This window comes from Indioceanicola profundi (genome assembly GCF_003568845.1).
GTDB lineage: Bacteria > Pseudomonadota > Alphaproteobacteria > Azospirillales > Azospirillaceae > Indioceanicola > Indioceanicola profundi.
Genome location: NZ_CP030126.1, coordinates 1,400,795 through 1,456,991, shown reverse-complemented (window position 1 = coordinate 1,456,991; position 56,197 = coordinate 1,400,795). Strand labels below are relative to the sequence as shown.

General features: G+C 64.9%; 55 protein-coding genes and 1 tRNA gene (2 of these 56 cut by a window edge). 37 read left to right on the top strand and 19 right to left on the bottom strand.

Going from position 1 to position 56,197, the window contains the following annotated elements:
• The 7 genes in view from nuoN to DOL89_RS06905 are tightly spaced (at most 49 nt apart) and all read left to right on the top strand, a layout consistent with a single transcriptional unit that may run on beyond the window.
• A protein-coding gene (gene nuoN / locus DOL89_RS06935; RefSeq protein ID WP_119680301.1) for an NADH-quinone oxidoreductase subunit NuoN crosses the window boundary here: on the top strand, window positions 1-374 show its 3' end. It extends 1,072 nt beyond the left edge of the window; only the last 374 of its 1,446 coding nucleotides appear in the window; its start codon lies off the left edge, out of view; it ends in the stop codon at window positions 372-374.
• A 4-nt stretch (window positions 375-378) separates the two neighbouring features.
• Complete coding sequence (locus DOL89_RS06930) at window positions 379-1,161, top strand: biotin--[acetyl-CoA-carboxylase] ligase (protein ID WP_119678476.1); 783 nt, start codon at window positions 379-381, stop codon at window positions 1,159-1,161.
• An 11-nt stretch (window positions 1,162-1,172) separates the two neighbouring features.
• The gene (locus DOL89_RS06925; RefSeq protein ID WP_119678475.1) at window positions 1,173-1,964 is read left to right on the top strand and encodes a type III pantothenate kinase; all 792 of its coding nucleotides are present in this window, start codon (window positions 1,173-1,175) and stop codon (window positions 1,962-1,964) included.
• Window positions 1,964-3,646: a ribonuclease J gene (locus DOL89_RS06920; RefSeq protein WP_119678474.1), complete on the top strand. Its 1,683-nt coding sequence runs from the start codon at window positions 1,964-1,966 to the stop codon at window positions 3,644-3,646. The genes DOL89_RS06925 and DOL89_RS06920 overlap by 1 nt, the downstream gene beginning before the upstream one ends.
• A 39-nt stretch (window positions 3,647-3,685) precedes the next feature.
• A complete protein-coding gene (gene mce / locus DOL89_RS06915; RefSeq protein ID WP_119678473.1) occupies window positions 3,686-4,090 on the top strand; it encodes a methylmalonyl-CoA epimerase in 405 nt (134 codons plus the stop codon).
• Between the two features lie 10 nt (window positions 4,091-4,100).
• Window positions 4,101-4,349, top strand: coding sequence for a DUF1467 family protein (locus DOL89_RS06910; RefSeq protein WP_119678472.1), 249 nt, complete (start codon window positions 4,101-4,103; stop codon window positions 4,347-4,349).
• 49 nt (window positions 4,350-4,398) lie between these two features.
• Entirely contained in the window at window positions 4,399-4,971 is a 573-nt protein-coding gene (locus DOL89_RS06905; protein WP_119678471.1) for a DNA-3-methyladenine glycosylase I, read from the top strand.
• A 364-nt stretch (window positions 4,972-5,335) separates the two neighbouring features.
• Here the strand turns inward: DOL89_RS06905 and DOL89_RS06900 are convergent, their stop codons facing one another.
• On the bottom strand, window positions 5,336-6,628 hold the full coding sequence (locus DOL89_RS06900; protein WP_119678470.1) for an NCS2 family permease: 1,293 nt from the start codon (window positions 6,626-6,628) through the stop codon (window positions 5,336-5,338).
• 38 nt (window positions 6,629-6,666) lie between these two features.
• Here DOL89_RS06900 and DOL89_RS06895 point away from each other — a divergent pair, with 38 nt between their 5' ends.
• The 15 genes from DOL89_RS06895 (at window position 6,667) to DOL89_RS06825 (ending at window position 20,839) form a co-directional block, all read left to right on the top strand.
• On the top strand, window positions 6,667-7,149 hold the full coding sequence (locus DOL89_RS06895) for a hypothetical protein (RefSeq protein ID WP_162937369.1): 483 nt from the start codon (window positions 6,667-6,669) through the stop codon (window positions 7,147-7,149).
• Entirely contained in the window at window positions 7,109-8,878 is a 1,770-nt protein-coding gene (ade, locus tag DOL89_RS06890) for an adenine deaminase (RefSeq protein ID WP_449768887.1), read from the top strand. Before DOL89_RS06895 ends, ade begins: the two co-directional genes overlap by 41 nt.
• 668 nt (window positions 8,879-9,546) lie before the next feature.
• On the top strand, window positions 9,547-10,851 hold the full coding sequence (gene proS / locus DOL89_RS06885) for a proline--tRNA ligase (RefSeq protein ID WP_119678467.1): 1,305 nt from the start codon (window positions 9,547-9,549) through the stop codon (window positions 10,849-10,851).
• Between the two features lie 7 nt (window positions 10,852-10,858).
• A complete protein-coding gene (locus tag DOL89_RS06880; RefSeq protein WP_205574653.1) occupies window positions 10,859-11,113 on the top strand; it encodes a DUF2798 domain-containing protein in 255 nt (84 codons plus the stop codon).
• Between the two features lie 17 nt (window positions 11,114-11,130).
• The gene (locus DOL89_RS06875) at window positions 11,131-12,330 is read left to right on the top strand and encodes an MFS transporter (protein WP_119678466.1); all 1,200 of its coding nucleotides are present in this window, start codon (window positions 11,131-11,133) and stop codon (window positions 12,328-12,330) included.
• 68 nt (window positions 12,331-12,398) lie between these two features.
• The gene (locus DOL89_RS06870; RefSeq protein ID WP_119678465.1) at window positions 12,399-12,608 is read left to right on the top strand and encodes an addiction module protein; all 210 of its coding nucleotides are present in this window, start codon (window positions 12,399-12,401) and stop codon (window positions 12,606-12,608) included.
• A gap of 2 nt (window positions 12,609-12,610) precedes the next feature.
• Window positions 12,611-12,901 carry a type II toxin-antitoxin system RelE/ParE family toxin gene (locus DOL89_RS06865; RefSeq protein ID WP_162937368.1) on the top strand — a complete coding sequence of 97 codons (291 nt, stop codon included), beginning with the start codon at window positions 12,611-12,613 and terminating at the stop codon, window positions 12,899-12,901.
• Window positions 12,902-13,004: 103 nt separating this feature from the next.
• Window positions 13,005-14,243, top strand: coding sequence for a lipoprotein-releasing ABC transporter permease subunit (locus tag DOL89_RS06860; protein WP_119678463.1), 1,239 nt, complete (start codon window positions 13,005-13,007; stop codon window positions 14,241-14,243).
• On the top strand, window positions 14,236-15,492 hold the full coding sequence (locus DOL89_RS06855; protein WP_225889935.1) for a lipoprotein-releasing ABC transporter permease subunit: 1,257 nt from the start codon (window positions 14,236-14,238) through the stop codon (window positions 15,490-15,492). Before DOL89_RS06860 ends, DOL89_RS06855 begins: the two co-directional genes overlap by 8 nt.
• Window positions 15,485-16,165 (top strand): ABC transporter ATP-binding protein, encoded by a 681-nt coding sequence (locus DOL89_RS06850; RefSeq protein ID WP_119678462.1) that lies wholly within the window; start codon window positions 15,485-15,487, stop codon window positions 16,163-16,165. Before DOL89_RS06855 ends, DOL89_RS06850 begins: the two co-directional genes overlap by 8 nt.
• The gene (locus DOL89_RS06845) at window positions 16,162-17,028 is read left to right on the top strand and encodes a DNA-3-methyladenine glycosylase family protein (RefSeq protein ID WP_119678461.1); all 867 of its coding nucleotides are present in this window, start codon (window positions 16,162-16,164) and stop codon (window positions 17,026-17,028) included. Before DOL89_RS06850 ends, DOL89_RS06845 begins: the two co-directional genes overlap by 4 nt.
• An 86-nt stretch (window positions 17,029-17,114) precedes the next feature.
• Window positions 17,115-17,918, top strand: a complete 804-nt coding sequence (locus DOL89_RS06840; RefSeq protein ID WP_119678460.1) for an RNA methyltransferase — start codon at window positions 17,115-17,117, stop codon at window positions 17,916-17,918.
• Window positions 17,919-18,017: 99 nt separating this feature from the next.
• Window positions 18,018-18,926, top strand: a complete 909-nt coding sequence (locus tag DOL89_RS06835) for a hypothetical protein (protein WP_119678459.1) — start codon at window positions 18,018-18,020, stop codon at window positions 18,924-18,926.
• 233 nt (window positions 18,927-19,159) lie between these two features.
• Window positions 19,160-19,774 (top strand): 30S ribosomal protein S4, encoded by a 615-nt coding sequence (gene rpsD, locus DOL89_RS06830; protein ID WP_119678458.1) that lies wholly within the window; start codon window positions 19,160-19,162, stop codon window positions 19,772-19,774.
• Between the two features lie 168 nt (window positions 19,775-19,942).
• On the top strand, window positions 19,943-20,839 hold the full coding sequence (locus tag DOL89_RS06825) for an alpha/beta fold hydrolase (RefSeq protein WP_119678457.1): 897 nt from the start codon (window positions 19,943-19,945) through the stop codon (window positions 20,837-20,839).
• 76 nt (window positions 20,840-20,915) lie between these two features.
• Here the strand turns inward: DOL89_RS06825 and grxD are convergent, their stop codons facing one another.
• The 8 genes from grxD to secF form a co-directional block, all read right to left on the bottom strand.
• Window positions 20,916-21,248, bottom strand: a complete 333-nt coding sequence (grxD, locus tag DOL89_RS06820) for a Grx4 family monothiol glutaredoxin (RefSeq protein ID WP_119678456.1) — start codon at window positions 21,246-21,248, stop codon at window positions 20,916-20,918.
• Between the two features lie 132 nt (window positions 21,249-21,380).
• Window positions 21,381-21,617 (bottom strand): BolA family protein, encoded by a 237-nt coding sequence (locus tag DOL89_RS06815; protein ID WP_119678455.1) that lies wholly within the window; start codon window positions 21,615-21,617, stop codon window positions 21,381-21,383.
• Window positions 21,618-21,659: 42 nt separating this feature from the next.
• The gene (gene purL, locus DOL89_RS06810) at window positions 21,660-23,885 is read right to left on the bottom strand and encodes a phosphoribosylformylglycinamidine synthase subunit PurL (protein ID WP_225889934.1); all 2,226 of its coding nucleotides are present in this window, start codon (window positions 23,883-23,885) and stop codon (window positions 21,660-21,662) included.
• Window positions 23,882-24,571 (bottom strand): phosphoribosylformylglycinamidine synthase subunit PurQ, encoded by a 690-nt coding sequence (purQ, locus tag DOL89_RS06805; protein ID WP_119678454.1) that lies wholly within the window; start codon window positions 24,569-24,571, stop codon window positions 23,882-23,884. The genes purL and purQ overlap by 4 nt, the downstream gene beginning before the upstream one ends.
• Before the next feature lie 174 nt (window positions 24,572-24,745).
• The gene (locus DOL89_RS06800) at window positions 24,746-26,833 is read right to left on the bottom strand and encodes a 3'-5' exonuclease (RefSeq protein WP_119678453.1); all 2,088 of its coding nucleotides are present in this window, start codon (window positions 26,831-26,833) and stop codon (window positions 24,746-24,748) included.
• Complete coding sequence (locus tag DOL89_RS06795; protein WP_119678452.1) at window positions 26,830-27,267, bottom strand: response regulator transcription factor; 438 nt, start codon at window positions 27,265-27,267, stop codon at window positions 26,830-26,832. The genes DOL89_RS06800 and DOL89_RS06795 overlap by 4 nt, the downstream gene beginning before the upstream one ends.
• A 120-nt stretch (window positions 27,268-27,387) precedes the next feature.
• A complete protein-coding gene (locus DOL89_RS06790; protein WP_119678451.1) occupies window positions 27,388-27,996 on the bottom strand; it encodes an exopolysaccharide biosynthesis protein in 609 nt (202 codons plus the stop codon).
• Window positions 27,997-28,052: 56 nt separating this feature from the next.
• Window positions 28,053-28,988: a protein translocase subunit SecF gene (gene secF, locus DOL89_RS06785; RefSeq protein ID WP_119678450.1), complete on the bottom strand. Its 936-nt coding sequence runs from the start codon at window positions 28,986-28,988 to the stop codon at window positions 28,053-28,055.
• Window positions 28,989-29,176: 188 nt separating this feature from the next.
• Here secF and DOL89_RS06780 point away from each other — a divergent pair, with 188 nt between their 5' ends.
• A complete protein-coding gene (locus DOL89_RS06780) occupies window positions 29,177-29,920 on the top strand; it encodes a PRC-barrel domain-containing protein (RefSeq protein ID WP_119678449.1) in 744 nt (247 codons plus the stop codon).
• Window positions 29,921-30,008: 88 nt separating this feature from the next.
• Here the strand turns inward: DOL89_RS06780 and hemA are convergent, their stop codons facing one another.
• The 5 genes from hemA to uvrA form a co-directional block, all read right to left on the bottom strand.
• On the bottom strand, window positions 30,009-31,229 hold the full coding sequence (gene hemA, locus DOL89_RS06775) for a 5-aminolevulinate synthase (protein ID WP_119678448.1): 1,221 nt from the start codon (window positions 31,227-31,229) through the stop codon (window positions 30,009-30,011).
• A gap of 220 nt (window positions 31,230-31,449) precedes the next feature.
• Window positions 31,450-32,844 (bottom strand): aspartate aminotransferase family protein, encoded by a 1,395-nt coding sequence (locus DOL89_RS06770; RefSeq protein WP_119678447.1) that lies wholly within the window; start codon window positions 32,842-32,844, stop codon window positions 31,450-31,452.
• 145 nt (window positions 32,845-32,989) lie between these two features.
• A complete protein-coding gene (locus DOL89_RS06765) occupies window positions 32,990-34,093 on the bottom strand; it encodes a branched-chain amino acid ABC transporter substrate-binding protein (protein ID WP_119678446.1) in 1,104 nt (367 codons plus the stop codon).
• An 88-nt stretch (window positions 34,094-34,181) separates the two neighbouring features.
• Window positions 34,182-34,880, bottom strand: a complete 699-nt coding sequence (locus DOL89_RS06760; RefSeq protein ID WP_119680297.1) for a CDP-alcohol phosphatidyltransferase family protein — start codon at window positions 34,878-34,880, stop codon at window positions 34,182-34,184.
• Between the two features lie 225 nt (window positions 34,881-35,105).
• The gene (gene uvrA / locus DOL89_RS06755; protein WP_404813483.1) at window positions 35,106-37,955 is read right to left on the bottom strand and encodes an excinuclease ABC subunit UvrA; all 2,850 of its coding nucleotides are present in this window, start codon (window positions 37,953-37,955) and stop codon (window positions 35,106-35,108) included.
• Between the two features lie 422 nt (window positions 37,956-38,377).
• On the opposite strand from uvrA, the gene ssb reads away from it, so the two are divergent.
• The 6 genes from ssb (at window position 38,378) to DOL89_RS06725 (ending at window position 44,964) form a co-directional block, all read left to right on the top strand.
• A complete protein-coding gene (gene ssb / locus DOL89_RS06750) occupies window positions 38,378-38,938 on the top strand; it encodes a single-stranded DNA-binding protein (RefSeq protein WP_119678444.1) in 561 nt (186 codons plus the stop codon).
• Entirely contained in the window at window positions 38,938-39,588 is a 651-nt protein-coding gene (locus DOL89_RS06745) for a chromophore lyase CpcT/CpeT (RefSeq protein WP_119678443.1), read from the top strand. Before ssb ends, DOL89_RS06745 begins: the two co-directional genes overlap by 1 nt.
• 471 nt (window positions 39,589-40,059) lie before the next feature.
• Window positions 40,060-41,358 carry an MATE family efflux transporter gene (locus DOL89_RS06740; RefSeq protein WP_225889933.1) on the top strand — a complete coding sequence of 433 codons (1,299 nt, stop codon included), beginning with the start codon at window positions 40,060-40,062 and terminating at the stop codon, window positions 41,356-41,358.
• Window positions 41,359-41,547: 189 nt separating this feature from the next.
• On the top strand, window positions 41,548-44,268 hold the full coding sequence (gene gyrA, locus DOL89_RS06735; RefSeq protein ID WP_404813492.1) for a DNA gyrase subunit A: 2,721 nt from the start codon (window positions 41,548-41,550) through the stop codon (window positions 44,266-44,268).
• A gap of 16 nt (window positions 44,269-44,284) precedes the next feature.
• A complete protein-coding gene (coaD, locus tag DOL89_RS06730; RefSeq protein ID WP_119678440.1) occupies window positions 44,285-44,803 on the top strand; it encodes a pantetheine-phosphate adenylyltransferase in 519 nt (172 codons plus the stop codon).
• 85 nt (window positions 44,804-44,888) lie between these two features.
• Window positions 44,889-44,964, top strand: a tRNA-Lys gene (locus DOL89_RS06725).
• A 108-nt stretch (window positions 44,965-45,072) separates the two neighbouring features.
• On the opposite strand, the gene DOL89_RS06720 is transcribed toward DOL89_RS06725, so the two are convergent.
• On the bottom strand, window positions 45,073-45,660 hold the full coding sequence (locus DOL89_RS06720; protein ID WP_162937367.1) for a hypothetical protein: 588 nt from the start codon (window positions 45,658-45,660) through the stop codon (window positions 45,073-45,075).
• 440 nt (window positions 45,661-46,100) lie between these two features.
• Between DOL89_RS06720 and DOL89_RS06715 the strand changes: the two genes are divergently transcribed.
• The 6 genes from DOL89_RS06715 (at window position 46,101) to DOL89_RS06690 (ending at window position 49,891) form a co-directional block, all read left to right on the top strand.
• Window positions 46,101-46,304 carry a hypothetical protein gene (locus tag DOL89_RS06715; RefSeq protein ID WP_119678438.1) on the top strand — a complete coding sequence of 68 codons (204 nt, stop codon included), beginning with the start codon at window positions 46,101-46,103 and terminating at the stop codon, window positions 46,302-46,304.
• Window positions 46,305-46,471: 167 nt separating this feature from the next.
• Entirely contained in the window at window positions 46,472-47,278 is an 807-nt protein-coding gene (locus tag DOL89_RS06710; protein WP_225889958.1) for a protein phosphatase CheZ, read from the top strand.
• Between the two features lie 18 nt (window positions 47,279-47,296).
• Window positions 47,297-47,602 carry an STAS domain-containing protein gene (locus tag DOL89_RS06705; protein ID WP_119678437.1) on the top strand — a complete coding sequence of 102 codons (306 nt, stop codon included), beginning with the start codon at window positions 47,297-47,299 and terminating at the stop codon, window positions 47,600-47,602.
• Window positions 47,603-47,618: 16 nt separating this feature from the next.
• Window positions 47,619-48,347: an ATP-binding protein gene (locus DOL89_RS06700; protein ID WP_162937366.1), complete on the top strand. Its 729-nt coding sequence runs from the start codon at window positions 47,619-47,621 to the stop codon at window positions 48,345-48,347.
• Window positions 48,348-48,351: 4 nt separating this feature from the next.
• Complete coding sequence (locus tag DOL89_RS06695) at window positions 48,352-49,542, top strand: PP2C family protein-serine/threonine phosphatase (protein ID WP_119678435.1); 1,191 nt, start codon at window positions 48,352-48,354, stop codon at window positions 49,540-49,542.
• A gap of 28 nt (window positions 49,543-49,570) precedes the next feature.
• Window positions 49,571-49,891: a PilZ domain-containing protein gene (locus DOL89_RS06690; RefSeq protein WP_119678434.1), complete on the top strand. Its 321-nt coding sequence runs from the start codon at window positions 49,571-49,573 to the stop codon at window positions 49,889-49,891.
• A 22-nt stretch (window positions 49,892-49,913) separates the two neighbouring features.
• Here the strand turns inward: DOL89_RS06690 and DOL89_RS06685 are convergent, their stop codons facing one another.
• Both DOL89_RS06685 and DOL89_RS06680 read right to left on the bottom strand, forming a co-directional pair.
• Complete coding sequence (locus DOL89_RS06685; RefSeq protein WP_119678433.1) at window positions 49,914-50,666, bottom strand: peptidoglycan-binding protein; 753 nt, start codon at window positions 50,664-50,666, stop codon at window positions 49,914-49,916.
• Window positions 50,667-50,717: 51 nt separating this feature from the next.
• The gene (locus DOL89_RS06680) at window positions 50,718-51,191 is read right to left on the bottom strand and encodes an RT0821/Lpp0805 family surface protein (protein WP_225889931.1); all 474 of its coding nucleotides are present in this window, start codon (window positions 51,189-51,191) and stop codon (window positions 50,718-50,720) included.
• A gap of 176 nt (window positions 51,192-51,367) precedes the next feature.
• Between DOL89_RS06680 and DOL89_RS06675 the strand changes: the two genes are divergently transcribed.
• Both DOL89_RS06675 and DOL89_RS06670 read left to right on the top strand, forming a co-directional pair.
• Complete coding sequence (locus DOL89_RS06675) at window positions 51,368-53,152, top strand: ABC transporter ATP-binding protein (RefSeq protein ID WP_225889930.1); 1,785 nt, start codon at window positions 51,368-51,370, stop codon at window positions 53,150-53,152.
• A gap of 16 nt (window positions 53,153-53,168) precedes the next feature.
• Entirely contained in the window at window positions 53,169-54,035 is an 867-nt protein-coding gene (locus tag DOL89_RS06670; RefSeq protein WP_162937365.1) for an alpha/beta hydrolase, read from the top strand.
• Window positions 54,036-54,072: 37 nt separating this feature from the next.
• On the opposite strand, the gene DOL89_RS06665 is transcribed toward DOL89_RS06670, so the two are convergent.
• Window positions 54,073-55,680 carry an NTP transferase domain-containing protein gene (locus DOL89_RS06665; RefSeq protein ID WP_119678430.1) on the bottom strand — a complete coding sequence of 536 codons (1,608 nt, stop codon included), beginning with the start codon at window positions 55,678-55,680 and terminating at the stop codon, window positions 54,073-54,075.
• Window positions 55,681-55,684: 4 nt separating this feature from the next.
• Window positions 55,685-56,197 carry the 3' portion of an XdhC family protein gene (locus DOL89_RS06660; protein WP_119678429.1) on the bottom strand. 201 nt of this gene lie beyond the right edge of the window, so the window shows 513 of its 714 coding nt (coding positions 202-714); its start codon lies off the right edge, out of view — the gene reads right to left on this strand; its stop codon occupies window positions 55,685-55,687.

Here is a 56,197-nt window from a genome sequence, read left to right as displayed (position 1 = left end):
ACCTCAAGGGGCTGTCCCGAAACCATCCCGCCATGGCGCTGGCGATGGCGGTGTTCATGTTCTCCATGGCAGGCGTTCCGCCGCTGGCCGGGTTCTTCGGCAAGTTCTACGTCTTCATGGCGGCCGTGAATGCCGGGCTCTTCGCCCTGGCCATCATCGGCGTCGTGACCAGCGTGGCGAGCTGCTACTACTACATCCGCATCGTGAAGCTGATGTACTTCGACGATGTGGTTGAGCCGCTGGAGAAGCCGGGTTCGGCCGTGGCCGTGGTGATCGGCGCTACTGCTCTGTTCATCTTCCCGCTGTTCTATGTCTTCGCCAATCCGATCCTGAACAGTGCGGCCGCGGCAGCGGCCAGCCTCTTCCGGATGTAGGCCCATGGGCGGGACAGGTGTGGCAGAGGCGGAGCCCGTCGGCAGGCGGGTCCCGGACCTGCCCGCCTTCTACCGCCTCGTAGCCCTGGAAAGCTGCGGAAGCACGAACGACGAAGCTCGCGCCCTGGCCCAGAACGGCGCGCCGGAGGGGACGTTGGTCTGGGCCCGTCGGCAGGATGCGGGCAGGGGCCGGCGCGGGCGCGCCTGGTCCTCGCCGGACGGCAATCTCTACATGACCCTGGTGCTCCGCCCGCCGGTCCCGCCGGCGCAGGCAGCCCAGGTTTCTTTCGTGACCGCCGTGGCGCTCGGCGAGGCCATCGCCGCCCTTATCCCCGGCGCCCCTCGGCTGAAATGGCCGAACGACGTGCTGATCGACGGAGCCAAGACCGCCGGCATCCTGCTCGAGTCCGAACCGGGCAGGACTGGCGCGGTGGACTGGCTGGTGCTGGGGATGGGCGTGAATGTGCGGCACTACCCGCCCGATACCGAGTACCGCGCGACCTCCATCTCCGCGTCGGGCTCCCCGCAGGTGACAGTGGAAGCCGTGCTCGAACGCTTCGCGCAGAGCTTCGAGGCCTGGTACCTGCGCTGGAGCACCCAGGGCTTCGCCCCGGTCCGGGCGGCGTGGCTGAATGCGGCGCATGGGCTGGGCGGACCGGTGACGGTGCGGCTCGCCGGGGAGAGTTTCTCGGCACGCTTTGTCGATCTGGACAGCGACGGCGCCCTGGTGGCCGATACGGGGAACGGCATCCGCCGGGTCACCGCCGGCGATGTGTTCTTCGGCTAGGAAGAGACGCCATGCTGCTCGCCATCGACGCCGGCAACACGAACGTGGTCTTCGCCGTCTATGACGGGGACGAGAAGCGCGGACAATGGCGCATCTCGACGGACGGTCGGCGAACCTCCGACGAATACGCGGTCTGGCTCGTCGCCCTGATGGAAATGAAGGGGCTGCGGCCGGCGGACATCCATGCCGCCATCCTGTCCAGCGTGGTGCCGTCGCAGACTCATACCCTGATCAAGCTGTGCGAGGAACATTTCGGCGCAACACCGATGCGGATAGGCGACCCGCAGGTGAAGCTCGGCCTCGAGGTCAAGCTGGAGAACCCGAAGGAAGCCGGGGCTGACCGCCTGGTCAACGCCGTGTCCGCTGTCGCGCTCTACCCGCCGCCGCTGGTGGTGATCGACATCGGCACCGGTACGACGTTCGACGTCGTGGATGCCGATGGCAACTTCGCCGGCGGAGTGATCGCGCCGGGGCCGGTACTGTCGCTGGACGCGCTGCATCGGGTTGCCGCCCAGTTGCCGAAGGTGGACATCGCCAAGCCGGGCGCAGCCATCGGGCGTAGCACCGTGGGGGCCATGCAGTCCGGCATGTTCTGGGGCTATACCGGAATGATCGAAGGCATCCTGAAGCGGATCAGGGCGGAACTGTCGCCCACCGGAACGCCGAAGGTGACGGTAATCGGGACGGGTGGGCTGGTGCGCCTGTTCGCAGAAGAGTCGGATCTGGTCGACCACATCGACGGGGACCTCACGCTGCGGGGCCTTCTGGTGATCCACAAACGCAACGCAGGCCGGACGGATTGATGAGCCACGATCTCATAATCGACGACGAGGAATTCGAACACGAATCCCTGTACTTCCTGCCGCTCGGCGGGGCCGGGGAGATCGGGATGAACCTGAACCTCTACGGCTATCGCGGCAAATGGCTGATGGTGGATCTGGGCATCACCTTCGGCGACGACAGCACCCCCGGAATCGATGTCATCCTGCCCGATCCCGAGTTCATCGCCGATCGGGCGGAGGATCTGGCCGGGCTTGTCCTGACCCATGCGCATGAGGACCATCTCGGCGCGGTGCCCTATCTCTGGCCCGAGCTCGGTTGCCCCGTCTACTGCACGCCCTTCACCGCCACCGTGCTGCGCACGAAGCTGCAGGAGCGTGGCATGGCGGGCGATGTGCAGATCATCGAGATCCCGATGTCCGGCAAGTTCCAGGTCGGCCCCTTCGACCTGGAGTTCATCACTGTCACCCATTCCATCCCGGAACCCAATGCCCTGGTGATCCGCACGCCGACCGGCACCGTTCTCCACACCGGCGACTGGAAGCTCGATCCCGATCCCGTGATCGGCGCTACGGCGGACGAGGCGGCGCTGAAGGCGCTCGGCGATGCCGGGGTCACGGCGATGATCTGCGACAGCACCAACGCCCTGGTGCCCGGTCACTCCGGGTCTGAGGCGGAGGTTCTGGAGGGCCTGACCGAACTGTTCGGGCAGTATGACTGCCGGATCGCCGTTGGATGCTTTGCCACCAATGTCGCCCGCCTGCACTCCATCGCCAAGGCCGCCGAAGCGAACGGGCGCAGCGTGGCCCTGGTCGGCCGCTCGCTCTGGCGCATCGATGCGGCAGCACGGGCCAACGGCTATCTCACCGATCTCCCGGCCTTCGTTACCGAGCATGACGCCGGCTATCTGCCCAAGGACAAGGTTGTCCTCATCTGCACGGGCAGCCAGGGGGAACCGCGGGCGGCGCTGTCCCGCATCGCCAATGGCGACCACCCCGAGGTGGTGCTGGAGCGGGGCGACGTGGTCGTCTTCTCCGCCCGCGAGATTCCGGGGAACGAGAAGTCCATCGCGCGTATCCAGAACGGCCTGTTGAAGCGCGGCGTGAAGATCATCACCGCCGACGATGCCTTCGTCCACGTCTCCGGCCACCCCTACCGGGATGAGTTGGTGAGCATGTACCAGTGGGTGCGGCCGTCTGTGGCGATCCCAGTGCATGGGGAGCAGCGGCATCTGGAAGCCCACGCGGAACTGGCCCGCGACTGCCAGGTGCCGGAGACGATCATTCCGGAGGATGGGGCCGTGATCCGCATCGCACCCGGGCAGGCGGAGATCGTGGGCTACGTGCCCACCGGCCGGCTCTGCATCGATGGCAAGCGCATCGTTCCCCTGGGCGGCACGGCCATGCGGTCGCGGCAGAGGATGATGAGCAACGGCGCCGCTGTCGTGACCCTGGTGGCCACGCGCGCGGGCGAGCTGGTCGCCGATCCCCAGGTGGCCGTGATGGGCCTGCTGGAAGGGGAGGAGGATCAGGCGGACCGGCTGGAGCTGATCCGCCTGATCCGCAACGCCGTGGAAGGGCTTCCGCGCCCCTCCCGCCATGATGATCAGGCCATCCGGGAGGCCGCCCGCCTGGCGGTTCGCAGGGCCTTCAATTCCTGGCAGGGGCGCAAGCCGCTGACCGAAGTGCATCTGATCCGGGTATAACCGGGCAGGCGGCGACAAGGACGGGCAGGGGAGAGAACGATGATCGGGCGGCTCAATCATGTGGCTATCGTGGTGCCGGACCTGGCCGCCGCCACGGCGACCTACCGCGATACGCTGGGGGCGAAGGTGAGCGAGGCTTTGGACCTTCCGGCCCATGGCGTGACCACCGTTTTCGTGGAACTCCCCAACACGAAGATCGAGCTGCTGCACCCGCTGGGAGAGGGCAGCCCGATCGCCAGGTTCCTGGCCTCCAACCCGTCCGGCGGCATGCACCATGTGTGCTATGAGGTGGAGGATATCCTGGCCGCCCGCGACCGGCTGAAGGCCGACGGGATGCGCGTGCTGGGCGATGGGGAGCCGAAGATCGGCGCCCATGACAGGCCGGTGCTGTTCCTGCACCCCAAGGACTTCATGGGCACGCTGGTCGAGTTGGAGCAGGTGTGAGGCGGTAGGAATGGGTTGGCCGACGCTGATTGCGATCTACTTCACGATCTGGTGGATCGTGCTGTTCGCCGTGCTCCCCTGGGGCGCCCGCCCGCCGGAGGAGGTGGAGCCGGGAATGGCGAGCAGCGCCCCGGCGCGGCCCATGCTGGTGAAGAAATTCATCTGGACGACGGTGCTGACCACGATCATCGTCGTGGGCGGCCGCTGGCTTTTCACCAGCGGCCTGATCGACTGGGCGGAGCTGATGCGCATCGAATAGCTGGCGCGCTGACGTGCTCCCGGCCCGTCCTAACAACCGGCGCCCTACCGTGACACTGAGCTATTGCGACGTTGCCCCCGGCCATGAATGGCACGGCTCCTATCACGATGCCGAATACGGCCTGCCCCTGACCGGGGAGGCGGAGCTGTTCGCGCGGCTGGTGCTGGAGATCAACCAGGCCGGCCTGTCCTGGCTGACCATCCTGAAGAAGCGCGACGGCTTCCGCCGGGCCTATGACGGGTTCGAGGTCGACCGGGTCGCTGCCTACGGGCCGGAGGATGTGGCACGGCTGATGGCCGACCCCGGCATCATCCGGAACCGGCTGAAGATCGAAGCGGCGATCCACAATGCAGGCGTGATTCGGCGGCTGCGGGAAAGCCATGGCGGCTTCCATCCCTGGCTGCTGGCCCACCATCCGCGCACGAAGGCGGAGTGGGTAAAGCTATTCAAGAAGACCTTCCGCTTCACCGGAGGGGAGATCGTGGGCGAATTCCTGATGAGCATCAGCTTCCTGCCGGGTGCCCACCAGCCGGGCTGCCCGGCTTATATCCGCCTGACTCGGGTCGGCGTCCCCTGGATGCAGGCCCGTGACACCGGTTTCTCCGATTTTGCTGCCTTCTGATTAGGCAGCCGGCAGCTCAGGACCTGAGCGAATGCACGCATCGTGTGCAAATGGCGAAAAAAACGTCCAAAAAAGAAAGGCAAGCCTGTTTTCGGCTTGCCTTGCGTGAAGAGTGGTATCAATCTGATTCATGTCGAGAGGTTGATCCCTCTTGACAGACGCCTGGTGGCGATTCCTCCCTAAACTCAGGCCGCGCCGTTTCATGGCGCGGTCTTTTTGTTTGTGTGACCGGACTATAGACAATCTGTCGCAGCCGGTCACGCTCTATTTTGCCTTTTTATCGGGCGATGTGAATTTTTTAGTGCAGCGGCTTAGCCAAAGCATAGGCAATCGGCTCCTACCGAGCCGCTGCACCTGAATCCGGTCAAAGGATCGCGAACTTCACGATGAACAGGCCCGCCAGCACCAGCACGGCCGGCCCGACCTCCCGGAACCTGCCGCTCAGCAGCTTGATCGCCGCATAGGCGATGAAGCCGAAGGCGATGCCGTTGGCGATGGAGTAGGTGAGCGGCATGGTCACCGCAGCGACCACCGCCGGCACATATTCCGTGATGTCGTCCCAATCCACCTCCGTCAGGCCGCGCGCCATCAGGCAGGCGACATAAAGCAGGGCGGGCGCCGTGGCATAGGCCGGGATGTCGCCGGCCAGAGGCGCCAGGAACAGGCAGGCCAGGAACAGCACCGCCACGGTCAGCGCCGTCAGCCCGGTGCGCCCGCCCACATTGGTGCCGGCCGCCGACTCGATGTAGCTGGTGACGGTGGAGGTGCCCAGCGCCGCCCCCACCATGGTCGCCGAGCTGTCGGCCAGCAGGGCGCGCTTCAGCCTTGGCAGCTTGCCCTCCGGCGTCAGCAGCCCGGCCCGGTGGGACACGCCGATCAGCGTGCCCGCCGTATCGAACAGATCGATGAACAGGAAGGTGAAGACGATGGTCACCAGCCCGGCCTGTAGCGCGCCGCCGATATCCATCGCCAGCAGCGTAGGTGCCGGGCTGGGCGGCAGGGAGAAGATGCGCCCGCCGAACGGGCTCACCCCCAGCATCATGCCGATCACGGCCGTCACCAGGATGGCGATGATCACGGCCCCCGTAACCCGCCACGCGACCAGCGCCACCAGCAGCACGAAGCCGAAGCCGGCCAGCATCGCCGCCGGGTTCGCCAGATCGCCCAGCGTCACCAGCGTGACCGGATGATCCACCACGATGCCCGCGTTCTGGAGGGCGATGATGCCCAGGAACAGCCCGATGCCGGCGCTGATCGCCATTTTCAGGCTGTGGGGGATGGCGTTGATCACCCACTCCCGAACGGGCAGCACGGTCAGGGCCAGGAAGACCACGCCGGACAGGAACACCGCCCCCAGCGCCACCTGCCACGAATAGCCCATCTGCCCGACAACCGTGAAGGCGAAGTAGGCGTTCAGCCCCATGCCGGGGGCAAGGGCGATGGGGTAGTTGGCGACCAGCGCCATGATCCCCGTGCCCACCGCCGCCGCCACGCAGGTGGCCACGAACACCGCCCCCGCATCCATCCCCGTCGTCGCCAGGATCTGCGGATTGACGAAGATGATATAGGCCATCGTCAGGAAGGTGGTCAGGCCGGCCAGGACCTCCGTGCGCACGTTGGTGCCGTGTTCACGGAGTTTGAAGTATGATTCGAGCACGGGGACACTCCGTAAGGGCGGAGCCAAGGGGGAAGGCCATGCGAGTATTTCGCGGATGCGGCAGGATTGCCAGCGGCTTGGCCGCCGCTCTTCTCATGCTGGGCGGAGCGCCCGCCGCGGGGCAGAAGGTCATCTGGTCCCCTCCGCCAGCGGAGAGCAGCTCCGCGGCCCCGGCGCACAAACCCGCCATCATCATGGACCGCGCGGTCTGCCGCTATCTGCCGCGGCATGTCCCGGCGGCGGATGTGGAGTACCGGCCGGGCGTGGACATCCAGGGCCGCCCCATCGCCCCGGCCGACCTGCCCGGCGGCACGCCCCTCCTGCCGGAGGTGATCGAAGTCGCCGTTACCGTGCCCATGGCCGGACATTTCGGCATTCCCGCCGACGCACTCCACTTTCCCGAGGCCTATCTCGGCTCCGTCCTCGTGCAGGGCGATCAGGTTCTGTTCAACGGCCAGCCGATCGGGGAAGCCGCGGCGCATGAGCTTGTGGCAGTATGTGCCCGACACGGTGATCGTTGAGAGGATTGGTACGATGGAGCGGGCGGCGGCGAAGGCGGTTCTGAAGCGGCGGATCGATCAGGCGCTTGGGCGCGGCAAGGCCGATCTGGTCGTGAAGAACGCCCGCATGCTGAACGTCGCCACCGGGGAGCTGGTGGAGACCGACATCGCCATCTGCGGCGACACCATCGTCGGCACCTATGACCGCTATGACGGGGTGGTGGAGATCGATGCCAGGGGCCGCTTCGCCGTGCCCGGCTTCATCGACACCCATGTGCATTGTGAAAGCACCTGCGTGGTACCGGGGGAGTTCGACCGCTGCGTCCTGCCCCGCGGCACCACCACGGCCATCTGCGACCCGCATGAGATCTGCAACGTGCTGGGCGATGAGGGGCTGCGCTACTTCCTGGACAGCTCCCTCCATATGGCGATGGACCTGCGGGTCCAGCTCTCAAGCTGCGTGCCGGCTACACATCTGGAAACGGCGGGGGCGCGGCTTCTGGCGGACGATCTGGTCCGGCATCGGGACCATCCCAAGGTGATCGGCCTTGCCGAATTCATGAACTTCCCCGGCGTGCTGCTCCAGGATGATGAGACGCTGGAGAAGCTGGCGGCCTTCCACGGCGCGCATATCGACGGGCACTGCCCGCTGGTCACCGGCAAGGACCTGAACGCCTATCTCTCCTGCGGCATCCGCAACTGCCATGAAAGCACCAGCGTGGCGGAAGCGCGGGAGAAGCTGTCCAAGGGCATGCAGGTCCTGATTCGCGACGGCAGCGTGTCCAAGGATGTGGATGAGCTGGCGCCCTTGGTGGACATGACCACCAGCCCCTTCCTGGCCTTCTGCACCGACGACCGCAACCCGCTGGACATCGCGGAGGAAGGGCATCTGGACCATCTGATCCGCCGCGCCATCACGGGCGGGGCCGATCAGGTCGCCGTCTACCGCGCCGCCACCTGGTCCGCCGCCCGCGGCTTCGGCCTGACCGACCGCGGCCTGATCGCGCCGGGCTACCGGGCGGACATCGTGCTGCTGGACGATCTCGTGGAATGCGCCGTGTCCCAGGTGATCGCCGCCGGCCGGGTGGTCACCCCCGACATCTTCGCCGGCCGCACCCAGCCGCCGCCGGTCGGCCTGGACAGCATCAAGCGGGCCAAGGTCTCGGCCTCCGACTTCGCCGCACCGGGGCAGGGGCCGACCACGCCGGTGATCGGCGTACTCCCCGGCAAGATCCTGACGGAGGCGCAGACCGGCGCCGTCCCCTACCGCAACGGCCTCCGCCACGCAGATCCGGAGAACGACATCCTGAAGATCTGCGTGGTGGAGCGGCACGGCAAGACCCGCAACATCGGCAAGGGCTTCGTCCGCGGCTTCGGCTTCAAGTCCGGCGCGCTCGCCAGCTCCGTGGGCCATGACAGCCACAATATCTGCGTGGTGGGGGCGGCGGATGAGGACATGGCCGTGGCCGTGAACCGCCTGATCGAACTCGGCGGCGGCTTTGTGGCCGTGGTCGGCGGCAATGTCGTCGGTGAAATCGCCCTGCCGGTGGCCGGCCTGATGAGCCTCGACCCGTTCGAGGCCGTGGAACACAAGCTGGAAGCCTTACGCCGATCCGTCCGCCAGATGGGCTGCCCCCTGGCCGAACCCTTCCTTCAACTCGCCTTCCTCCCCCTGCCGGTGATCCCGCATCTGAAGATCACCGACATGGGGCTGGTGGATGTGGACAGGTTCGAGTTGGTGGCCGCCTGATGTGCCTCGCGAACCCGTAGGTCGGATTAGCGGCAACGCCGCGTAATCCGACGCGGTGGTGAGGACCGGCGGCGGTGTGTCGGTGTTCGACAAACCCGCGCCCCGCAACCTCCCCCTCGCCCTTCGACAAGCTCAAGGTGAGATAGAGGTTGCTGATCATCTTGGCCTTTCCGGGATTTCGAAACGGGTTTGATTTGTGAGCAGGGAGGGTAGCCCCCAATTCCTCACCCTGAGCTTGTCGTTGCCGCAGGCAGACGCCTAAGGCGGCTAGGGCGAGGAATTGGAGGCGGGAGCTTGCCTTCCGAGCTTTCCAACCCGGCACCACCGGGGAAGACCGGCCACAGTGTGTCGGATTACGCTTCGCTAATCCGACCTACGGTTCCCCCGACGAAAACCACCGGGCTGACAACGTTCCTCAATTGTTCCATTCTGTCCGAACCGGCCAAGCGCCGGCGGCTTGCACATGGTGAACTCCGAGACAGGCTAACGCGACTCCTGGCGATCATGGTGCGTTATGCGGTGCCTTTGGTGCGTTAAGGGATGCGTTAGGTGCGTCAAGGCCCGCTGTTCCCGGCATGGCCGCCCCGGCTGCCACGCCCGTTGCCTCCCGCCGTGCGAATCCCTAAAGTCCCGCGCGACTTTCCACCCCGCACGACGAGTGCCCGCCCATGCGCATGTCCGCCTTCTTCCTGCCCACGCTGAAAGAGAACCCCGCCGAGGCGCAGGTGGTCAGCCATCGGCTGATGCTGCGCGCGGGCATGATCCGGCAGACCTCCGCCGGCATCTATGCGTGGCTGCCGCTGGGCTGGAAGGTGTTGCAGAAGGTCAGCCAGATCGTGCGGGAGGAGCAGGACCGGGCAGGGGCCCAGGAAATGCTGATGCCCACCATCCAGTCCGCCGACCTGTGGAAGCAGTCCGGCCGGTACGAGGCCTATGGCAAGGAGATGCTGCGCATCACCGACCGGCATGAGCGGGAGATGCTGTACGGCCCCACGAACGAGGAGATGATCACCGACATCTTCAAGACGTTCGTGAAGAGCTACAAGGACCTGCCGAAGAATCTCTACCATATCCAGTGGAAGTTCCGGGATGAGATCCGGCCGCGCTTCGGCCTGATGCGGGGCCGCGAGTTCCTGATGAAGGACAACTACTCCTTCGACCTGGATCGGGCCGGGGCGGAGCTGTCCTACCGCCGGATGTTCCTGGCCTATCTGCGCACCTTCGCCCGCATGGGCATCAAAGCGATCCCGATGCGCGCCGACACCGGCCCCATCGGCGGCGACCTCTCCCACGAATTCATCATCCTGGCGGAGACGGGCGAGAGCCAGGTCTTCTGCGACAGGCAGTGGCTGGAGATGGACGTGCTGGCCGACGATCCCGGCTATGGCAGCGACCTGAAGGACTTCTTCGAGAAGTACACCAACATCTATGCCGCGACGGAGGAGATGCACGATCCCGCCACGGCCCCGGCGGAGCTGGAGACGGCGCGCGGGATCGAGGTCGGGCACATCTTCTATTTCGGCACCAAATACTCCGCCCCCATGGGCGCCGTGGTCGCCGGCCCCGACGGGCAGCCGGTGACGGTGGAGATGGGCAGCTACGGCATCGGCGTCAGCCGCGTGGTCGCCGCCATCATCGAGGCCAGCCATGACGAGAATGGCATCGTCTGGCCGGACCCGATCGCGCCCTTCAAGGTGGCCCTGATCAATCTCAAGGCCGACGACGCCGAATGCGCCCGCGTCTGCGATGAGCTCTATGGCAGGCTCCAGGCCCAGGGCGTCGACGTGCTCTATGACGACCGCAACGAACGGCCGGGCGCCAAGTTCGCCGACATGGACCTGATCGGCATTCCCTGGCAGCTCACCATCGGCCCGCGCGGGCTGAAGAACGGCGTCGTCGAGGTGAAGCGCCGCGCCACCGGGGAGAAGCTGGAGCTGCCGGTGGAAGAGGCGCTGGCGAAGGTCACGGGCTGAGGCGGCGATGTCGGAACAGAAGGGGCTGATACCGGCGCGCTATGCGCCGGTCCTGTTCGGGTTCCTGCTGTCGGGGCTTATGTCCCTGATCGTGTCGGGCATCGCGACACTCCGCGCCACCGGGCTGCCGCCGAACTTCCCGGCGATCTGGTTCCAGGCGTGGCTTCCATCCTGGGGCGTCGCCTTTCCCACCGTGCTGGTCGTGGCCCCGCTGGTCCGTCGCGTCGTCGCCCGCCTGACCCTCCCGCCGCCCGCCGCCTGAGCCAGGGGATTTTCCGAATGCCGAAGCGGTGGACCGCCGGCCTGTCCGGCTATCCGCGCGGGGTCTGGGTGCTGCTGGGCGGCGTGCTGCTGCTCCGCATCGGCTACATGGTCGCCCCGTTCCTCACCCTGTTCCTGACGGAGGCGCGGGGACTGACGCCCGACCGGGCCGGGCTGATCGTGTCCGGCTACGGGGCCGGGGCGGTGCTGGGCAGCGTTGTGGGCGGGTTGGTGGCCGACCGGCTGGGCCGGCGGCCGGCCATGCTGATCTCCCTGCTCGGCGCCGGCTGCCTGTTCCCGCTGGGACCGTTCGTGGAGGCGCCCTGGCTCCTGGCCGTCGGGCTGTTCTTCACCGGCCTGTTCGCCGACATCTACAAGCCGGCCGCCATGGCGGCGATGGCCGACATGGTGCCGGAGGACAGGCGGGTGAAGGTGTTCGCCCTGAACTACTGGGTCGCCAACATCGGCTCCGCCATCGTGCCGGTGCTGGGCGGGGCGCTGGCCATGCTGGGCTACGGCGCGCTGTTCTTCGCCAATGGTGCCGTCATCCTGGCCTATGCCGTGATCCTGGTGCTGCTGTTCCGCGAGCCGGAGCGGCATGTCGCCGGCGGCGGGCCGGGGCTGACCCGGCCCAACGCCTGGCGGGTGCTGCGCGACCCGGTGGTGTGGACGGTGTCCGGCGGCTCGATCCTGACCGCCATCCTGTTCTTCCAGTCCTACTCCATGCTGCCGCTGGCCATGCGGGCGGACGGGCTGTCCAACACCGATTACGGCATCGCCATCGCCCTGAACGGTCTGACCGTCGTGGCCCTGTCCCTGCCCATCGCGCAGTGGGTCGCGAAGGTCGAGCCGCGGCTGGCCCTGGCAACAGGCGCGCTGCTGTTCGGCGGCGGCATGGCCCTGACCGGGGCCGTGGAAACCCTGCCGCTCTACTGCGCCACCGTGGTGCTCTGGACCTTCGGGGAGATGATCATATCGCCAGTCGCGCCGGCCCTCCTGGCCAGGGCGGCCCCGCCGGGACGGCGCGCCCTGTACCAGGGCACGCTGAGCGCCAGTTGGGGCTGGTCGTCCCTGCTGGGCCCTGCCGCCGGCGGCGCACTCTATGCCGCCGATCCCAACCTGCTGTGGCTGGCCTGTGGTGGTCTGGGCATCCTCGCGGCGGTGATCTTCGCCTGCGCGCCGACGCGACGGGCGGCGGCTATCGCCGTGGCGGAGTAGAAGGCGGGGTGGACAGGCCCCGTCGGCAGTGCCAGATTCACGGAAGGTTTCCGCTCCGAGAGTCGCCCATGCCCGTTCTCGACTTCTCTCACCTGACGCCGCAGCAACGCCTCCAACTCATCGGTGAGCTTTGGGAAAGCCTTGAGAAGGACCGCCTGTCTCTGACCGATGCGCAAGCCGCAGAGCTTGAGCATCGCATGGAGCTGGCCGAATCCGGGCAGACGGACTGGTTCACATGGGACGAGTTGGAAGCCGATCTGGAACGTCGGACCCGCTGATCATGCGCGTGGTCTTCTCCGCCGAAGCAAAGGCGGACATCGCATCAGCCAAGGCGTGGTACGACGACCAAGGCGAGGGGCTGGGAAGTGAGCTGCTGGAGGATTTGAGATCGCTCGCCCAGCGCCTGTCGATGCATCCGTTGGCATTTCCGATGGCTGAGAAGGGCGCCCGGCGCGCCTCACTCCGGCGCTTTCCCTATGTTCTCTACTTCTACGTCTCCGAACGGAGCGTGCGCGTGGTCGCCTGCTTCCACACCAGCCGTGATCCCGCCCACCGGCAGCAACGGTTCTGACCGCTGGAGATTGTTGCAGACGAATGCAGCCCTGAGCGCCATATTCGCGCCCTGTTGAGGCGGCATCTCCCGGGATGCGGCTGGTTCCGTTGTGAAAGCGTCCATGGTCTTTTCCGCATTCGAACGCCTGGTGGCGCTCCGCTACCTCCGCTCCCGCCGGCAGGAAGGGACGGTGTCGGTCATCGCCGGATTCTCCTTCCTGGGGATCGCGCTTGGCGTCGCGACGCTGATCATCGTCATGTCGGTCATGAACGGCTTCCGGGCGGAGCTGATCGGGCGCATCCAGGGCATCAATGCCCATGCCGTCCTCACCGCCCAGCAGGGCAACCTCCGGGATTACGGGCCGGTACTGGAGCGGGTGCGGACCGCACCCGGCGTGGTCCAGGCCATGCCGGTGATCGAGGCGCAGGCGCTGATAACCGTCGGCGGCCGGGCGACCGGGGCGCAGGTGCGAGGATTGGCCTCCGAGGATTTCGCCAAGCGGCCCATCGTGGGACGGTCGGTGATGATGGGCCTTCCCGACCTGGGGGAGGATGGGGTGGCGCTCGGCATCGGGCTGGCCCGTCAATTGGGCGTCGGAGTCGGGTCGGAGATCACGCTGATCAGCCCGCGCGGCACGCCGACGCCCTTCGGCGTGATCCCGCGCAAGCGCACCTTCACCGTCTATGCCGTGCTGAACCTGGAAATGGCGGAGTTCGATCAGAGCCTGCTCTACATGCCGCTGGAAACCGCACAGACTTTCTTCCGCATGCCCGAAGCGGTGACCGGGATCGACGTGTTCGTCACCGATCCGCAGGATCCGGAGGCCATGCGCGCGGCGCTGGAGCCCGCGGCCGGGCCGGAGCTGCGGGTGCGGGACTGGCGCGACCTGAATGCCAGCCTGGTCACCGCCCTGGCGGTTGAGCGGGTGGCGATGTTCATCGTGCTGACCCTGATCATCCTGGTCGCCAGCTTCAACATCATCAGCAGCATGGTCATGCTGGTCCGCGACAAGGGGCCGGACATCGCCATCCTGCGCACCATGGGTGCTGGCCAGGGCAGCATCATGCGGGTGTTCCTGCTGGCCGGGGCCTCCATCGGCGTGGTGGGCACGCTGGCCGGGTTCGGGCTGGGCATCGCGGTGACCGAGAATCTCAGGCCCATCGGTGCGGCGATCACGGCGCTCTCCGGCGGCGGAGCGCAGGCGGAGGTCGGCTTCATCAGCGACCTGCCGGCGGTGATCGACTGGGGCGAGGTGGCGCTGGTGGTGGCTATGGGGCTTGTGCTCTCCGTCGGGGCGACGGTGTACCCGGCCATGCGCGCAGCCCGGCTCGACCCGGTGGAGGCGCTGCGCTATGGCTGATGCCATGAACAAGGTCGGCATCTTCTCCGCGGCGGAGCGGATGATCGCCTTCCGCTATCTGCGCGCCCGCCGGCAGGAAGGCTTCATCTCCGTCATCGCCGGATTCTCCTTCCTGGGCATCGTGCTGGGGGTGGCGACGCTGATCGTCACGCTGGCCGTGTTCAACGGGTTCAGCAAGGACCTGCTGGCCCGCATCCTGAGCTTCCAGGGACATGTTCTGGTGCATGGGATGGGCGAGCCGATTGCCGATTACCGTGGCTATGCGGACCGGCTGACAGGCCTGCCGGGCGTCACGGCGGTCACCGCCTCCCTGGACCGTCCGGCCCTGCTGTCCTACCGGGACCTGTCCGCCGGCGTCGCGGTCAAGGGCATCCGGGCCGAGGATATCGAGCGGCGGGCGGTCTTCGCCGACGCGATCGAGGAGGGGAGCTTCCCTGAGGCCGATGGCATCGTGATCGGCCGTCGGCTGGCGGATCAGGGCGGCATCAAGCTGGGCGACCGCGTCACCATCCTGAGCCCGCAGTCCGGCGGAGAAGGAGCGGTTCCACGCTCCCGGGCCTACCCCGTGACTGGCATATTCCAACTGGGCGTGACCCAGATCGATGGCGGCGTCGTGCTGATGCGGATGCAGGATGCGCAGGCCTTGTTCGAGACCGGTGACCGGGCAAGCACGCTGGAGGTTTATCTGGCCGACCCATCCAATCCCGGTCCGGCCCGCGATGCCGTGGATGCGGCGCTGCCGCCGGACGTGGCGGTGCTGGACTGGCGGCAGATCAACGGCTCCTTCTTCGGCTTCATTGAGACTCAGCGCAACGTCGTGTCCTTGATCCTGGGGCTGATCGTGCTGGTCGCGGCGCTGAACATCATCTCCGGAATGATCATGATGGTGCAGGACAAGGGGCGGGAGATCGCGATCCTGCGCACCATGGGGGCGACCCGCGGCATGATCATGCGGATATTCTTCATGTCCGGCGCCTCCATCGGCGTGCTGGGCACGGTGGCGGGCGTAGTGCTGGGCGTGGTGGTGGCCGGGAATGTGGAGGGGCTGCGCCAAGCGGTCCAGGCACTGACCGGCACCGACCTGTTCAATGCCGACATCTATTTCCTGTCCGAACTGCCATCCGACGTCGACCCCTGGCAGGTGGCGCAGGTGGCGCTGATGGCCGTGGGGCTGTGTTTCCTGGCCACGCTGTATCCGTCATGGCGCGCGGCGCGGCTGGAACCTGTGGAGGTGCTCCGTCATGAATGATCCCGTGCTGATCCTCGACGATCTACGGCGCAGCTTCACCCAGGCCGGGCAGCGGCTGGACGTGCTGCAGGGAGCTGCCTGCACGATCCAGCCCGGTGAGCTGGTGGCGCTTGTCGGGCCGAGCGGTGCCGGCAAGTCCACGCTGCTGCACATCGCCGGCCTGCTGGAAAAGGCGGACGGCGGCGACGTGGTCGTGGACGGGCGCTCCACGAAGGGGCTTTCGGATGCGGACCGGACGGCGCTGCGGCGGAACCGGATCGGCTTCGTCTACCAATTCCACCATCTGCTGCCCGAGTTCAGCGCGGAGGAGAACATCATCCTCCCGCAGATGATCGCCGGTGTCGGGCGGGGAGCCGCGCGGGAGCGAGCGCTGGATCTGCTGGGCATGGTGGGGCTGAGCGCACGGGCCAGCCACCGCCCGGCGAAGCTGTCGGGCGGCGAGCAACAGCGCGTCGCCATCGCCCGCGCCCTGGCGAACCGGCCGCAGGTTCTGATCGCGGATGAGCCCACGGGCAATCTGGACCACGCCACGTCGGAGATCGTGTTCGCCATGCTGGCCGATCTGGTGAAGACCCAGCGGGTGGGCGCCCTGGTCGCGACCCACAATCTGGAGCTGGCGCAGCGCATGGACCGGGTGCTGGAGATGCGCGACGGGCTGCTGGTGGAGCAGTGAGCACGATCCGCATCCCTTTGCCGCCCCGCTACCGCCCCGACTGGGCACTGTCCTACCAGGGCCGCGACCGGCAGAGCCCGGCGGAACGGGTCGAGGGGAATACCCTGTCGAAGGTGCTGGAGGTTCAGGGGGCGGCACTGGGGCTGCACATCGCGCTGGAGGATGGGGCCGCGGCAGTCGACTGTGACGTGCCGGGATTTCCCGATATCGCGGAGCGAACGACGCGGCGGATGCTGGGCCTGCTGCATGACCCGGGGCCGCTGGAGGCGCGGGCCGCTTCGGAACCGGATGTGGCGCGGCTGCTGGCCGGGCGGGAAGGTCTGCGCTTCCCGCTGTCCGCCACGGTGTTCGAGGGGCTGTGCTGGGCCATCGTTGGGCAGCAGGTCAACCTGACCTTCGCCGCCACGCTGCGGCGGACACTGATCGAGCTGGTCGGGCTGCCGCATCGCAATGGGGGGATCGCCCATCCGACGCCGGAGCGGGTGGCAGGGCTGAGCCCCGATCTGCTGACTGTGCGCAAGTTCTCCCGCTCCAAGGCCGACTATCTGATCGGCGTCGCCCGCCACATCGCCGAGGGGCGGCTGGACATCGAAAGGCTGCCCGAGCTGTCGGCGGAAGAGGCGGAAGGCAGGTTGACCGGCATCCGCGGGATCGGACCCTGGACCCGCCAATATGTGCTGATGCGGAGCTGCGGCTTCCCGGACTGCGTGCCCGCGGGCGATGCCGGGCTTGCTGCGGCCCTGCAGCGGTTTCATCGTTGGGAGCGGCGGCCGACCCCGGCGGAGCAGGTCGCGCTGATGCAGCCCTTCGCCCCCTATCGCAGCCATGCGACGGCCTGTCTCTGGGCCAGCCTGTCGGATTAGGGGCCGGTCTGCGGCTTTCTGTCTTGCCACCCCGGCAGGGTGCGGCCAAAAAGGGCCGCATCGCGTTCCAGTACAGAAGCAAAGCAATGAGCAGCGGCACGAACCGCCCGAAACTGATGGCCAAGGCGGATGCCGGCCCCGACGCCACCAGCCAAGGCGGCCCGGTCATCATCCTGGTCGAGCCCCAGATGGGGGAGAATATCGGGACCTGCGCCCGGGCCATGCTGAACTGCGGCCTGACGGAGCTGCGGCTGGTCAACCCGCGCGACGGCTGGCCCAACGAGAAGGCGGTCAGCGCCTCGGCAGGGGCCACGCTGGTGCTGGACAAGGTGAAGGTGTTCGAAACCACGCAGGAAGCCGTGGCCGATCTGCAGAAGGTCTATTCCACCGCGGCGCGCGTGCGCGACATGGTCAAGGACATCGTCACTCCCCGGCGTGCCGCCCGCGACATCCGCGCCCATGAGGCGGCGGGCCGGCAGGTCGGCATCCTGTTCGGGCCGGAGCGCACCGGGCTGGTGAATGACGACATCGTGCTGTCCGACACCATGATCTCCGTCCCGCTGAATCCCGGCTTCTCCTCCCTCAACCTCGCCCAGGCGGTGCTGCTGGTGGCCTATGAGTGGTGGATGGCGAACGACCGGACGGAGGAGTTCTACACCCATACCGGCCAGAGCCGCCCGGCCACCAAGGAAGAGCTGCACAACCTGTTCGACCATCTGGAGGGGGAGTTGGACCAGACCGGCTTCTACACCCATCCGGACAAGAAGCCGTCCATGGTCCGCAACGTGCGCAACACGCTTCAGCGGGCGCACATGACGGAGCAGGAAATCCGCACCTTCCATGGCATCATCGCCGCCCTGATCGGTCGGAAGAAGCAGCGGACGGAATAAGCAGGCCGGCAGGCCACGATTGATCCGTAGGATCATTTCTGCAAGGGTAGGTGATCCGCTCCCTGCAAGAAGGCATCAACCGTGCGCGTGGACGCCAGGATGGCCGCCTCGCTTCTCCGCCAGCCATCTAGCCAAGCCGGGACTGTTTCACGGCTGCCCGGCACTCCTGGCGCGGATGGAACGGGGCTGCCGGCAGCGACGGAGGCGGAGCAGACCGCGCTCGGGCGACTGAAGCAGGTGCGCGAGCAGAGGGCGAGAGACACCAGCGACCTCTCTGAACTCGACAAGCAGGCCAAGGCGAAACGGCGTGAGGCGCTGACCGCTGAATTGCAGAGGCTGATGGCCTTGGCAAAGGCCATGAACGGGGTGATGAACCCGAAGGCGGCGGCTGGACAGGCGGCACGGATCGCCAAGCAGATCGCCGCTGTGGCAAAGCAGCTTGCGTCCCTCGCGGAGCGGGGATCGGTAAGTGCGATACACGCCGTGGCGGTATCGGTACCCGGTGTGGCGAAGGGGCAGGACCAGACAAGCGTTGCCGATCCGGCCGCGGATGTCGCTGACATGGAAGCGGTAAGGGCGGAGGCCGACGATCCAGCCAAAGAAGCAGATGATATCGCCGCCAGGGGAGAGGGTGAGGCCCGGCAGGCGGCGGAGGCTGCAGGCACTCGTGCTTCAGGATCACCGCCCCGTAAAGATGGAGAGGCAAGGGGGCCTCAGGACGCGGCAGCGGAACAGGAGGAGGAGCGCGGGCGCAATGCGTCGTCAGGCGATGGCTCCACCCGTACCCTTCTGCGCGATGCCGCCGATACCATACGTCTGCTCAAATTCATCATCCGCCTCGCCCAGGAGCAGGACAGGGCCGAGAACGGGCGTGCTGCCATCTTATATGGCCGTGAGCAGGATGATCTGGAGAAGGAAGCAGCCAAGGTCGACGCGGCCGCTGCTTCCATGGACTCCGGCATTGCGGCTTCCCTGTCATTCGGCGGCGTGCTCGACATCCGGGCTTAGGCGGCGTCCGGCAAGGCAGGGCTGCGCCGGCCAGCCGTTCCGACGTTTGACAAGCAAAGTCTGATCCCCTATATCCCGCCCCACTCCTGGGAAGGCGGGTGCCGAACGGTTCGGCGCCCCGTCTCCGGCTTTGCCTATTCCGGCTTTCGGGCCATGGGCAAGGGGCGTGGGAACTACCGGGACAACAAGTGCCGCACCGCCGATCAATGCGTGGGCGGCCAATAGGAGCAAAGATGAGCAAGCGTCAGGAAGCCAAGTACAAAATTGACCGCCGCCTTGGCGTGAACCTGTGGGGCCGTGCGAAGTCCCCGGTCAACAAGCGCGAGTACGGTCCGGGCCAGCATGGCCAGCGCCGCAAGAAGCCGTCCGACTTCGGCCTGCAGCTGATGGCCAAGCAGAAGCTGAAGGGCTACTACGGCAACATCGGCGAGAAGCAGTTCCGCAAGCTGTATGACGAGGCCGTGCGCCGCAAGGGCGACAGCGGCGAGAATCTGATCCAGCTGCTCGAGCGTCGCCTGGACGCCGTGGTCTACCGCATGAAGTTCGCGCCGACGCCGTTCTCCGCGCGCCAGATCATCAACCACGGCCATATCAAGGTGAATGGCAAGCGCGTCAACATCCCGTCCTACATGGTGAAGGATGGCGATGTGATCGAGGTGCGCGAGAAGGCCAAGCAGTTCGCCCTGATCCTGGAAGCCGCCCAGTCCGGCGAGCGTGACGTTCCCGACTACATCTCCGTGGATACCAAGGAGCTGAAGGGCACCTTCGTCCGTGGTCCGGCGCTGGCCGATGTGCCGTACCCGGTCCAGATGGAGCCGAACCTGGTGGTCGAGTTCTACTCGCGCTGATCGGCGCGGGACATCCCACCTGCACCATGGAAAGGCCGCTCCCGAAAGGAGCGGCCTTTCTGCTTTTTAGCAATCATTCAGGCAGCGGTGATGGAAGCCCCTGGATTAGAGCCTGGCGGTTGAGTATCGCTTGAACGGACGCAAGATCCGAACTGAAGGGGGAATCATATGCTTCACCGGGCATTAGCTCAGCTTCTGGCGCCGCTGGCCGTGGCCGCTTGGGCATCGGCGTCTTTCGCGGCCGATCCCGCGGCCTTCAAGAGCGAGCGCATCAGCGTTGAAACCCGTGGCTCAGGCCCAGACGTGATTCTGATCCCGGGGTTAGGTTCATCTCCCGAGGTCTGGGAAGGCACACTGAAGGCGGTCGAGGGCTACCGCTACCATCTGGTGCAGGTTGCCGGCTTCGCCGGGGCATCTGCAGGCGCCAATGCCGACGGCCCGGTTATCGCCCCCGTGGCGGAGGAAATCACACGCTATATTGAAGAGGCGGAGCTGGATGCCCCGGCACTGGTTGGCCACTCCATGGGCGGCACGCTGGCAATGACGGTGGCAACGCGCCACCCGGATGCGGTGTCCAAGGTCATGGTCGTCGACATGCTGCCCTTTCTAGGCATCCTGTTCGGCCCGCCGGGGACCACGGCGGAAACGGTTGAGCCCGTTGCCGCGCAGATGCGCACCCGCCTCGCCAATCTCGCCGGGCAGGAACGACGTACGGCGGTAGAGGCGGCAATTGCTGCGATGGTCCGGGATGAGAGCCAGCGTGAGCAGCCCGTGACCCACTCCTTGGACAGCGTGCCCGCCGTTAGCGGGCAGGCCATGTACGACCTGATCACCACCGATCTACGGCCGGAGCTGAAGAAGCTGGAGAAGCCGCTGACCGTGCTCTGGGTTCGTGCGCCCAACGCGCCGATCACGGAAGAGCAGATGGGGATGATCTACCGGATGTCCTACGCCAATGCTCCGCAGGTGGAGCTGAAGCACATCCCGGACGCCTATCACTTCATCATGTTCGACGCGCCGGAGCGATTCCAGTCGGAACTCCGCTCGTTCCTCGCCGGCAAGTGAGCGCCTCGGTCTGCTGAAAGCAGATCGGGCCGCGCCCCTGCAGGGAGCGCGGCCCGATCTCGTCTTGGAGGGCAGGTTACGCCGGGACGGCGACGCCCTTTTCCTTGAACAACTCCTGAAGCTCGCCGCTCTCATACATTTCGCGGATGATGTCGCAGCCGCCGACGAACTCACCCTTCACATAGAGCTGGGGGATAGTCGGCCAGTTGGCGAAGTCCTTGATGCCCTGGCGCAGGGACGGATCGACCAGAACGTCGATGCCCTTGAACTTCACGCCCATGTGGCTAAGCACCTGTACGACGGCAGCGGAAAAGCCGCACTGCGGGAAGACCGGGGTGCCTTTCATAAAGAGGACGACGTCGTTCTCGGTGACTTCACGCCTGATGCGCTCGTTAACGGTCTGGTCCATTGATCTCTATCCTCGTCATAGGTCGGGACTGGAACTCCTTTCCAGCCTGACAGAATCTCTGCGCAGATGGCGCTTCCGATAGTGGTTCGCAAGGGGCGGCCCTTGCTTGCGTCGGCAAGCCAGCCCCTGTGGTCAGCCCTTCGGCGCTGCGGTAGTCAGAGCCAGAGCGTGCAGTTCATTGCCCATGCGGCCCTGAAGGGCTGCATAGACCATCTGGTGCTGCTGCACCCGGCTCTTACCCGCAAAGGCGGAGGATTCGATATAGGCTGCATAATGGTCGCCGTCGCCGCGCAGATCGTCGATGCGGACCTTGGCATCGGGAATGCTCTCCCGGATCAGCCGCTCGATCTCACCTGCATCCATCGCCATGGCTATCTATCCCCTGGTTCGTGTTTGGCCGGCCGCCGCCGATCACTCGGCGGCGGCACCCTGCATCCAGCCGGGCATCCAGCCCTCGTTGATGCGCTTAAGCTCCTGAACCGATATGGCCGTGCCGGAGATGCCTGTCAACGCAGTCCCGGCAACCGTGCCAAGCTTGGCCAGCGGCACGCCGAGATCGGCGGCGCGCTTCACCACATCGGCGGCATGCTCCGGCCGGACGGTGAGGACATAGCGGGACTGGTCCTCTCCGAAAAGTGCGCCGGCATCGGCGTCGGCCAGTACCGGCAGATCGGCACCCAGGCCGGACGCCATCGCCATCTCCGCAATGGTGACCAGCAGTCCGCCATCAGCGATATCGTGGCTGGCAGTCACCAAGCCATCGTTGATCAGGGCGCGGACAAAAGCACCGTTACGCCGCTCCGCCATCAGATCGACGGGCGGCGGCGGACCATCCTCCCGGCCCAGAACCTCACGCAGATAAAGAGACTGGCCGAGATGACCGGCGCCTTCGCCCACCAGCAGGATCACATCGCCTTCCGCCTTGAAGGCGATTCCGATGGCGGTATCCGCGTTCTCCAGAAGACCAACGCCTCCGACCGTGGGGGTGGGAAGGATGCCCTCGCCATTGGTCTCGTTGTAGAGGGAGACGTTGCCGGAGACGACGGGGAAGTCCAGCACGCGGCAGGCCTCGGCCATCCCCTCCACGCAGTTGGCAAACTGGCCCATGATCCGCGGCTTTTCGGGGTTGCCGAAGTTCATGTTGTCGGTGATGGCCAGCGGCAGCGCGCCCACGGCGCTGACATTCCGGTAGGCCTCCGCCACGGCCTGCATGCCGCCCCGGTAGGGATCGGCGTAGCAGTAGCGCGGGGTCACGTCGGAGGTCATGGCCAGCCCTTTGTCCGTGCCAAGGACCCTTACGACGCCGGCATCGGCCTGACCCGACAGGAACTTGGTGGAAGCGCCGACCTGGCTGTCATACTGCTCCCAGATCCAGCGCTTGGAGGCGAGGTCTGGGCAGCCGATCAGGGTATTCAGCGCCGATGCGGCGTCGCCTGTCAGTACGCGCACATCGGCCGGCAACTCCTCACGCGGGGGCGTCGGCTCGGTCGGGCGGGTGTAGAGCGGGGCGGCGTCGAACAGCGGAGCAAGCTGCAGGTCGCACCAGGTCTTGCCATGCATGTTGATGACAAAGCGGCCGGTGTCGGTCAGGCGGCCGATGATGGCGAAGTCCAGCTCCCACTTCTCGAAGATCTTGCGGGCAAGCTCTTCGGAGCCGGGCTTCAGCACCATGAGCATGCGCTCCTGGCTTTCCGACAGCATGATCTCGTACGGAGTCATGCCGGTCTCACGCTGCGGCACCAGATCGAGGTCGAGTTCGATGCCGAGGCCGCCCTTGCCTGCCATCTCCACGGAGGAGGAGGTGAGGCCGGCGGCGCCCATGTCCTGGATGGACTGGATGGCGTCGGTGGCCATCAGCTCCAGGCAGGCCTCGATCAGCAGCTTCTCCGTGAAGGGGTCGCCGACCTGGACGGTCGGGCGCTTCTCCTCCGTATCTTCGGAGAATTCAGCGGAGGACATGGTGGCGCCGTGGATGCCGTCGCGGCCGGTCTTGGAGCCGACATAGACCACCGGATTCCCGACGCCGGCGGCCTTGGAATAGAAGATCTTGTCCGTCGGCGCGATGCCTACGGTCATGGCGTTGACCAGGCAGTTGCCGTTGTAGGCCTTGTGGAAGTTGGTCTCACCGCCGACGGTCGGCACGCCGACGCAGTTTCCATAGTGCCCTATGCCGGCCACAACGCCGGAGACGAGCTGCTTCGTCTTCGGATGCGACGGCTCACCGAAGCGCAGGGCGTTCAGGTTGGCGATCGGGCGCGCACCCATCGTGAAGACGTCGCGCAAGATGCCGCCGACACCGGTCGCGGCACCCTGGAACGGCTCAATGTAGGAGGGGTGGTTGTGGCTCTCCATCTTGAAGATGGCGGCCAGCCCGTCGCCGATGTCGATCACGCCGGCATTTTCACCGGGGCCGCAGATCACCCACGGGGCGGTGGTCGGAAACTTCTTCAGCCAGACGCGGGAGGACTTGTAGGAGCAATGCTCCGACCACATCACTGAGTAGATGCCAAGCTCGGTAAAGGTCGGCTGCCGGCCCAGAATCTCCAGCAGGCGGGCGTACTCGTCCGCCTTGATGCCGTGTTCGCGGGCGAGCGCCTCGTTGACCTCGGGCTCCTTGGGAAGGTTCACAGCGGTCACGACAGGCTCTCCACCAGGCTATCGAACATGGCGCGGCCGTCGGTATTGCCGTGCAGCGGCTCGAAGGCGCGCTCCGGGTGCGGCATCATGCCCAGCACCGTGCGGGTCTCATTGAAAATGCCGGCGATGTTGCGGGCAGCGCCATTGGGGTTGCCCTCCGCATCCGCCGCACCGGCCGGGCCGATATAGCGGAAGGCCACGCGTCCATCGCCTTCCAGCCGGTCCAGCGTGTCCTCGTCGGCGACATAGTTGCCCTCGCCATGACCGACGGGAATTCCGATCGTCTGGCCTTCGGCATATCCGGCGGTGAAGTCGCTGTCCGTGCGTTCGACCCTGAGCCCGACCGTCTTGCAGATATACTTCAGCGTTCTGTTCCGGATCAGTGCGCCCGGCAGCAGCCCGGCCTCCGTCAGGATTTGGAAACCGTTGCAGATGCCGATCACCCGGACACCCTTGGCCGCCCGCTCCTTCACCGTGCGCATGATCGGCGAGTGTGCCGCCATGGCGCCGCAGCGCAGATAGTCGCCATAGGAGAAGCCGCCGGGCACGGCGATCACATCCACTTCCGGCAGTTCCGTGTCCTTGTGGAACACGATGTGGGGTTTGCGCCCGGACGCGCGTTCGAGCGCCACGGCGATGTCGCGGTCGCAGTTCGATCCGGGAAAGACGATGACGGCGGACTTCATGCCGCGGACCTGTCCGTTATGTGGCTGCGCGGGAAGGCGGGCACGAGTGGGATCGCGTCCGGTTGGCCGGGAAGCTAATGCCCTGAACCGCGGAATGCAAGGCACGGGGCCTTACGCAAAGCACCGGACAGGTGCCCGGAAATCACAGCCTCGCGCCAGCCGGCAGGTTCTGTATCAGAAGTGCCGCTCTCGCGCGATGAGTTCCATGGCCATGTTCGAACGCCGGATGGCATCGTCGAGCGTCTCGATCCCGCGTTCTTCGAGCAGATCGATGAAATGGAGGAAGATGGCTGCAGTCGCCAGCGCATCGCCCAGGGCCGAATGCCGGTCCATGATTGGAAGCCCCAGACGGGCTGCGATCCCGTCAAGCGTATGGTCACCATCCTCGCCCTGAATCTGGCGGGACAGGATCATTGTATCCAGCACTGGCACGTCGAACAGAACGCCCGCCGCCTTCTGTTTCATCTTCAGGAACTTGAGATCGAAAGCGGCATTGTGGGCCACGAGCACGCTGTCGCCGATAAAGGCCCGGAACTGGGGCAGGACGTCCTCCGCCTTCGGCGCGCCTTCGACCATTGCATCGGTGACCCCGTGGATCGCGGTGGAGGATGCGGGAATCGGACGGCCGGGATTGATCAGACTCTGAAAGGTTTCGCCGGTCAGGATGCGGCCATTGATGATCCGGACGCCGGCAATAGAGACAAGCTCATCGCCCTGGCTGGGAGCGAGCCCGGTCGTTTCGGTATCGAAAACGACGAAAGACAAGGCCTTCAGCCGTGTGCGGCCATGTTCCCCTTCCTGCAAGGGCTGATGCAGAAGGTCGAAATCGAAGAATTCCGGCCGGGGGGTGACCTGGGTGGTCCGGCGGCCATGGACTTCCTGGGCGGGCGGCAGCGGCAGACGCAGGCGCGAACATCCCTGGGCCGCCCGTTCGCTCCACATATCGCTGCCATGATGGTCCAGAAGGTCACCAACGGTGAGGCCGGCCAGCGCATCGGCGAGAGGTTCAGACCGCCAGGTGTCCAGCGCATCGGAGGGCAGGGGATCGCCCTTCCAGGACAGGTCGGCATAGACGAAGTGTCCCTTGGGGTCCGGCTCCGCCGACACGTCCATCGACTTTGCCCCGGTCGCTGCCGAGATCCGGTTGGACAGGCGGGAGAGCAGGACGACAAGGCTGTAGCTGTCCCCATGCAGCCAGTGGGGCAGGCCGGTAACCGTGATTTCCGGTCCGCCGCGCCGGGCCGTCCGCTCTGCCAACAACGCGAAGAGATTGCCGGTATGAATGTCGTCCATGGGCCAGGCAGCAGAAATTCCAGCCCGGTATTCCGTGGTAATTCTCTCCAGGCTGGCGTTCAGTTGCCTGGATGCGGAGATGATGATCCTGTCGAAACTCGCCCGCTCATCCGGGGACAGGTCGGGGTGGGCTTCCAGCATCTCCGCCGCAGCGGCAAGATTGGTGAGCGGGCTGCGTACGTCCTCAGTCGCTGCCCGTAGCAGCATGTCGCGCCGCGCCAGCGTCGCCAGTTCACGAGTGGCATCGTCCAACGTTACGACATAGCCGGTTATACGTTGTTCATCCGCCAGGATCACGGCCATGTGCCCCTGTAACAGCCGGCCGTCCGCCGTGCTGGTCACGAAGCCGGCGGTGGTGCCGTCCACATGTGTATGATGCCGCCCGTCGGCAACGCGGCGGGTGAGACGCTCCAGCGTGTGCTGGACGGGCTCTCGGGTCACAAGTCCCGCAAGAGAGCGGCCAAGCCCGAGCTCGGGAGCCTGGAGAAGAGCACGAGCGGCCTCGTTATAGAGAAGGATCTGGTGCTTCAGATTGCAGACCAGCACGCCCTCGTGCAGATCGCGCAAGAGAGCGGCGAACTGGCCAGCTTGCTCATCGGCTCGGCGGGTAGCCTCGGCGATACGGCGGTCGGTATCGGTGCGCAGGGTCCTGAACCGGCCCGCCATGTCCTTGAAGGCGTGGGCAACGGGGGCGATCGGGCCGAACTGTTCGGGGATCAACTCGGCCCCGTTGCCGACGGTGACCATGGATGCTTCCGCCGCCAGCGCGCGGGCCTTGCCCAGGATCAGCCGATCCACAGCCAGCCACAGGAGCAGAATGGCACATGCGGCAATCAGGGCGCTGCCCCAGCCGGCGGCCGCGCCCGGAGCGACGCTGCCTGCCACCCAGCCTGGAATGAGGATCAGGAGAACAGCCACGATGGCTGCAGCGCCCAGGAACAGGATCGCGGGCAGCCGCCGGCCGCTCATGCAGTTGCTCCCAGCCGGGCCTTGCCGTCGAGGTGACCCCGGACTTTCTCCACGAGCTCACGGGTGGAGAACGGCTTCACGACATAGTCTGTCGCGCCCAGCGCCATGCCTTTCTGGCGGTCCACTTCACGGCTCTTCGCAGTCAGCATGATGACGGGCAGGTCCGACCATGCCGGATTGCTGCGGATCTGCTGACAGGCGGAGAATCCGTCCAACTCCGGCATCATGACATCAAGGAGGAGCAGATCCGGGGCCTCGTCCGCCATGGACTGCAGCACCTCCTTGCCATTACAGGCGGTGCGAACCCGGAATCCGGCCTTCAGCAGAAGGAATTCCAACGACATGAGGATGAACGGCTCATCGTCCGCCACCAGAATCGTCCGTTGCGGGGGCGCTCCGGTCCCTATGCAGTTCTGCCCCTCGGGCGCAGTCATCGCGAATTCCTCCAGCCGCCCGTGCGAGCCGGAGTCTTCCGGCTGTCTCGTTGGGAGCGGCTCGGCAGGAGTTTAGGGCTTCGCCGGAAGCCGGATCAAGCCTCCGCCCGGATGGGGCGTTCAGGTGACCTGCTCCACCACGCCGCCGACCACGGCGAAGATGGTGATGAGTACCGTCATCGCGATCACGACCGAAAGAAAGCCGGTCACATAGCCGATGATCAGGGTGAGGCCGTCATGCTCCATCAGGCCGAGCGCGATGATTGCAATGGCGATGGCGGGGAACAGATTGCCGAAGGGGATCGGCGCGGTCAGGACGATGGAGAGAATGAAGAGTACGATGCCGAGCGCCCGTTCCCACGCGCCACGCATGATCCAGGTCATGCGTGGCTTTGAAAGCTTCTCCAGCCGCCGCAGATAGGGCTGGGTGACCCGCATGACGCGGAGAAGGTCGGTTCTCGGAAAAGAGCGGCGGGCCAGGAAGCCGGGCAGCCATGGCCGATCACGGCCAATCATCATCTGCCAGGCCACGAACACGACGGGAATGCCGGTGAGCGTCGCCAACCCCGGTGGACCGGGGACGCAGTTGGGGAGCGCGAAAAGCAGAATCAGAATGCCGAATGCACGGTCGCCCAGCCTGTCAACGAACTCGCCGATGGTGAGCCGGGGCTGATCGCTGGCGTCGAGAATCCGGATCAGTATGTCCGAGGTTCGTTCCTGCGGAACCATGTCGATCCGGTCACTCCGTGTGCATGGGGGTGTTCAGGGGCCGGTACAGGGCGGCGTCAGGCCCGGGCTGCTTCCTCGTCGGGCCTGTCTTCCTTATCTCCGCGGCGGATTTGCGGCAGGTAGAGCAACAGCGCACCAGCCACATAGACGGAGGAGAAGGTGCCGACCAGAATACCCCAGAACAGGGCGATGGTGAAGTTGGCAAGCGCGCTGCCCCCGAACATCAGCAGCGGGAGGATAGCAAGAAGCGTGGTGCCGCTGGTCAGGATCGTGCGGCCCAGCGTCTGGTTCACGGACATGTTGATGATGGTTTTCAAATCCGCGCTCTTATGCTTGCGCATCTGCTCGCGCATGCGGTCGAACACCACCACGGTATCGTTGATCGAATAGCCGGCAAGGGTCAGCAGCGCCGCGACCGCAGTCAGGTCGAACTCAAGCTGAAGGACGCAGAACAGCCCAAGCGTCACGAACACGTCGTGAAAGGTCGCCAACAGGGCCGAGACACCGAACTGCCACTCGAAACGAAACGCCACATAGGCGGCGATGGCCAGCAGCGCCAGAGCGGTGGCGATGATGCCGTCCCGCATAAGCTCCCCGCCGACACGGGGGCCCACCAGTTCTACACGGCGATATTCATAGCCATCGCCGAGTGCGGCGCGCACCTGTTGCACGGCCTCATTCTGGGCGGCATCGCCGCCGGTCTGCTGGCCAATGCGGACCAATGCATCATTGGGGCTGCCGAACTGCTGGATCTGGACCTCGCCGAGACCGAGACCATTCAGGTTGCCGCGGAGCTGCCCAACATCAATCGGCTGCTCCGCCCGAATCTCCATCAGGATGCCGCCCTTGAAGTCGATGCCAAGGTTCAGCCCGGGCCAGACGAGGGCGACCGCAGTCCCGAGAATGAGAATTGCCGAGACCAGCAGCCCGAAGAAGCGCAGGCGCGCGAAATCGATATCGGTGTTTTCGGGCACAAGGCGGATCGGCTTCATCACTGACCTTCAGATAGCGGCAGTACGCGGCGTGCAGTGGAACGGCGCGGCACTATAGCGACAGCCATCGCCGTACGCGATGGATTTCGACCGATGGGAACGAGGGAACGCGGTGGCTGTTTTACTGGCAGCGACGCACGGTCCTCTGACGCGAGGCCGTCATATCCAAAGAACCGGAAGGTCTTCTCATGATCCGCATGCCTGCGACTGCGATCCTTACAATGTTCCTGCTCGCTTCCGGCACAGCCCTCGCACAGACCGAGGGAGCAAGCCAGCAGCCCCAGCGGGAAACCGACTCCACGGCCGCTACGAACGCTCTAATTCCGGATCAGGACGATCCGGGCACGACGGACGTCGAGCCGCCGGGCACGGAGGATGCCGCAGTTGGAACGGGTGATGAGGCCGGTGAGCATGATGGCCGGACGCAGGAAACGGGCGTGAGCCCGCCGCAGGGGAACCGCACGGACTCCTTCGGACAGATGCCGGTGCCTTCAGATCAGCGGCGACAGCCGGACCCCAGTGAGCAGGGCCGTGATCCGGCCCGCGCCGTTCGTAGCGCCGATCCGAACGCGGAGACCAGCCAGCAGGACCCGCGCATGTTCCCGGGTCAGATCGCCCCGGATAATGTCGGGCCAACCGGCAGTGGACGCGCTTCGGCCGATGAGCTGACGGAATATACGGTCCATCTGGCGGATGCCGAGAAGTTCGGGAAGGTCGAAGGATTGATCATCAATCTGGAGACCGGCGCCGTTGAGCAACTCGTGGTCTCGACCGGCGGCGGCATCCTTGGCATGGGCAGCGCCCGGTACGAAATCCCGTTCGACCAAGTAGCGGCCATCAACACCGGCACGAAGGAAATGCGGGTGGCGGTCAGCCGCAATCAGATCGAACTTCCGGGCGATACGGCGGAGTCGGCCAACCGCGCCGAGTAATACGAGCGTCGACCGGTGCTGCGGATATGGAAATGCCCCGACCGTGAGGTCGGGGCGTTCTTCTTCAATGTTCCAGCGGCAGGACGGATCAGGCGGCGAGCCGCTTGATCTCCAGCCGGCTCCAGACATCCAGCAGCGCCTCCACCAGATGCTCCATCCGGGCATCGTCGTGGAACGGCGTCGGGGTGATGCGCAGCCGCTCCGTTCCGCGCGGAACGGTGGGGTAATTGATCGGCTGGACATAGATGTTGTGACGAGTCAGCAGGTCGTCGCTGGCCTGCTTACACAGGCGCGGATCGCCCACCAGCACCGGCACGATGTGGCTGACGCTCGGCATCACCGGCAGGCCGGCGGAGGCCAGCAGGGTTTTCAACCGGCGCGCCCGCTCCTGATGCTTCTGGCGCAGCTCGTCATGCTCCTTAAGGAAACGGACGGAGGCAAGCGCGCCGGCAGCCAGGACTGGGGCGAGGGAGGTGGTGAAGATGAAGCTGGAGGCGAAGCTGCGGACACAGTCCACCAGCGCTTCCGAGCCGGTGATGTAGCCGCCCATGACGCCGAAGGCCTTGCCCAAGGTACCCTCGATCACGGTCAGCCGATCCATGACGCCGTCGCGCTCCGCAACGCCGGCGCCGCGCTTGCCGTACATGCCGACGGCGTGAACCTCATCCAGGTAGGTCATGGCGCCGTGCTTATCGGCCACGTCGCAGATTTCCGCGATCGGGGCGATGTCGCCATCCATGGAATAGACGCTCTCGAACGCAACCAGCTTGGGCTGGTTCTTCGGATAGCGCGACAGCAGCTCGTCCAGATGCTCCACATCATTGTGGCGCCAGATGTGCTTCTTGGCCCCGCTATGGCGGATGCCCTCGATCATGGAGGCGTGGTTGAGCGCGTCGGAGAAGACCACGCAGTCCGGCAGCAGGCGGGGCAGGGTGCTGAGCGTCGCCTCGTTGCTGATGTAGCCGGAGGTGAAGAGCAGCGCGGCCTCCTTACGATGCAGGTCGGCAAGCTCCTTCTCAAGCAGCACATGATAGTGGTTGGTGCCGGAGATGTTCCGGGTGCCGCCGGCTCCGGCGCCGCACTTGTGCAGCGATTCGATCATCGAGCCGATGACGACCGGGTTCTGGCCCATGCCGAGATAGTCGTTGGAGCACCACACCGTCACGTCCCGGGCCGGAGAATCCGGTTCCGGGAAGAAGGAAGCCGTCGGAAACTCGCCAACCCGGCGCTCAAGATCGGCGAACACCCGATAGCGGCCTTCGCGGCGGAGGCCATCGATCTGGCTCTTGAAGAAGCTCTCGTAGTCCATCGGGCGTGCTTCCATCGTGGGCTGAACAGTGTCTATCCGACACGGCTGGATGTCCACATGCTATGTAGACTACCGGCGGCCGGACCCGAAGCGATGCGCGGCACCGTGTCGCGCAACCCTCCCCGTACCGTAACCATTCTTACCCCATATACGGCACGCGGCATTGATTTCAGTCAATTCATCATTAGGCCAAGATCGGATCGCCCGCTGGCCCTGCGGCTCATCCCCGCCAATGCCCCTCGCGCACAAGCCAGTCCGTCGTATCGTCCAAGGCGCGTCCAAAACGGGCCAGCAGCTCGTCCAGTTCGTCGGCGGAGATGACCAGCGGGGGGGAGAAGCCTACCGTATCGCCGATGGGGCGCAGAATGGCGCCGTGCTGATGGGCGAACTGCACCAGCTTGGCCGCGACAGTCAACTTCGGGTCGAATGTCGTGCGCGCAGCTTTGTCCCAGACCAGCTCGATCCCTCCGATCAGGCCGACGCCGCGTACCTCTCCCACCAGCGGGTGATCCCTGAACCGGCGCAGTCCCTCCTGCATCCGAGGGGCGAGTGCGCGGACATGGCCCAGGATGTCGCGATCATCGTAGATCCGCAGCGTCTCCAGAGCGACGGCGCAGCTGACCGGATGGCCGGAATAGGTGTAGCCGTGACCGAAGACGCCGATCTTCTCGGATTCCGCCACACAGGCCTGGTAGATGCGTTCATTCACCAGAACGGCGGACAGGGGCAGGTAGGCGGAGGTCAGGGCCTTGGCAGAAGTGACGATGTCGGGTCGCATGCCATAGGTCTGGCTGCCCCACATGTTGCCAGTGCGCCCGAAGCCACAGATCACCTCATCCGCGATCAGCAGCACATCGTACCTGGCCAGTACCGCCTGGATTTTCTCGAAATACGTTGCTGGCGGCAGGATCACGCCGCCGGCGCCCATCACTGGCTCGGCGATGAAGGCGGCCACGGTCTCGGGCCCTTCGCGCAGGATCAACTGCTCCAGATTGTCGGCCAGACGGCTCGCGAACTGCTCCTCCGTCTCGTCCTCCTCATGGAAGCGATACCAGTGCGGGCAGTCGGTATGCAGGATGCCGGAGATCGGCAGGTCGAAATCACGGTGGTTGTTCGGCAGCCCGGTCAAGCTGGCCGCGGCGACGGTGACCCCATGATAGCCCTTGGTGCGGGCGATGATCTTCTTCTTCTGCGGCCGGCCGAGCGCGTTGTTATAGTACCAGACCAGCTTCACGGCCGTGTCGTTCGCCTCAGAGCCGGAGCAGGCGAAGAACACCTTGCTCATTGGCACAGGCGCCAGCTCGATCAGCTTCTCTGCAAGGTCGATGGCCGGCTCATGCGATTTGTGGGCGAAGGCGTGATAGAAGGGCAGGGTCTTCATCTGCCGCACCGCGGCCTCGATCAGGCGCAGTTCGTTGAAGCCCAGCGACGTGCACCAGAGCCCTGCCACCCCCTCGATGTAGCTCTTGCCCGTCTCGTCCGTGACGGTGACGCCTTCGCCCTTGGCGATGACCAAGGGGCCTGCGCTCTCATGCGCCTTCAGGTTCGTATAGGGATGCAGGTGGTAGGCCTTGTCCCGGCTTGCGGGCGAGTTGCCGAGGTGGTGCGTGTCCATGATGCGCTTCTTCCGTCCCGAAGGCTTATCGTTCTAAGGGTGGAGGATGCGCCGGGAGCGGGGCGGGTGGCAAGAGCCGCCCTGAATCGAAAACGCCGCCGGGAACCTTCCCCGGCGGCGCTTCCGTCGCAGCGTTGACGCCCGATTACTGCTTCAGCGGCGCGTAGGTACCGTTGGACCAGCGATAGACGATGTAGTCCGTCTCTTTACGGTCGCCCTTCTCGTCGAAGGCAAGTGGACCGATCACCGTGTCGTAGCTGCCGTCGCGCAGCGCTTCCGCCACGTCCTCACCTTCCACGCTCTTGGCCTTCTCCGCGGCCTTCGCCCATGCCTGCACGGCGGCATAGGTATAGAGGGTGTAGGCTTCCGGTTCGAAGCCCTGCTCCCGGAAACGCTTCACCACGTCCGCAGCGGCCGGCGTGTCGCGGTAATCCTGGCCGAACGTAACCAGGGCGCCTTCGCCGCTGGGGCCGGTGATGTTCCAGAACTCCTGGTTCACCGTGCCGTCGCCCGACATGAATGTCGCCTTCATGCCCTTGTCGGCCATCTGGCGCACCAGGAGGCCGGCCTCGGTATGCAGGCCGCCGAAATAGACCACATTGATGCCCTGGTCCTGCATCTTGGTGATCAGGGCGGACATGTCGCGGTCGCCGACATTCACGGCGTCATACATCGCCTCGTCCTTGCCGCCCGCGTTCAGGGCCGCCTTGGTAGCGTCGGCCAGACCTTTGCCGTAGGTGGTCTGGTCGTGGATGATGGCGATGTTGTCGTTGGCGTGATTCTTCAGCAGATACTTCGCTGCCACGTCGCCCTGCTGGTCATCCCGGCCACAGGTGCGGAATACGGTATCCAGCCCCTGTTCGGTGAGCTGCGGGTTCGTGGATGCCGGGCTGATCATCAGCAATCCCTCATCCGCATAGACCACCGAAGACGGGATCGAGACTGCGGAGTTGAAGTGGCCGAACACGGCCACCGCCCCGTCTGTCGCCAGACGGTTCGCCACGGCAACGCCCTGGCTAGGGTTGGATGCATCATCTACCTGGACGAGGCGGAGCTGTTCGCCGAGCACGCCGCCTTTGGCGTTGATGTCCTTCACCGCCATATCGGCGCCGCGGCGCATCTGCTCCCCGAACACGGTATTGGGACCGGTCAGCGGGGCGCCCAGCCCCACAACGGTCTCCGCCTGAGCCGGAGCTGCGCTCACCGCAGCCAACGCGGCCAGAGCGAGGAAGGACGTCCTGATCTTCATGTTATGCGCTCTCCCTAGGGAAGCCTCTCCTGAATGGTGGAGGCTAACACAGGTCGGAGGGCATGATTAAGGCTGTGTTGACGGGATTTCAGGCGCGTAGCGTGCGCCACAGGCTGATGCCCGCGAACCACAGGCTGCTTAGGCCAAGCAGGCTCCAGGCCCAGGCCGGCGATTCCTGATGTGCATAAACCAGGGCGACCACCGCCACGATCCAGATTACCGACATCGGGATGGTCACCCGCCGCAACCGCTCCACCCGGAAGGGATGGACGAACTTCGCCGGCACGAAGGTCAGAACGATGAGAACCACCACGAGCGCCGCATTCGTCCAGGAGGCGGTTTCCAGGATGAAGAAATAGAGCACCGCCACGTTCCAGATGCCGGGGAACCCGACAAAATGGTTGTCGTCGCTCTTCATATCCAGCTTGGCGAAGAGGTGGAGCGAGCTCAACAGGATCAGGGAGCATCCAAGCAGTTCAAGGTTCTGCGGCAGCATGTCGAATTGCCACACGAACATGACCGGAACGAAGACATAGGTCAGGTAATCGACGATCAGATCCAGTGCCGCGCCATCGAATTGCTTTACCCGCGTCTTCACATGCGCCCATCGCGCCAGCGGCCCGTCGATGCCGTCCACGATCAGCGCGACGCCCAGCCAGAAGAAGCACAGCCGCGCATCACCCTCGATCACGGCGATAAGGGCGAGCAGCGCCCAGATGGCGCCTGTCGCAGTCAGGAGATGGACCGCCCAAGCGGACCACGGAAAGACGGAGGGGCGGTCGGACATGTCCAAATCATAGCGGTGAAAAAGCGGCGTGGCGAGCCCGCTCCAGCGTATTACGCCGACCGCCAAGCCCCGAACAGAGCGGCGAACGCGCGCCAGCATTGTGTGACGGACGCAAGCGGCCGTAGGCCGCAGACATGACGCAAGGATGAAGCATATGCGGCCATCGACATCTCACATCTTCGCAACCCTCCCGGAATGCAGTGGGAGGGTTGCGGTGGCAACGGTTTACGCCCGCTTCTTCGCCTTTGGCTTCACCGTCAGGTAGGGCCGGAGATATTGACCGGTATAGCTGCGGGGGCTGTCGGCGACCTGCTCCGGAGTGCCGGAAGCGACGATCTCGCCGCCGCCCGAGCCACCCTCGGGACCGAGGTCGAGGATGAAGTCGGCGGTCTTGATCACCTCCAGATTATGCTCGATCACGACCAACGTATTCCCCTGGTCCACCAGCGCCTGCAGCACTTCGAGCAACTTACGGACATCCTCGAAATGGAGGCCAGTGGTTGGCTCATCCAGAACATAGAGGGTGCGGCCGGTGGCGCGGCGAGACAGTTCCTTTGCGAGTTTCACACGTTGCGCCTCGCCGCCCGACAGGGTCGTGGCCGGCTGGCCGACCTTCACGTAACCAAGGCCGACCCGGGCCAGCGTATCCATCTTGTCCCGGATCGACGGTACGGCGCGGAAGAAATCAGCAGCCTCTTCCACTGTCATTTCAAGGACATCGGCGATGCTCTTGTCCTTGTACATGACCTCCAGCGTTTCGCGGTTGTAGCGCTTGCCATGGCAGACGTCGCAGGTCACGTACACGTCCGGAAGGAAGTGCATCTCGATCTTGATGACCCCGTCGCCCTGGCAGGCCTCGCAACGACCGCCCTTCACGTTGAAGCTGAAGCGGCCAGGACCGTAGCCGCGGGCCTTCGCCTCCGGCAATCCGGCAAACCAGTCGCGGATTGGGGTGAAGGCGCCGGTGTAAGTGGCTGGATTCGAACGCGGAGTCCGGCCAATCGGGGACTGGTCAATGTCGATGACCTTGTCCAGGTTCTCAAGACCGTAGAGCGAGTCGAACTCGGCCGGATGCTCGCGAGCCCCCATCAGACGCTTGGCCAGCGACTTATAGAGGGTCTCGATCACAAGTGTGGATTTGCCGCCGCCGGACACGCCGGTCACACAGGTGAAGGTGCCAAGCGGAATCCTGGCGCTGACATTCTTCAGATTGTTGGAGCGGCAGCCGGTCACCTCAAGGAACTGGCCGGGATGGCCTGGGCGGCGCTGCGCCGGGACGGGGATGAACTTGCGGCCGGACAGGTACTGGGCGGTGATGCTGTCCGGGTGCTGCTGCACCTCCGCCGGCGTGCCCGCGGCCACGACAGTGCCGCCATGGACACCGGCGCCCGGACCCATATCGACCAGATAGTCGGCCTGTCGGATTGCATCCTCGTCATGCTCGACCACGACCACGGTATTCCCGATATCGCGCAGACGCTTCAGCGTGGCAAGGAGCCTGTCATTGTCGCGCTGGTGCAGACCGATCGAGGGCTCATCAAGGACATAAAGCACACCTGTCAGACCAGATCCGATCTGGGAGGCGAGTCGGATGCGCTGACTCTCGCCGCCGGACAAGGTTCCGGACGCGCGGTTCAAGGCCAGGTAGTCCAAACCCACATTGTTAAGGAACCCCAGCCGCTCATTGATTTCCTTCAGGATTCGGGCGGCAATTTCCTGATGCTTCTGGGTCAGGCGCTCATTCAGGCCGGAGAACCAGTCGGCCGCTTGGCGGATGGACATGGCGGAGACCTGGGCGATGTTCAGCCCATTGATCTTCACCGCCAGCGCCTCCGGCTTCAGGCGGGCACCACCGCAGGCCTCGCAAGGCTGAGCGGATTGATACTTGCCCAACTCCTCCTTGACCCAGGCGCTTTCGGTTTCCTTCCAGCGGCGCTCCAGATTGCGGGCCACGCCCTCGAACGGCTTATTGGTCTCATAGGACCGCAGCCCGTCGTCATAGCGCATCGTGATGGGCTTACCGCCGGACCCGAACAGGATGGTGTCGCGCACCTGCTCCGGCAGGTCCTTCCAGGGCTTGTCCACGCTGGACTTGAAGTGGCGGGCGATGCTGTCCAGCGTCTGGAAATAGTACTGGCTGGTGGAGTTGGCCCAGGGTGCGACAGCGCCTTCCTTGAGGCTCAGCCGCTCATCCGGAACCACCAGCATGGGGTCGAAATAGAGCTTCTCGCCCAGCCCGTCACAGGCCGGGCAGGCGCCGAAGGGATTGTTGAAGCTGAACAGGCGAGGTTCGACTTCCTCAATGGTGAAGCCGCTCTCCGGGCAGGCGAACTTGGCGGAAAAGACCGTGCGGGCCCCGCCATCCGCATTCTCCGCGAACAGCAGCCCGTCGGATAGCTCCAGCGCGGTCTCGACCGAATCGGCCAAGCGGTTGCCCAGGTCGGGACGGACCACGATGCGGTCCACGACCACTTCGATGTCGTGCTTCAGTTTCTTGTCGAGGCTGGGAGCATCCTCGATCTCGTACATCTCCCCATTGATCTTCACACGGGTGAAGCCGCGCTTGCGCAGTTCCGCCAGTTCCTTCTTGAACTCGCCTTTCTTGCCGCGGGCGATGGGAGCAAGAAGGTAGAGCCGGGTCCCTTCGCCCATGGCCAGGATGCGGTCCACCATCTGGCTGACCGTCTGGCTTTCGATGGGAAGTCCGGTGACCGGGGAATAGGGGACGCCGACCCGAGCGAACAGCAGGCGCATATAGTCGTAAATCTCCGTCACCGTGCCAACGGTGGAGCGGGGATTTCGGCTGGTCGTCTTCTGCTCAATGGAGATAGCGGGGGACAGACCTTCGATGCTGTCCACGTCCGGCTTCTGCATCAGTTCCAGGAACTGTCGGGCATAGGCGGACAGGCTCTCCACATAGCGCCGCTGTCCCTCCGCATAGATCGTATCGAAGGCCAGCGACGACTTGCCGGAGCCGGACAAGCCAGTGATCACCACCAAGCTGTCTCGCGGAAGGTCCACATCGACATTCTTGAGGTTGTGCTCGCGCGCCCCGCGGACGCTGATCGACTTCATGTTCATGCTGGTTCTGTATCGCAGGGTCCGCCGCAGGGAAGGGAAGCGCGGCCGGAGCAATATGGGAGGGAAAGCCGGTAAGAGAAACCCGCCCACCCTTGCTTGCGCGGAATGACGCCCTATCGAATGCACATGGTCAAGCGCCGGCAGGGGTGGTTGTGTGTTGTTTTAACCCTCTTCCATATGTTCTGCAAATGTTCTATATAGCTGGGCGATAGGAAGGGCTGTCGTCTCCGCAACGTCGGAACGGTGGAGCGGCAGCCGTTGTCCGAGCGCAGGTCTCCCGACTGTTCACCTTGTTGCCGGGAGCGTGTAGGCTGCCGGCTTCCACGGACCCCGACAGGGCGGCACGCCCAGGGTCCAGGTCGCCGCAGCCATCGGATGATTGGCAACGGAACGATACGAGAGCGAAAGAACGACCCATGGCAGGTAGCGTCAACAAGGTCATCCTGGTCGGAAACCTGGGCAAGGACCCGGAAATCCGGAACATGCAGAGCGGCGGCAGGGTCTGCAATCTGTCCATCGCCACCTCCGAGAGCTGGAAGGACCGCAACAGCGGGGAGCGCAAGGAGCGCACCGAGTGGCACCGGGTGGTGATCTTCAACGACAATCTAGCCCAGATCGCCGAGCGCTATCTGCGCAAGGGCTCCAAGGTCTATATCGAGGGCCAGCTTGAGACCCGCAAATACACCGACCAGTCCGGCGTGGAGAAGTACACGACCGAAGTCGTGCTCCGGCAGTTCCGTGGCGAGCTGACGCTGCTCGACGGGCGTGAAAATGCCGGCGGCGGCGGCGGCGGTTACGGTGGCGGCAGTGGCGGCGGGGGCTACGAGGACCGCGGCGGTGACTATGGCGGCGGCGATTACGGCGGCGGTGGCGGCTATGGCGGCGGCCAGCGCAGTGGTGGCACTCAGCGTGGCGGTGGCGGCGGTGGCGGACGCCCGGCTCCGACCGAGGATCTGGACGACGAGATTCCGTTCTGATGGCGGGAAGCCGCACTTGGCTGGGGGGCGGCCTGTTGGCCGCCCTGCTGGCATTTCCACTGTCGGCTTTGGCGGATGACGCCGGAGCGCTGGCCAAGATACTGACGGGCAACTACAGCACCGAGAGACAGGCCAGCACTGACCCGGCGCGGCCGGCGGAGCTACTGCGCATCACACCCATCTGGACCGGACGGTCAGATGGTCCCTGGATGTATGTGGAGCGAGCGGATGCTGCTGCAGCCAACCAGCCGACGCGCCAGGAAATCTGGCAGCTGAAGTTCCAGCCTCACAAGGGTGGGACGGAGATCCGCATCCATACGCTGCCTGACCCGGAGGCCGTATCCGGCGCTTGGCGGGAGCCGGAGAAGATTCGGGCCGTACTGCCCGAGCGGCTGACCCGGGTGGAAGGATGCGAGTTGCTGCTGCAACGACGGCAGGAATTCGCCTTTTCCGGGGGTACGCCGGGCATGGGCTGCAAGCCATCCTACAGCGATGCGGATTATGTGCTGATACAGGCCAGCATCGAGCCCCAGGGGCTTCGCCTGGCTGAGCGGGGCTACGATTCGTCCGGTCGGCAGATATCCGGCCCCAGGGAAGAGGGGCTGCGATTCGACAAGGTCGCCATCGGCGACGTTCCGATCAAGGAATAAGCTGGTCCAGGCACAAGCGGCAGCACCAAGTGGTCCGCCGCTTGTGATCTTCAGCCGCGCGGACTTGGCGTTCCTGGCGTCGGCACGTCGGGTGGGCTGGCCGGTCGCGGCATGTCAGGGCTCGGCGTCTCACCGGGCTGTTCAGGCGGGTGCACCGGCTGATCTCCGGGAGGGGGCAGTTCCGTCTGACCGGGCGGCGAACTGCCCGGCGGGGTCGGGGCAATGGCCATGGCAATGCTCCATTCGTTCCCATGGATATGTCTGATTTCAACTTCTCATCCGGTGATCGGTTCCGGTGTAGGTCCGTGGTCGCGGATGTCCTGTTTGCAAGGCAGGACCGACGGCAGCCGTTCTTGACGGAGTACCGGTTCCTGGAGGATGGTCCTCAACCATTCCGACCCCGGATGATTTCCCATGCCTGCGCTCCAGACCCAAAACAGTTCGACAGCGATCCGGCTGAGGGGCCATGCCATGGCACTGCTTGCCCTGGCGGTTCCGGTAATGATCGCCCGCGCCGGTCAGATGACCATGGCCGTGGCGGATACGCTGTTCGTGGGCCGGTTCAGCGCGCTGGAACTTGCGTATCTGGGGCTGGGCGCGCCACAGGGCGTGATGCTGGCAGTCCTGGCAGGCCTGCTGCTGGGTACCATCGTGCTGACCGCCCAGGCAACGGGAGCCGGGAAGGAGGAGCAGGCCGGCCTGTTCTGGCGGCGCTCCTTGCCTTATGCGCTCACACTGGGAAGCGTCATGGCGGCTCTGTGTCTGTTTGCAGAACCGTTCTTTCTTCTGACGGGCCAACAACCGGATCTGGCCGCGGGCGGCGCCGAAGTCATGTTGATCTATGGCTTGGGGATGCCGGGCGCGGCCCTGTTCTTCACGACGACCTTTTTCCTGGAAGGGCTGAAGCGGCCGGTGCCCGGCATGGTGACCATTGTCCTGGCCAACATACTCAACCTTTTCCTGGATTGGATTCTGGTGTTCGGCGGCCTGGGCCTTCCTGCCATGGGCGCGGAAGGCTCGGCCTGGGCCACGACGATCATCCGCTGGGTCACCGCCATTGGCCTGCTGCTCTATGTCTGGCGGATGGCGGACCGGGACCGGTACGGCGTCCGCTCCGGCGGGGTGCGGCCCTGGTGGCCAGCGCGGGAGCAACGTCACCTCGGCATGGCAGCAGGGGCCAGCAACGGTCTGGAGGCGTCGGCCTTCGCGGCGCTGACCCTTTTTGCGGGGTTGATCGGACCGTTGGCACTGGGCGCCTATACAGTCGGGCTGAACCTGATTGCGCTGCCCTTCATGGCGGCATTGGGGCTGGCTTCCGCCACTGCGGTTCTGGTGGGCAATGCGTACGGCACCGGGGATCGGCGGAACACCCAGTTGGCAGGCTGGACCGGCCTTGGAGTAACGGCTGCGCTCCTCAGCGTCGTCGGGCTGATCTTCGCGGTCTGGCCGGAGGAAATCGCGATGGCGTTCGCCACGGAGGACAGGCTGATCGCCGTAGTCGCCCCCGTGGTGGCCTTCAGCGCCTGGATTCTGGTGGCCGACGGCGGGCAGGTGGTGATGGCGCAGGCGTTGCGCGGCAGGGGCGACGCCTGGGTGCCGACCGTGCTGCACTTCGTCAGCTATTACGCTGTCATGATGCCTGTGGCTTACGGCCTCGGCATCTGGGCGGGGCGGGGCGTGCTGGGACTGTTCGAAGGGATATTCATCGCCAGCATGGTATCGGTGGCAATCCTGTCTGGACGGTTCTGGTGGTTGGGCCGCAAGGTGTAGCGGGTTCAGGCCCGTTACGTTGTTTAAAGCTCCGAAAGATGCTACATATTTCCGTGGCTCGGTACCGACCAGCACGCGCGTGCTCGTGGTGCCGGGCTTTTTTGACTTCCGCAGACGATTGAGCCCTTTGTGGTGACTTCCCCGACCCCGACCCCGTCCGATATCGCGCCCGTCACCATCGAAGACGAGATGAGGCGCAGCTACCTCGATTACGCCATGAGCGTGATCGTGAGCCGCGCCCTCCCGGATGTGCGTGACGGCCTGAAACCCGTTCACCGCCGCATCCTCTATGCGATGAAGGAAGGCGGGTACGACAGCACCAAATCCTACAAGAAGTCCGCCCGTATCGTCGGCGATGTGATGGGTAAGTACCATCCGCACGGCGACAGCGCGATCTATGACGCCATGGTCCGCATGGCGCAGGACTTCTCGATGCGGCTGATGCTGATCGATGGCCAGGGCAATTACGGCTCCATGGACGGCGATCCTGCGGCGGCGATGCGCTACACCGAGGCGCGTCTGTCCAAGGCGGCGGAGTTCCTGCTGGACGATATCGACAAGGAAACAGTCGATTTCCAGCCGAACTATGACGAGTCGGTGGAGGAGCCGACCGTTCTGCCGGCCAAGTTCCCGAACCTGCTGGTCAACGGCGCCGGCGGTATCGCCGTCGGCATGGCAACGAACATCCCCACCCACAATCTGGGGGAGGTGATCGATGCCTGCTGCGCCTATATCGACAATCCGGAGATCAGCATTGATGAGCTGATCGACATCATTCCGGGCCCGGATTTCCCGACCGGCGCATTGATTCTGGGCCGTAGCGGCATCCGTAGCGCCTATCACACCGGCCGCGGCTCCGTCATCATGCGGTCCAAGACGGATGTGGAGGAGATTCGCAAGGATCGCTGGGCCATCGTCGTCACCGAAATCCCGTATCAGGTCAATAAGGCGAAGCTGCAAGAGCGCATCGCCGAGGTCGTGCACGAGAAGCTGGTCGAGGGCATCAGCGATGTCCGCGACGAGTCGGACCGTGACGGTGTCCGCGTCGTGATCGAGTTGAAGCGCGACGCCGTGGCCGACGTGGTTCTGAACCAGCTCTTCCGCTATACCCCGCTGCAGACCAGCTTCGGCGTCAACATGCTGGCGCTGAATGGCGGACGGCCGGAACTGCTGGACCTGAAGTCCATCATCGCCGCCTTCGTCCGCTTCCGTGAACAGGTCATCACCCGCCGCACCGAGTATGAGCTCGGCAAGGCGCGGGAGCGGGCGCACACCCTGGTGGGTCTGGCCGTGGCGGTGGCGAACATCGACGAGATGATCGCCCTGATCCGCAGGGCGCCCGACCCGGCCAGCGCCCGTGAAGAGATGATGGCGCGGGAATGGCCCGCCCTCGATGTTGCACCGCTGATCGAACTGATCGACGAGCCCGGCCGCGGCCTTTCGGCAAACAACACCTACCGTCTGTCGGAAGTGCAGGCGCGCGCCATCCTGGATTTGCGCCTGCACCGCCTGACTGGGCTGGAGCGGGACAAGATCGGCGAGGAGCTTGGGCAGGTCGTCGACCAGATCAAATACTTCCTGCGTGTCCTCTCCGACCGCGGACTGCTGCTGGAGATCATGCGCGGCGAGCTGGTGGACATGAAGGAGCGGTTCGGTAATCCGCGCCGCACCCAGATCGAGGATCTGGAGTTCGAGTCCGACATCGAAGCCCTGATCCAGCGCGAGGACATGGTCGTTCTGGTCACCCAGGGCGGCTACATCAAGCGGGTTCCGGTCTCGACATACCGGGCGCAGGCGCGCGGCGGTAAGGGGCGGGCCGGCATGAATTTGAAGGCGGAGGACACGGTCAGCGATCTGTTCGTCGCCAATACCCATACGCCCATGCTGTTCTTCACGAACCGCGGCATGGTCTACACGCTCAAGGTCTGGCGTCTGCCGCAGGGTACGCCGCAGACCCGTGGCAAGGCGCTGGTCAACCTGCTGCCGTTGCAGGAAGGCGACTTCATCACGACCGTCATGCCCATGCCGGAGGATGAGGAGAGCTGGGGCGACCTGCACGTCATGTTCGCCACGAGCAGAGGCGGCGTGCGGCGCAATCGCCTGTCCGACTTCGCCAATATCCGCTCCAACGGCCTGATCGCCATGAAGCTGGAGGAAGAGGGCGAGCGGCTGATCGCGGCGCGTCCTTGCAGCGAACAGGACGACGTTCTGCTGGCGACCCGCCGGGGCCGCTGCATCCGATTCCCCGTCACCGACATCCGCGTCTTCAGCGGCCGCACCAGCACCGGCGTCCGCGGTATCAAGCTGGTGGAAGAGGCTGACGAGGTTATCGGCATGTCCATCCTGCGCCACACCGAATACACGGTGGAGCAGCGGGCGGCCTACCTGAAACAGGCCCGTGAACTGCGCCGTGCGCTGGGCGAGCAGGTGGATACAGATGAGCCGGCCGATGTCGAGGCTGAGCCCGTCGAGACCAACATCATCCTGTCCCCGGAGCAGTTCTCCGAAATGCAGGCACGGGAGGAGGTGATCCTCTGTGTCTCCGAACAGGGCTTCGGCAAGAGGTCTTCGGCCTACGAGTACCGGGTGACCGGGCGCGGCGGCCAGGGCTTCTGGAACATGGATATGAGCAAGCGGAACCGCGCCATCGCAGCCGTGTTCCCCATCGACGAATCAGACAACGTCATGATGGTGAGCGACGGCGGGCAGGTGATTCGCATGCCGGTCCACGACATACGCCTGACCGCCCGCAAGAGCCTGGGGGTGACGTTGTTCCGGCTCGCTCCAGAGGAGCGTGTCGTCTCCGTCGCCCGGCTGGCCGAGGAGACAAATGGCGAGAACGGCAACGGCGATGCGGGTGAGAACGGCGGTGACGCCGCGCCGTCGCCCGAAGCGCCCGAAGCTGAATGATCGGAAGGAAGCAGGGATGACCGGTCATCACCGCGTCGGGGTCTACCCCGGAACCTTCGACCCGATCACCAACGGGCATCTCGACATCATCCAGCGCGCCTGCCGAGTCGTGGACCACCTCATCATCGGGGTGGCCCGCAATGCGGGAAAGGGCCCGCTCTTCTCCACGGAGGAGAGGGTCGAGATGGTGCGGGAGGAACTCGCAGCGATGCCGGACCAGAAGGCGAAAGTGGAGGTCCGGTCGTTCGACAGCCTTCTGATGAAGTTCGCGGTAGAAACTGGGGCGCAGATCATCGTGCGTGGACTGCGCGCCGTATCGGATTTCGAATATGAATTCCAGATGGCCGGCATGAATGCTCGCCTGAACCCTCAGGTGGATACGGTATTCCTGATGGCGTCCGAGCGTCATCAGTTCATCTCCTCCCGCTTCGTGAAAGAGATCGGGCGGCTTGGCGGCGATATCAGCCAATTTGTCAGCCCGCGGGTGTCTCAGCGGCTTGCCGACCGCTTCGCTGCGGAACAGCAGGCGGAATAAACAAAAGGTGCATGGGAATGGCGGCATTGCCGGTTGACGCAGGCAATCCGCCTCCCTATGTTCCGGCCCCTCTACAGACCGGATCGATCCCGTAGCTCAGCCGGTAGAGCACGTGACTTTTAATCATGGGGTCCTGGGTTCGAGTCCCAGCGGGATCACCATCCGTGTAGAGGGCCATTGATTTATAAGGGTTTTTTGGCCCAGATTGTCCCACCGGCGGTCATCCCGTTCTGAGGTGGGGGCGTTCTCATCCGATTTCAGCTCAACGCTCATCCCGACGCGGCGTTCGACGGCGCCCACTTCGGCATATTGGCTTTGATCTGCTCCCAGTTGACAGGGTGCTGGCCGCGGAAGTCGGGGAAGCCGGGACCGCGGACGAATCCCTGTTCACCTGCCCGCAGCCAAGTGCGCTTGCCGGTAATCCAGCGCCGGATATCGATCTGCATCCGCTTGAAGTCGGCCCGGGTGACGTAGCCTCGCGCCTCCAGCAGAAGCGCCACCTTGATAGCTTTAATCTTCCAAGCCGTAAGGGCGAGAGGAGCGGGTGCGCCAGCCCTCACGTCTGGAACATATTCCGGAAGTTCGCACCGGCTCATCGGCAGCAGCTCATGCCAATGTGGGTTGAGGTGACGTGAGGTCAGGCCGGGAAGGTTGGGGCTGAAAGGCGGCCGGATGGCCCCCGCCTGATCGGGGGCTTCCATCTGGAGCACGGTGAGCCCGACATAAGCCGCCAGTCTGGCCAGATCCACGCTGCTTCCGGCGGGCACCAGAACAGCCCGGTAGTCGGGACCAGGAGCGTCGATCAGGCGGTAGGACTCCTCGCAGCTCTGGAGAAGCACCTTTGCGTTCAGCTTCAACTTAGCCTGAATGCCGATCTGAGAACCCGTGGCTCGATGGACGAGCAGGATGTCCCAGCCTGCGGTTTCCGGATAGGAAACCCAGTCAGGGCCGACTACAGCGACAAAGGCTTCGCAGAGTTCAGCCTCTGTCCGGAATCCGGGCTGCATTCTTGGGCGGGGAGCCATGGTATCAAGTAAGTCCTTGATGCTCTGGTACTGGTCCGATCACCGTGGCCGGCCAGCCGTCGGCTTATGCAGAACGGTCCGCTTCGTGCAGCTGGATAATCGTGCCAGTGCAGACACGCACCTACAAAAGATTACCGAGCTTGGGGAGCTCTCGCCTATGCAAATACCTACATTTGCGCCGCCAAGCTTCGTCCATAAGTATTAGTGCACCTCGTTTGCGTTGTTTTCGTTCGACGCCACTGCCCCTATCAAAATAGGGACGGAGGTGCAGGATGGCATTTACGCTCCACCCAGGCGAGAGTACCACCGGGCAGCACCGGGATGACCTGCTGGAAGCGTTGCGCCATACCCGCGTCTACAAGGATGCGAGCCCCAGCGAGCAAGCCGATCTTGAAATGTTCCTGAAAGATCTGCGTGCAAGCGAATCGTTACCTGCTCCTTTCGCGCAACTGAGCAATTTTTCCGGCAACGATTGATGCACGGCGAAGCGGGCATCGCGGCGAGTTCTCCGGATATCCTCCCGTTCGGCGGGAGGAAGTGACGCGCAGACCGATTGGGTTCCCCTTCCGAAAGTGTTACTGTGCTTGTCTGCATGATGGGGCCGCGAAGGTTCCGCAGACCGGGGCTGGATGGGGAATTGATCGTGTCGCACATGGGAACGGCAAGGCTCAGCGAAGAAGACTACACCGCCATGTTCGACCGGATTGCCCGGCTGGATAGCGGCCTGGACTTCCTGCGGGAGCATGCTCGGCGTGCGGGAGAAGTCGGACAGACCCAGTTGGCGACTGCCCTCTCGGATATGCGCCGTCTGTACGATGAACAGGCCATGCTTTTGACGTCGGCAAGCCGCGCCGACGTACTGCGGCGCGAGTTGCTGGAAATGGCGGCAACGATCGAGCAAGCCCGCCGGGAAGTTGCCGCCCTTCAGCCGAAGAACGCCGACAGCAACAGGCTGATGATCGCAACTCACGAGTTGGACGCCATCGTCAGTACGACCGAGCGGGCCTCGTTCGATATTCTTCAATCCGCGGAGAGGCTCATGGAGCTTCTGGCGCGCGCTCGCTGCATCGGAACCGATCCGGAGTTGTGTGCCGCCATGGAGGCCGAGGTCACGGAGATCTTCACAGCCTGCTCCTTCCAGGATCTGACGGGACAGCGCACCGGCAAGGTCGTCGGTGCGCTCCGTTATGTCGAGCAGCGCGTCGCTGCGATGATGAACCTGTGGGCGGCCGAGTCCGGGAGTGTTGTCCCGGTACAGGCGGAACCCGGTGACAGCCGTCCGGATGCGCATCTTCTCAATGGCCCAAGCAGCAATGGAATCGGTCAGGATGATGTCGACGCGCTGATGAACGGAGCTGCGCTAGCGAAACAGGATGGAAAAAGCCGCAATGCTGGTGGAGCCACCCCGGTCCCGCTCGACCAGTCGGCCATCGATAATCTGTTCGAGTGATTCTCCACGGAGAGGGTAATGGACTATTCAGTCCAAGAGATCGATGGCGGGATTGTGGTCAACTTCTCCGGACGTATGACCCTGGTGGACCATGACAGGTTCCGCTCCGTAATCGACAGTATGGAGAAGATGCACGGATCGCGTTGCATCTTTGATCTGGCGGGGCTGGACTTCATCGACAGTTCCGGGCTCGGCATGTTCCTGATCGCCCGGGACATCGCTATGCCGCGGAATGTGGAGATCGAACTGCGGGGCGCGACGGGCAGTGTGCGCCGGGTGCTGCAGATCGCAAAGTTCGACACGTTGTTCCTGGTGCGCGACTGAGGGGATGGACCGGATCGTGACATCATCTGGCTCCGCTCTCGCCGGGATCGATATCGCCCCCGACCATCTGGAGCGGGTGGCCGATCAGCTTGGTGTTCCGGTTGCATCGGCATGCGGGCGCATGGCCGACATCCATGTTTCGTCGCGCGCGGATGCAGCGACTGTCCGAGCGGCCTTTGAAGCGGGAGCATGGTGCTTCCTGCAATTGGACGGGCAGGGCGAGGTGCCCGATTGGCTGGATCGGGCCGACCTGCTGGATGCCGGCCAGCAGGGCGGCACCCGCTTGGTCCTCTGCCTGACGACCGAAGCCGCGTTTTCCCTCGATGTGGCCGTGCTTCTATGCGACTGGCTTGTCGCGCATGGCGCCCTGGGTCACTTGCGGCGGCCAGAGGTGGAGTTGGCGGTCCATGAGGCGCTGATTAACGCCATTATCCATGGAAATCTGGGCATCCGGCGCGGTCCCTCCGACAATGCGGAAGGTTATAACAGCTTCTATGCAGCCGTGCGGGAGGCGCTGGCTCGGCCCGAGGTGGCATGCCGCATGGTGGCCGTGGATGCCCGCTGGGACAGCGGACCGCTCATTCTGGAGGTGCGCGACCAGGGAGCCGGCTTCGATACAGCCGGACTTGTACCCGCGATGCCAGACGCGAAATCCGGACGCGGGCTTCAGATAATCCGGGAAATAGCCGACGAGATATCCTTTGCCGATGGCGGCCGGCGCATTCGGCTGAAATTTCACAGGTAGCCGCATGCTGGCAGACCCGGCAACAATCCAGGCTGATGCGAGGCGCGCTCCGTTCACGGAGTGCCGCGTACTGGTCGTGGATGCTAGCGGGTCCAGCCGCGATGAGTTGGGACGATGCCTTGCGCGCATCGGGCTGACCCGGATCGACTTCGCAGAGGATGGGGAGGCTGGGTTGGCCAGGTTCGCCGCTGCGGGAGCCGATCTGGTCATCCTGGATGTGGATGTTCCCGGGATGGACGGGCTGGAATTGTGCCGCTCCATCCGCCGGATGCCGGCCGGCGCCGACTTGCCTGTTATCATTCAGACTTCGCCAGCCACTGACCCGGCAGGGGTACGAAGTTTCGAGGCAGGAGCCAGCGACATCATCGCGAAGCCGATCAATCCCGGCGAATGCATGACGCGAGTCAGGCTGCATCTGGAAAAGCAATTCCTGCTGCGGAATCTCACGGACTTCCACCGTCGTCTTGAAGGTGAACTCCGGCTCGCCCGAAGCATGCAGCTCTCCCTCATTCCGGACCAGCGCAGGATCAGCGCCGTTGCAGCCCGGTACGGGGTTGAGTTGGAGGGGGTATTCGAGCCCTCGGATGAGCTGGGCGGCGATTTCTGGACCTTGTTCGAACTGGATGCGGATCGGCTGGGCATCCTTGTTGCCGACTTTTCGGGCCACGGTATCTCCGCCGCCATCAATACTTTCCGCTTCCATACGCTGCTCGAGCGCCTGCCGCCGCACGGATATGAGCCGACGGAATGGCTGTTGATGCTGAACCGCCCGCTGAAGGATCTGCTGCCAGTCGGCCAGTTCGCGACCTGCTTCTACTGCATTGTCGACACGCGCCAGGGAACGCTCAGCTACGCAGCCGCCGGCGCACCCAGTCCGCTGCTCGTGGGGGCTGGTGAGGCCACGATGCTTGATGCCAGCGGCCTGATGCTCGGTATCACTAACAGCCCCATGCTGACGTCGGATACGGTTCCATTTCCGCCGGGCGCCACGCTTCTGATCTACAGCGATGCCATGACCGAAGCGGTGGACGGGCAAGGACACCTGATTGGGGAGCCAGGGCTGGTGCGTCTGGCTACAGAGGCATTTCAGGGCGGTCCCGGCAGGCTCAAACGGCTGCTGGCCGCCTTCGACAAGGTTGCGCAGCATCCGCTCGCCGACGACCTCACGGCGATATGCATTTCCCGTAGCGCTTGATCGGTCTTTGGATAGGAGGAGGGACGGAATGCTGAGATTGCTGAGGGCCGCCCTGTTCCGGAACAGGCGGAATTTCCGACGGGACCAAGTTCAGGCGGAGGCGGTTCTGAGGATTGGGGGCCGGGAAATTACCTGCCGGATTTCCGACGTGTCGCCCGGCGGGGCATTTCTGTCTCCAGTCCTAGAGGTTAAGGTCGGAGCAGAAGGATCGTTGCGACTTCCGCAGGTGCCGATCGACACGCCGATCCGCGTCGTCCGCTCCAACAAGGCAGGGATCGGCGTTGAGTTTCTACAGGCGAATGTCGGCGCGATCGTCGCCGGCTGGATACGCGGCCGCTCGCCGGCTTGATGCCGGAGGCGGCCGCCTTCGGTCAGCTCGGCTCCGCGGCGCGGAGAGCGCGGAGGAGGTCGGGCGTCGCTTCCCCATCGGCCGATAGGTCGGCATCCCGTTGGAAGTTCTGGATGGCGCTGCGGGTCGAAGGTCCGTAGAGCCCGTCGGGAGTGCCGGCGCTATAGCCAAGTCGGTTCAACTGCTCCTGGACGGCGCGGACCAACTCGTTCCGGTCCATCTCTGCGATATCGTCATCCGCTGCCGGTGCATCCGGCTGGGCCATGGCCACTTCCTCGCCGTCCTGCTGTGCTGCGTTCTGCTGCGTACCGGCCTGCTGCTCTCCAGCCGGCTGCGCTGCCGCCTGCTGAGTGCCGGCGGCACCCTGATCCAGAGCCTGCTGAACACCGGCCTGCTGGGCCAGGAGCATGTCATTCTGCCGCTGAAGCGAGTCGATGATATCGCGCTGGCTGAGGTTGCCGCTGATTTCAGCTTTCGACGTCAGCGCGTCGGTCACGCCCTGGTTGGCGGCGAGAGTCAGGTAGGTATGGGCGAGGGAATAGTGCTTCAGCGTTCCCTCGCCATTTGCATACATGCGGCCGACATAGTACTGGGCCTGGGGGTTTCCCTGGTCGGCCAGGGGCTTCAGCTCCGCCATGGCCGTCGCGAACTCTCCGGCCTCATAGGCGGAGATGCCTTCGTCGAGGCCGGCCGAGGCTGGCAGCACGGGGCCGAACGCCAGCGCCGCGCCGAGGGCGGCGCCGGCAAGAAGCGGGCGCAGGGTCCGTATCGGCATCGCTGTATCTCCTTCCTGTCGGTGCGTCTCCGTGATGGGAATAAGCGTGCGTCAGGCGACCAGACGCCAAGTCCCGTCATCCTGGCGGCAGGCCGTTCCACGCGCAGTCTCCGGCTGGCCATCAATATAGACGGTGTGCGTGTATTCGCGGCAGAGGTTGCCTTCGGCGTTGGTATAGGTCCGCACCGGCTCGATCGTGCCTCGCGCGCCGGTATCGGGATTGTTCCAGGTTATGGCCTCGTTACGGGCCACGGCCGTCCGTTCGGCGGTCGCCGCGCGCTCCTGATCGGCGCTGCTCATCCGTTGCGCGATTTCCCGGCCCGCCAGTGCGCCGAGGACGGCGCCGATTGCCGTAGCGGCCGTCCGGCCCGAACCGCCGCCGATCTGCGAGCCAAGTATAGCGCCGCCGGCAGCGCCGCCCAGCGTTCCCAGCGTTTCATTGCTCGGGCCCTGCCCCTGGGTGCAGGCGCCAAGGCTCATGGCGGCAGCCGCCGCCACAGCGGTCAGTCGTGCAGGCATTCGCATCGGAGTGGTCCTCGATGATGGAAGCAATCTTTCCAGTGCTAACCGCCACCTCACCATCTTGTTCCCGCTCCAAAGGGTTAACAGGATCGTAGCGGCCTCGGATGAGATGGGCGTGATGCCGTGGCGTGGGTGTGCTAAGGAACGCGGCCGATCCCTTCGCGTGTGATTTCGTGAACGTGCCGACCAACCCAGCCCACCGTGGCACCTTTCCACTGCTGACGCGCCTGACACGGGACTATCTCCGGCCATACCGGGGCCAGCTCGCTTTCGCCCTGTTGATGGCGGCGGTCGAAGGGGTGAGTACCGCCGGTATCGCGTGGTACACGAAGGATCTTCTCGACCGTGTGCTGACGCCCAACAATGAGGGGTGGCTGCTGCCGTTCGCGGCGGTTGTCTTCGTCACCTTCGTGGCGCGAGGCATGGGGGGGTATCTCCACGCCATCACGGTCAATCAGGTCGGGCAGGGCGTTGTGGCCATGGTGCAGGCCCAGGTCTACCGGCACCTCGTCCGCGCCGACCTCGCCTATCTGCAATCGCAGGCATCCGGGCAGCTCGTCTCCCGCCTGGTCAACGACGTCTCGCAGATGCGGGCGGCGGTGGCTGAATGTCTGACCGGCATGATCAGGCACGGGCTGACCCTGGTGGCGCTGGTTACGGTGATGTTCCTGCGCGACTGGATACTGGCCTGCATTGCCTTCATCGTGTTTCCCCTTGCCGGAATTGTGCTCGGTCGGATTGGTCGGCGGCTGCGTCGGGTGGCCGGGCGCACGCAGCAGGAACTGGGAGCCTTCACTGCAATGCTGGGGCAGACCTTCCAAGGCGTCCGGCACGTCAAGGCCTATGGGATGGAAGCGCATGAGGAGGCGCGCGCTGGCGGGCTGATTCAGAGGCTGCGCGCATTGGCGGTGAAGAGCTACCGGATTTCAGCCTCCCTGATGCCGATCAACGAGACTTTCAGCGGACTGGTAGTGGTGGCGATCATCGTCTATGGCGGGTTCCGTATTTCGGACGGTACGGCGACCGCGGGCGAGTTGGTCAGCTTCATCACCGCCTTCATGCTCGCCTACCAGCCCATGAACGCCCTGACGAAGCTGAATGCGCAGCTTCAGATCGGCCTCGCTTCGGCCGAGCGGGTGCTCGACGTGTTGGATATGAGGCCCACCATAACGGAGCGGCCGGGGGCTGCCGCGCTCCCGCGCGCGGTACACTCGGTCCGGTTCGAGAGCGTGACCTTCAGCTATGGCGAGGGGCTGCCGGCCCTGGACGGCATCGACCTGGATATACCGGCCGGCCGAATGGTGGCCCTGGTGGGCAGCAGCGGAGCGGGCAAGTCCACGGTCCTGAATCTTATTCCCCGCTTCTACGACGTGACAAGCGGGCGGGTGATGGTCGGCGACCACGACGTGCGGGACGTGACGCTGGAGAGCCTTCGCGCCAACATCGCACTTGTCAGCCAGGAAACCGCGCTGTTCGACGACACGATCCGCGCAAATATCGCCTATGGACGCGCCGACGCCAGGCAGGAGGAGATCGAGCAGGTAGCCAGGGACGCCGCAGCGCACGACTTCATCATGGCGCTGCCCGACGGATACGACACGCTGGTCGGGGAGAACGGAGCCAAACTGTCCGGTGGACAACGCCAGCGCATAGCCATCGCCAGAGCCATGCTGAAGGATGCCCCGATCCTGGTGCTGGACGAGGCCACCAGCGCGCTGGACAGCGAAAGTGAGCGGGCCATCCAGGATGCGCTGAAGCGGCTCCAGCAGGGTCGCACCACGCTTGTCATCGCCCACCGGCTGTCCACCATCATGGAGGCCGACCGAATCTATGTGCTGGATCGCGGGCGCGTGGCGGAAGTGGGGACCCATGCGGAGCTGATTGCCGCGGGTGGCGCATATGCCCGCTTCCATGCCATCCAGCTTGGCGCCCGCGACGCGGAAACGGCTGGCGGCGGAAGCTGAGGAGAGGAGGCTCGGCATGCTGGGATGGGTGGTCGCGGCGCTGAGCCTGTATCTGGCGCTCTGTGCGGTGGTCTTCGCCTTTCAGCGCAGCCTTCAGTATTTTCCCGACAGGTCCATCCCGATCCCGGCGGAGGTCGGGCTGCCGGCGTTCCGGACAGTCACCGTGGAAACGCCGGACGGGCTGCTGTTGAGCGGCCTCTACGCGCCGCCGCGGACGGAAGACAGGCCGACGGTGGCGCACTTCCACGGCAATGCCGGACATGTTGGCTATCGGGCGGAGATTGCCCGGACCTTGCACGGGGCCGGCTATGGCGTGCTGCTGGCCGGGTATCGCGGATATGGCGGAAACCCCGGAAAGCCGACGGAGCGGGGGCTTCATACCGATGGAGCGGCTTGGCTGGACTGGCTGGTGGCACGGGGCGTCAGTGGGCGCAGGCTGGTGATCTATGGTGAGAGCCTGGGGACAGGCATCGCCGTAAGGCTGGCGACGGAACGGAAGGCGGCGGCACTTGTGCTGGAAGCACCCTTCACCAGCATCACCGATGTCGCGGCCAAGGCCTATCCATTCCTACCCGTGCGCCTGCTGCTGTTGGACCGGTTCGACAGCCTGTCCCGTATCGCGGATGTCCAGGCGCCGCTGCTGATCATCCATGGGGAGCGGGATCGGATCGTGCCGGTGGCGCTGGGCCGGCAGCTGTTCAAAGCGGCTCCGGAACCGAAGAAGGCGGTATGGTTGCCCCGGGCAGGTCATAACGACCTGATCCTCCATGGGCTGGGGGAGGCGGTTGTGGAATATCTGGACCGGATAGGACAGTCGGGTACGGCGGAACCGGTAATTATCGAGCAGCAAGTACGCAGGGGAACCGCGATCATCCCGAAGTAGGTCGGTCATGCAGCGCATGGCCGGCTTCGGCGCGCATCTACGGTTCAAGCGCCGGAAGTGCCTCCGGCGTGTCGACGTCCAGCAGAACGCCGGCATCCGGCATTTCGACTTCGCAAAGCTGTTCGGCATGGTTCGTCAGCAGCGATCTGGCGCCGGCATCGCCCGTCAGCGACAGCATTTCCTCGATGTACCGGCGGTCCCACAGCACAGGATTGCCGCGCCGGCCGCGGTGGGTGGCGACGCAGATCGTGCGTCCGTCGGCAGGGCTGTAGGCGGCGATCAGACGATCGATATGAGCGGCGGTGACGCGCGGCATGTCACCCAGGATCACAGCAAACCCGTCTACATCCGCTGGCAATGCCTGCAGTCCAGCTTTCAGCGAGGCGCTCAGCCCCGCTGAATAGTCGTCGGCATGAACAAAGGTGATCGGTCCGTCGGTGACGGCGGCCCGTACCCTTTCCGCCTGATGGCCGGTGACCAGCAGCACGGGACGGGCCTGTGAGGCGAGTGCTGCCGAAACGGCATGGCTGACAAGGGGGCGTCCGCCAAGGTCCTTGAGCAGCTTGTTGGAGCCCATGCGGCGCGACAGCCCAGCCGCCAGGATGATTGCAGCGATATTAGGAGCGCGCGGCATCTCCGTCGCTCGATCGCGAGGCAGGGGGCGTGACGGGATTTCGGACAGAAGCCCGCCGACACCCATCCGCATCATATCCGTGCCGCTGACCGGAATGCCCGCCGCCAGACGCTGGAGCACCCAGTCAAAGCCATTCAGCTTGGGTGACCGGGCGCAACCGGGTAGGCCCAGGACCGGGGCGCCGCCGAACTCCGCCAGAAGGAGGAGGTTGCCGGGATCGACCGGCATCCCGAAATGGTGCACGCCGCCGCCGGCGCGTTCGATCCCCGCGGGAAGCACGTCACGCCTGTCGGTGATAGCGGACGCGCCGATCAGCAGGATGAGACCGCAGCCCTGCCTGTGTAGCGCTGCAATGGCGTCCGCCACCGCGCCAGGTTCATGCGGAACCCTGAGTTCGGTCGCAAGAGTGGCTCCGACCTCCTCCAGCCGACGACGGGTTGTCTCTACCGTCTTGTCGAGCATGCCGGGCTTGGTGCCAGGAAGCACGGTCTGCACCAGCCCGGCTGCCAGACCTTGCCAACCGGCAACGCGGATCGGCGGTTCGCCGTTCCGGGCCAGGGCTTCCGCACGTTCGACGGAAGTGACCGGCGCGGCGAAGGGGATGATCTTCACCGTCGCGACCATCTGCCCAGTCTGCACCTGCGCGAAGGCAGGCAGGGTGGCGATCGTCACGGCTTGATCCAGCAGGTTCATCCGCTCCAGCCGGGCGGTATCCAGAACCAGGACGCCATTGGTCGCGGCATAGAGGTTAACGCGGCCGGTGAAAGCGGCGCTGGCGGTCAGGCCGGGGCCGAAGACCGCCTGTGCGATGCGGCTGGCTGCTTCATCCTCGCTCGCATCTTCCGCCTCCAGCTTGGCGGCAGCCACGGTCTGGAACCCCGCTGTGCGTAACGCCGCCAGATCATCGGCCGAGAGTACCCGGCCTTTCCGGAATACTGCTCCGGGAAGTGTCAAGGAATGGGCCAGGATGGCCCCTTCAGCCTCCGTCAGGGGCAGGTCCCCGAACTGCACCGGGTCAGCCCTCCGCCTTGTGCTTCGGACCGCCGCGGAGCGCCAGCGTCACCTCTGCCAGGATCGAGATCGCGATTTCCGCCGGGGTGACCGCACCGATATCCAGACCGACGGGGCCCGAGATGCGGGTCAGCCGATCCGCCTGGACGCCCTGTGTCTGCATGCGCTCCAGCCGTGCCGCATGGGTCTTCCGGCTGCCCAATGCACCGATGAAGAAGGCCGGAGTGGAAAGAGCTGTCATCAGGGCGGGATCGTCCAGCTTGGGATCGTGGCTCAACGTGATGATGGCGGTGCGGCGGTCTGGGCGGAGCGCCTCCAGCGCCTCATCCGGCCAGTCGCCATTGAGCCTGATGGCCGGGAACCTCTCATCCGTGGCGAAGGCCCGGCGGGGATCAACCACCGTCACATCATAGCCGGCAAGGCTCGCCATCGGGGCCAACGCCTGGGCGATATGGACGGCGCCGACCAGGATCATCCGCAAGGGCGAGTTCAGCACATTGACAAAGAACTGCCCGTC

What these genes read in the sequence shown, in the direction of transcription:
- DOL89_RS06930 (WP_119678476.1), top strand. Translation starts at nt 379, where the DNA reads ATGGGCGGGACAGGTGTGGCAGAGGCGGAGCCCGTCGGCAGGCGGGTC.
- DOL89_RS06925 (WP_119678475.1), top strand. Translation starts at nt 1,173, where the DNA reads ATGCTGCTCGCCATCGACGCCGGCAACACGAACGTGGTCTTCGCCGTC.
- DOL89_RS06920 (WP_119678474.1), top strand. Translation starts at nt 1,964, where the DNA reads ATGAGCCACGATCTCATAATCGACGACGAGGAATTCGAACACGAATCC.
- mce (WP_119678473.1), top strand. Translation starts at nt 3,686, where the DNA reads ATGATCGGGCGGCTCAATCATGTGGCTATCGTGGTGCCGGACCTGGCC.
- DOL89_RS06910 (WP_119678472.1), top strand. Translation starts at nt 4,101, where the DNA reads ATGGGTTGGCCGACGCTGATTGCGATCTACTTCACGATCTGGTGGATC.
- DOL89_RS06895 (WP_162937369.1), top strand. Translation starts at nt 6,667, where the DNA reads ATGCGAGTATTTCGCGGATGCGGCAGGATTGCCAGCGGCTTGGCCGCC.
- ade (WP_449768887.1), top strand. Translation starts at nt 7,109, where the DNA reads ATGAGCTTGTGGCAGTATGTGCCCGACACGGTGATCGTTGAGAGGATT.
- proS (WP_119678467.1), top strand. Translation starts at nt 9,547, where the DNA reads ATGCGCATGTCCGCCTTCTTCCTGCCCACGCTGAAAGAGAACCCCGCC.
- DOL89_RS06880 (WP_205574653.1), top strand. Translation starts at nt 10,859, where the DNA reads ATGTCGGAACAGAAGGGGCTGATACCGGCGCGCTATGCGCCGGTCCTG.
- DOL89_RS06875 (WP_119678466.1), top strand. Translation starts at nt 11,131, where the DNA reads ATGCCGAAGCGGTGGACCGCCGGCCTGTCCGGCTATCCGCGCGGGGTC.
- DOL89_RS06870 (WP_119678465.1), top strand. Translation starts at nt 12,399, where the DNA reads ATGCCCGTTCTCGACTTCTCTCACCTGACGCCGCAGCAACGCCTCCAA.
- DOL89_RS06865 (WP_162937368.1), top strand. Translation starts at nt 12,611, where the DNA reads ATGCGCGTGGTCTTCTCCGCCGAAGCAAAGGCGGACATCGCATCAGCC.
- DOL89_RS06860 (WP_119678463.1), top strand. Translation starts at nt 13,005, where the DNA reads ATGGTCTTTTCCGCATTCGAACGCCTGGTGGCGCTCCGCTACCTCCGC.
- DOL89_RS06855 (WP_225889935.1), top strand. Translation starts at nt 14,236, where the DNA reads ATGGCTGATGCCATGAACAAGGTCGGCATCTTCTCCGCGGCGGAGCGG.
- DOL89_RS06850 (WP_119678462.1), top strand. Translation starts at nt 15,485, where the DNA reads ATGAATGATCCCGTGCTGATCCTCGACGATCTACGGCGCAGCTTCACC.
- DOL89_RS06840 (WP_119678460.1), top strand. Translation starts at nt 17,115, where the DNA reads ATGAGCAGCGGCACGAACCGCCCGAAACTGATGGCCAAGGCGGATGCC.
- DOL89_RS06835 (WP_119678459.1), top strand. Translation starts at nt 18,018, where the DNA reads ATGGCCGCCTCGCTTCTCCGCCAGCCATCTAGCCAAGCCGGGACTGTT.
- rpsD (WP_119678458.1), top strand. Translation starts at nt 19,160, where the DNA reads ATGAGCAAGCGTCAGGAAGCCAAGTACAAAATTGACCGCCGCCTTGGC.
- DOL89_RS06825 (WP_119678457.1), top strand. Translation starts at nt 19,943, where the DNA reads ATGCTTCACCGGGCATTAGCTCAGCTTCTGGCGCCGCTGGCCGTGGCC.
- grxD (WP_119678456.1), bottom strand. Translation starts at nt 21,248, where the DNA reads ATGGACCAGACCGTTAACGAGCGCATCAGGCGTGAAGTCACCGAGAAC.
- DOL89_RS06815 (WP_119678455.1), bottom strand. Translation starts at nt 21,617, where the DNA reads ATGGCGATGGATGCAGGTGAGATCGAGCGGCTGATCCGGGAGAGCATT.
- purQ (WP_119678454.1), bottom strand. Translation starts at nt 24,571, where the DNA reads ATGAAGTCCGCCGTCATCGTCTTTCCCGGATCGAACTGCGACCGCGAC.
- DOL89_RS06800 (WP_119678453.1), bottom strand. Translation starts at nt 26,833, where the DNA reads ATGAGCGGCCGGCGGCTGCCCGCGATCCTGTTCCTGGGCGCTGCAGCC.
- DOL89_RS06795 (WP_119678452.1), bottom strand. Translation starts at nt 27,267, where the DNA reads ATGACTGCGCCCGAGGGGCAGAACTGCATAGGGACCGGAGCGCCCCCG.
- DOL89_RS06790 (WP_119678451.1), bottom strand. Translation starts at nt 27,996, where the DNA reads ATGGTTCCGCAGGAACGAACCTCGGACATACTGATCCGGATTCTCGAC.
- secF (WP_119678450.1), bottom strand. Translation starts at nt 28,988, where the DNA reads ATGAAGCCGATCCGCCTTGTGCCCGAAAACACCGATATCGATTTCGCG.
- DOL89_RS06780 (WP_119678449.1), top strand. Translation starts at nt 29,177, where the DNA reads ATGATCCGCATGCCTGCGACTGCGATCCTTACAATGTTCCTGCTCGCT.
- hemA (WP_119678448.1), bottom strand. Translation starts at nt 31,229, where the DNA reads ATGGACTACGAGAGCTTCTTCAAGAGCCAGATCGATGGCCTCCGCCGC.
- DOL89_RS06770 (WP_119678447.1), bottom strand. Translation starts at nt 32,844, where the DNA reads ATGGACACGCACCACCTCGGCAACTCGCCCGCAAGCCGGGACAAGGCC.
- DOL89_RS06765 (WP_119678446.1), bottom strand. Translation starts at nt 34,093, where the DNA reads ATGAAGATCAGGACGTCCTTCCTCGCTCTGGCCGCGTTGGCTGCGGTG.
- DOL89_RS06760 (WP_119680297.1), bottom strand. Translation starts at nt 34,880, where the DNA reads ATGTCCGACCGCCCCTCCGTCTTTCCGTGGTCCGCTTGGGCGGTCCAT.
- uvrA (WP_404813483.1), bottom strand. Translation starts at nt 37,955, where the DNA reads ATGAAGTCGATCAGCGTCCGCGGGGCGCGCGAGCACAACCTCAAGAAT.
- ssb (WP_119678444.1), top strand. Translation starts at nt 38,378, where the DNA reads ATGGCAGGTAGCGTCAACAAGGTCATCCTGGTCGGAAACCTGGGCAAG.
- DOL89_RS06745 (WP_119678443.1), top strand. Translation starts at nt 38,938, where the DNA reads ATGGCGGGAAGCCGCACTTGGCTGGGGGGCGGCCTGTTGGCCGCCCTG.
- DOL89_RS06740 (WP_225889933.1), top strand. Translation starts at nt 40,060, where the DNA reads ATGGCACTGCTTGCCCTGGCGGTTCCGGTAATGATCGCCCGCGCCGGT.
- gyrA (WP_404813492.1), top strand. Translation starts at nt 41,548, where the DNA reads ATGAGGCGCAGCTACCTCGATTACGCCATGAGCGTGATCGTGAGCCGC.
- coaD (WP_119678440.1), top strand. Translation starts at nt 44,285, where the DNA reads ATGACCGGTCATCACCGCGTCGGGGTCTACCCCGGAACCTTCGACCCG.
- DOL89_RS06715 (WP_119678438.1), top strand. Translation starts at nt 46,101, where the DNA reads ATGGCATTTACGCTCCACCCAGGCGAGAGTACCACCGGGCAGCACCGG.
- DOL89_RS06705 (WP_119678437.1), top strand. Translation starts at nt 47,297, where the DNA reads ATGGACTATTCAGTCCAAGAGATCGATGGCGGGATTGTGGTCAACTTC.
- DOL89_RS06695 (WP_119678435.1), top strand. Translation starts at nt 48,352, where the DNA reads ATGCTGGCAGACCCGGCAACAATCCAGGCTGATGCGAGGCGCGCTCCG.
- DOL89_RS06690 (WP_119678434.1), top strand. Translation starts at nt 49,571, where the DNA reads ATGCTGAGATTGCTGAGGGCCGCCCTGTTCCGGAACAGGCGGAATTTC.
- DOL89_RS06685 (WP_119678433.1), bottom strand. Translation starts at nt 50,666, where the DNA reads ATGCCGATACGGACCCTGCGCCCGCTTCTTGCCGGCGCCGCCCTCGGC.
- DOL89_RS06680 (WP_225889931.1), bottom strand. Translation starts at nt 51,191, where the DNA reads ATGCGAATGCCTGCACGACTGACCGCTGTGGCGGCGGCTGCCGCCATG.
- DOL89_RS06670 (WP_162937365.1), top strand. Translation starts at nt 53,169, where the DNA reads ATGCTGGGATGGGTGGTCGCGGCGCTGAGCCTGTATCTGGCGCTCTGT.